60 protein-coding genes (2 of these 60 running past the window's edge) are annotated in these 54,384 nt (G+C 64.0%); 37 read left to right on the top strand and 23 right to left on the bottom strand.

Annotation, left to right across the window (positions count from 1 at the left end; translation table 11 throughout):
• Window positions 1-634: the 3' portion of a GntR family transcriptional regulator gene (locus F0A16_RS14785; protein WP_149436165.1), read on the top strand. 122 nt of this gene lie to the left of the window's left edge; 634 of the gene's 756 nt are visible here — the last part of the coding sequence; its start codon lies beyond the left edge, outside the window; the stop codon is at window positions 632-634.
• A gap of 18 nt (window positions 635-652) precedes the next feature.
• Here F0A16_RS14785 and F0A16_RS14780 read toward each other — a convergent pair whose 3' ends face one another.
• On the bottom strand, window positions 653-1,384 hold the full coding sequence (locus F0A16_RS14780; RefSeq protein ID WP_149436164.1) for an aspartate/glutamate racemase family protein: 732 nt from the start codon (window positions 1,382-1,384) through the stop codon (window positions 653-655).
• Entirely contained in the window at window positions 1,342-1,560 is a 219-nt protein-coding gene (locus F0A16_RS14775) for a hypothetical protein (protein WP_149436163.1), read from the bottom strand. Before F0A16_RS14775 ends, F0A16_RS14780 begins: the two co-directional genes overlap by 43 nt.
• Here F0A16_RS14775 and puuE point away from each other — a divergent pair.
• The 7 genes from puuE to F0A16_RS14740 all read left to right on the top strand — a co-directional run bounded on the left by puuE (window position 1,559) and on the right by F0A16_RS14740 (window position 7,599).
• Window positions 1,559-2,482 (top strand): allantoinase PuuE, encoded by a 924-nt coding sequence (gene puuE / locus F0A16_RS14770; RefSeq protein ID WP_149436162.1) that lies wholly within the window; start codon window positions 1,559-1,561, stop codon window positions 2,480-2,482. The two genes, F0A16_RS14775 and puuE, sit on opposite strands and share 2 nt — an antisense overlap.
• 310 nt (window positions 2,483-2,792) lie before the next feature.
• Window positions 2,793-3,602, top strand: coding sequence for a transporter substrate-binding domain-containing protein (locus F0A16_RS14765; protein WP_149436161.1), 810 nt, complete (start codon window positions 2,793-2,795; stop codon window positions 3,600-3,602).
• A 38-nt stretch (window positions 3,603-3,640) separates the two neighbouring features.
• On the top strand, window positions 3,641-4,324 hold the full coding sequence (locus F0A16_RS14760) for an amino acid ABC transporter permease (RefSeq protein ID WP_149436160.1): 684 nt from the start codon (window positions 3,641-3,643) through the stop codon (window positions 4,322-4,324).
• Entirely contained in the window at window positions 4,321-4,977 is a 657-nt protein-coding gene (locus F0A16_RS14755; RefSeq protein ID WP_149436159.1) for an amino acid ABC transporter permease, read from the top strand. The genes F0A16_RS14760 and F0A16_RS14755 overlap by 4 nt, the downstream gene beginning before the upstream one ends.
• Complete coding sequence (locus tag F0A16_RS14750; RefSeq protein WP_149436158.1) at window positions 4,958-5,686, top strand: amino acid ABC transporter ATP-binding protein; 729 nt, start codon at window positions 4,958-4,960, stop codon at window positions 5,684-5,686. The genes F0A16_RS14755 and F0A16_RS14750 overlap by 20 nt, the downstream gene beginning before the upstream one ends.
• A 107-nt stretch (window positions 5,687-5,793) precedes the next feature.
• Complete coding sequence (locus F0A16_RS14745) at window positions 5,794-6,651, top strand: MurR/RpiR family transcriptional regulator (protein WP_149436157.1); 858 nt, start codon at window positions 5,794-5,796, stop codon at window positions 6,649-6,651.
• Between the two features lie 93 nt (window positions 6,652-6,744).
• Window positions 6,745-7,599, top strand: a complete 855-nt coding sequence (locus tag F0A16_RS14740; protein ID WP_149436156.1) for a bifunctional allantoicase/(S)-ureidoglycine aminohydrolase — start codon at window positions 6,745-6,747, stop codon at window positions 7,597-7,599.
• A 143-nt stretch (window positions 7,600-7,742) separates the two neighbouring features.
• Here F0A16_RS14740 and F0A16_RS14735 read toward each other — a convergent pair whose 3' ends face one another.
• The 5 genes from F0A16_RS14735 to F0A16_RS14715 form a co-directional block, all read right to left on the bottom strand.
• Window positions 7,743-9,038 (bottom strand): NAD(P)/FAD-dependent oxidoreductase, encoded by a 1,296-nt coding sequence (locus F0A16_RS14735; protein ID WP_149436155.1) that lies wholly within the window; start codon window positions 9,036-9,038, stop codon window positions 7,743-7,745.
• Window positions 9,039-9,091: 53 nt separating this feature from the next.
• Complete coding sequence (locus tag F0A16_RS14730; protein ID WP_149436154.1) at window positions 9,092-9,754, bottom strand: GntR family transcriptional regulator; 663 nt, start codon at window positions 9,752-9,754, stop codon at window positions 9,092-9,094.
• 119 nt (window positions 9,755-9,873) lie between these two features.
• Window positions 9,874-10,821 (bottom strand): dihydrodipicolinate synthase family protein, encoded by a 948-nt coding sequence (locus tag F0A16_RS14725; protein ID WP_149436153.1) that lies wholly within the window; start codon window positions 10,819-10,821, stop codon window positions 9,874-9,876.
• A 52-nt stretch (window positions 10,822-10,873) separates the two neighbouring features.
• Window positions 10,874-11,830 carry a 4-hydroxyproline epimerase gene (locus F0A16_RS14720; RefSeq protein WP_149436152.1) on the bottom strand — a complete coding sequence of 319 codons (957 nt, stop codon included), beginning with the start codon at window positions 11,828-11,830 and terminating at the stop codon, window positions 10,874-10,876.
• Window positions 11,831-12,048: 218 nt separating this feature from the next.
• On the bottom strand, window positions 12,049-13,488 hold the full coding sequence (locus F0A16_RS14715; RefSeq protein ID WP_149436151.1) for an NCS1 family nucleobase:cation symporter-1: 1,440 nt from the start codon (window positions 13,486-13,488) through the stop codon (window positions 12,049-12,051).
• A gap of 374 nt (window positions 13,489-13,862) precedes the next feature.
• Here F0A16_RS14715 and F0A16_RS14710 point away from each other — a divergent pair, with 374 nt between their 5' ends.
• A complete protein-coding gene (locus F0A16_RS14710) occupies window positions 13,863-14,348 on the top strand; it encodes an ureidoglycolate lyase (RefSeq protein WP_149436150.1) in 486 nt (161 codons plus the stop codon).
• Here the strand turns inward: F0A16_RS14710 and F0A16_RS14705 are convergent.
• On the bottom strand, window positions 14,345-15,091 hold the full coding sequence (locus F0A16_RS14705; RefSeq protein WP_187776028.1) for an FCD domain-containing protein: 747 nt from the start codon (window positions 15,089-15,091) through the stop codon (window positions 14,345-14,347). The genes F0A16_RS14710 and F0A16_RS14705 overlap by 4 nt on opposite strands.
• Before the next feature lie 224 nt (window positions 15,092-15,315).
• On the opposite strand from F0A16_RS14705, the gene F0A16_RS14700 reads away from it, so the two are divergent.
• The 5 genes from F0A16_RS14700 (at window position 15,316) to F0A16_RS14680 (ending at window position 19,747) form a co-directional block, all read left to right on the top strand.
• Window positions 15,316-15,534 carry a hypothetical protein gene (locus tag F0A16_RS14700; RefSeq protein ID WP_149436148.1) on the top strand — a complete coding sequence of 73 codons (219 nt, stop codon included), beginning with the start codon at window positions 15,316-15,318 and terminating at the stop codon, window positions 15,532-15,534.
• The gene (locus F0A16_RS14695) at window positions 15,531-16,991 is read left to right on the top strand and encodes a sodium:solute symporter family protein (RefSeq protein WP_149436147.1); all 1,461 of its coding nucleotides are present in this window, start codon (window positions 15,531-15,533) and stop codon (window positions 16,989-16,991) included. The genes F0A16_RS14700 and F0A16_RS14695 overlap by 4 nt, the downstream gene beginning before the upstream one ends.
• Entirely contained in the window at window positions 16,988-18,178 is a 1,191-nt protein-coding gene (locus F0A16_RS14690) for a M20 family metallopeptidase (RefSeq protein WP_149436146.1), read from the top strand. The genes F0A16_RS14695 and F0A16_RS14690 overlap by 4 nt, the downstream gene beginning before the upstream one ends.
• A complete protein-coding gene (locus F0A16_RS14685; protein WP_149436145.1) occupies window positions 18,171-19,283 on the top strand; it encodes an alanine racemase in 1,113 nt (370 codons plus the stop codon). The genes F0A16_RS14690 and F0A16_RS14685 overlap by 8 nt, the downstream gene beginning before the upstream one ends.
• Before the next feature lie 71 nt (window positions 19,284-19,354).
• Window positions 19,355-19,747 carry a RidA family protein gene (locus tag F0A16_RS14680; protein WP_149436144.1) on the top strand — a complete coding sequence of 131 codons (393 nt, stop codon included), beginning with the start codon at window positions 19,355-19,357 and terminating at the stop codon, window positions 19,745-19,747.
• A gap of 68 nt (window positions 19,748-19,815) precedes the next feature.
• Here the strand turns inward: F0A16_RS14680 and F0A16_RS14675 are convergent, their stop codons facing one another.
• The 8 genes from F0A16_RS14675 to F0A16_RS14640 all read right to left on the bottom strand — a co-directional run bounded on the left by F0A16_RS14675 (window position 19,816) and on the right by F0A16_RS14640 (window position 27,510).
• Complete coding sequence (locus F0A16_RS14675; protein WP_149436143.1) at window positions 19,816-21,306, bottom strand: sodium:solute symporter family protein; 1,491 nt, start codon at window positions 21,304-21,306, stop codon at window positions 19,816-19,818.
• A 200-nt stretch (window positions 21,307-21,506) separates the two neighbouring features.
• A complete protein-coding gene (locus tag F0A16_RS14670; RefSeq protein WP_075560924.1) occupies window positions 21,507-21,899 on the bottom strand; it encodes a RidA family protein in 393 nt (130 codons plus the stop codon).
• 53 nt (window positions 21,900-21,952) lie between these two features.
• Entirely contained in the window at window positions 21,953-23,422 is a 1,470-nt protein-coding gene (locus F0A16_RS14665) for an N-acyl-D-amino-acid deacylase family protein (RefSeq protein ID WP_149436142.1), read from the bottom strand.
• A gap of 16 nt (window positions 23,423-23,438) precedes the next feature.
• Window positions 23,439-24,302, bottom strand: coding sequence for a MurR/RpiR family transcriptional regulator (locus F0A16_RS14660; RefSeq protein WP_149436141.1), 864 nt, complete (start codon window positions 24,300-24,302; stop codon window positions 23,439-23,441).
• Between the two features lie 181 nt (window positions 24,303-24,483).
• The gene (locus tag F0A16_RS14655; RefSeq protein ID WP_149436140.1) at window positions 24,484-25,248 is read right to left on the bottom strand and encodes an amino acid ABC transporter ATP-binding protein; all 765 of its coding nucleotides are present in this window, start codon (window positions 25,246-25,248) and stop codon (window positions 24,484-24,486) included.
• The gene (locus F0A16_RS14650; protein WP_149436139.1) at window positions 25,245-25,919 is read right to left on the bottom strand and encodes an amino acid ABC transporter permease; all 675 of its coding nucleotides are present in this window, start codon (window positions 25,917-25,919) and stop codon (window positions 25,245-25,247) included. The genes F0A16_RS14655 and F0A16_RS14650 overlap by 4 nt, the downstream gene beginning before the upstream one ends.
• A gap of 1 nt (window position 25,920) precedes the next feature.
• Window positions 25,921-26,586, bottom strand: coding sequence for an amino acid ABC transporter permease (locus tag F0A16_RS14645; protein WP_149436138.1), 666 nt, complete (start codon window positions 26,584-26,586; stop codon window positions 25,921-25,923).
• Window positions 26,587-26,670: 84 nt separating this feature from the next.
• The gene (locus tag F0A16_RS14640) at window positions 26,671-27,510 is read right to left on the bottom strand and encodes a transporter substrate-binding domain-containing protein (protein ID WP_149436137.1); all 840 of its coding nucleotides are present in this window, start codon (window positions 27,508-27,510) and stop codon (window positions 26,671-26,673) included.
• A 165-nt stretch (window positions 27,511-27,675) separates the two neighbouring features.
• Between F0A16_RS14640 and F0A16_RS14635 the strand changes: the two genes are divergently transcribed.
• From F0A16_RS14635 to F0A16_RS14625, 3 genes are all read left to right on the top strand, one after another.
• Window positions 27,676-28,446, top strand: a complete 771-nt coding sequence (locus tag F0A16_RS14635) for an IclR family transcriptional regulator (protein ID WP_149436136.1) — start codon at window positions 27,676-27,678, stop codon at window positions 28,444-28,446.
• 23 nt (window positions 28,447-28,469) lie between these two features.
• Complete coding sequence (locus F0A16_RS14630; protein ID WP_149436135.1) at window positions 28,470-29,690, top strand: amino acid deaminase; 1,221 nt, start codon at window positions 28,470-28,472, stop codon at window positions 29,688-29,690.
• A 533-nt stretch (window positions 29,691-30,223) separates the two neighbouring features.
• Window positions 30,224-30,964 carry a DUF481 domain-containing protein gene (locus tag F0A16_RS14625; protein ID WP_187776027.1) on the top strand — a complete coding sequence of 247 codons (741 nt, stop codon included), beginning with the start codon at window positions 30,224-30,226 and terminating at the stop codon, window positions 30,962-30,964.
• 82 nt (window positions 30,965-31,046) lie between these two features.
• On the opposite strand, the gene F0A16_RS14620 is transcribed toward F0A16_RS14625, so the two are convergent.
• Window positions 31,047-31,571 (bottom strand): SDR family NAD(P)-dependent oxidoreductase, encoded by a 525-nt coding sequence (locus tag F0A16_RS14620; RefSeq protein WP_149436133.1) that lies wholly within the window; start codon window positions 31,569-31,571, stop codon window positions 31,047-31,049.
• A gap of 211 nt (window positions 31,572-31,782) precedes the next feature.
• On the opposite strand from F0A16_RS14620, the gene F0A16_RS14615 reads away from it, so the two are divergent.
• On the top strand, window positions 31,783-33,855 hold the full coding sequence (locus F0A16_RS14615; protein ID WP_149436132.1) for a TonB-dependent receptor family protein: 2,073 nt from the start codon (window positions 31,783-31,785) through the stop codon (window positions 33,853-33,855).
• An 86-nt stretch (window positions 33,856-33,941) separates the two neighbouring features.
• Window positions 33,942-34,121 (top strand): hypothetical protein, encoded by a 180-nt coding sequence (locus tag F0A16_RS14610; protein WP_149436131.1) that lies wholly within the window; start codon window positions 33,942-33,944, stop codon window positions 34,119-34,121.
• 98 nt (window positions 34,122-34,219) lie between these two features.
• Here the strand turns inward: F0A16_RS14610 and serA are convergent, their stop codons facing one another.
• Window positions 34,220-35,470: a phosphoglycerate dehydrogenase gene (gene serA / locus F0A16_RS14605; protein ID WP_149436130.1), complete on the bottom strand. Its 1,251-nt coding sequence runs from the start codon at window positions 35,468-35,470 to the stop codon at window positions 34,220-34,222.
• A 393-nt stretch (window positions 35,471-35,863) separates the two neighbouring features.
• Here serA and F0A16_RS14600 point away from each other — a divergent pair, with 393 nt between their 5' ends.
• From F0A16_RS14600 to F0A16_RS14580, 5 genes are all read left to right on the top strand, one after another.
• On the top strand, window positions 35,864-36,142 hold the full coding sequence (locus F0A16_RS14600; RefSeq protein WP_239023845.1) for an exodeoxyribonuclease VII small subunit: 279 nt from the start codon (window positions 35,864-35,866) through the stop codon (window positions 36,140-36,142).
• Window positions 36,132-37,022, top strand: a complete 891-nt coding sequence (locus F0A16_RS14595; RefSeq protein WP_149436129.1) for a farnesyl diphosphate synthase — start codon at window positions 36,132-36,134, stop codon at window positions 37,020-37,022. Before F0A16_RS14600 ends, F0A16_RS14595 begins: the two co-directional genes overlap by 11 nt.
• Window positions 37,023-37,038: 16 nt before the next feature.
• Window positions 37,039-39,027 (top strand): 1-deoxy-D-xylulose-5-phosphate synthase, encoded by a 1,989-nt coding sequence (locus F0A16_RS14590; RefSeq protein ID WP_149436128.1) that lies wholly within the window; start codon window positions 37,039-37,041, stop codon window positions 39,025-39,027.
• Between the two features lie 10 nt (window positions 39,028-39,037).
• Window positions 39,038-39,814, top strand: coding sequence for a co-chaperone DjlA (djlA, locus tag F0A16_RS14585; protein WP_149436127.1), 777 nt, complete (start codon window positions 39,038-39,040; stop codon window positions 39,812-39,814).
• 100 nt (window positions 39,815-39,914) lie between these two features.
• Window positions 39,915-40,514, top strand: a complete 600-nt coding sequence (locus F0A16_RS14580; RefSeq protein ID WP_149436126.1) for a methyltransferase domain-containing protein — start codon at window positions 39,915-39,917, stop codon at window positions 40,512-40,514.
• Here the strand turns inward: F0A16_RS14580 and F0A16_RS14575 are convergent, their stop codons facing one another.
• Window positions 40,515-41,099 (bottom strand): TetR/AcrR family transcriptional regulator, encoded by a 585-nt coding sequence (locus F0A16_RS14575; protein WP_187776026.1) that lies wholly within the window; start codon window positions 41,097-41,099, stop codon window positions 40,515-40,517.
• 104 nt (window positions 41,100-41,203) lie between these two features.
• On the opposite strand from F0A16_RS14575, the gene F0A16_RS14570 reads away from it, so the two are divergent.
• The 3 genes from F0A16_RS14570 to F0A16_RS14560 all read left to right on the top strand — a co-directional run bounded on the left by F0A16_RS14570 (window position 41,204) and on the right by F0A16_RS14560 (window position 42,560).
• Window positions 41,204-41,521, top strand: coding sequence for a DMT family transporter (locus F0A16_RS14570; protein ID WP_223119799.1), 318 nt, complete (start codon window positions 41,204-41,206; stop codon window positions 41,519-41,521).
• Window positions 41,521-41,850, top strand: coding sequence for a DMT family transporter (locus F0A16_RS14565; protein ID WP_198655632.1), 330 nt, complete (start codon window positions 41,521-41,523; stop codon window positions 41,848-41,850). Before F0A16_RS14570 ends, F0A16_RS14565 begins: the two co-directional genes overlap by 1 nt.
• Before the next feature lie 110 nt (window positions 41,851-41,960).
• The gene (locus F0A16_RS14560) at window positions 41,961-42,560 is read left to right on the top strand and encodes a DUF421 domain-containing protein (RefSeq protein ID WP_149436124.1); all 600 of its coding nucleotides are present in this window, start codon (window positions 41,961-41,963) and stop codon (window positions 42,558-42,560) included.
• On the opposite strand, the gene F0A16_RS14555 is transcribed toward F0A16_RS14560, so the two are convergent.
• Entirely contained in the window at window positions 42,500-44,359 is a 1,860-nt protein-coding gene (locus F0A16_RS14555) for an ABC transporter ATP-binding protein (RefSeq protein ID WP_149436123.1), read from the bottom strand. The genes F0A16_RS14560 and F0A16_RS14555 overlap by 61 nt on opposite strands.
• 311 nt (window positions 44,360-44,670) lie before the next feature.
• On the opposite strand from F0A16_RS14555, the gene soxR reads away from it, so the two are divergent.
• The gene (gene soxR, locus F0A16_RS14550; protein ID WP_239023844.1) at window positions 44,671-45,144 is read left to right on the top strand and encodes a redox-sensitive transcriptional activator SoxR; all 474 of its coding nucleotides are present in this window, start codon (window positions 44,671-44,673) and stop codon (window positions 45,142-45,144) included.
• A 15-nt stretch (window positions 45,145-45,159) separates the two neighbouring features.
• Here the strand turns inward: soxR and trhA are convergent, their stop codons facing one another.
• Both trhA and ribA read right to left on the bottom strand, forming a co-directional pair.
• Window positions 45,160-45,846 carry a PAQR family membrane homeostasis protein TrhA gene (gene trhA, locus F0A16_RS14545; protein ID WP_149436122.1) on the bottom strand — a complete coding sequence of 229 codons (687 nt, stop codon included), beginning with the start codon at window positions 45,844-45,846 and terminating at the stop codon, window positions 45,160-45,162.
• Window positions 45,847-46,007: 161 nt separating this feature from the next.
• On the bottom strand, window positions 46,008-46,643 hold the full coding sequence (gene ribA / locus F0A16_RS14540) for a GTP cyclohydrolase II (RefSeq protein WP_149436218.1): 636 nt from the start codon (window positions 46,641-46,643) through the stop codon (window positions 46,008-46,010).
• 137 nt (window positions 46,644-46,780) lie between these two features.
• Here ribA and hemE point away from each other — a divergent pair, with 137 nt between their 5' ends.
• The 9 genes from hemE to F0A16_RS14495 all read left to right on the top strand — a co-directional run bounded on the left by hemE (window position 46,781) and on the right by F0A16_RS14495 (window position 54,275).
• A complete protein-coding gene (hemE, locus tag F0A16_RS14535; RefSeq protein WP_149436121.1) occupies window positions 46,781-47,896 on the top strand; it encodes a uroporphyrinogen decarboxylase in 1,116 nt (371 codons plus the stop codon).
• Window positions 47,868-48,362, top strand: a complete 495-nt coding sequence (locus F0A16_RS14530; protein WP_149436120.1) for a thiol-disulfide oxidoreductase DCC family protein — start codon at window positions 47,868-47,870, stop codon at window positions 48,360-48,362. Before hemE ends, F0A16_RS14530 begins: the two co-directional genes overlap by 29 nt.
• A complete protein-coding gene (locus tag F0A16_RS14525) occupies window positions 48,359-48,766 on the top strand; it encodes a VanZ family protein (protein WP_239023843.1) in 408 nt (135 codons plus the stop codon). The genes F0A16_RS14530 and F0A16_RS14525 overlap by 4 nt, the downstream gene beginning before the upstream one ends.
• Window positions 48,767-49,054: 288 nt before the next feature.
• On the top strand, window positions 49,055-50,083 hold the full coding sequence (locus tag F0A16_RS14520) for an amino acid ABC transporter substrate-binding protein (RefSeq protein WP_149436119.1): 1,029 nt from the start codon (window positions 49,055-49,057) through the stop codon (window positions 50,081-50,083).
• Between the two features lie 85 nt (window positions 50,084-50,168).
• The gene (locus F0A16_RS14515; RefSeq protein ID WP_149436118.1) at window positions 50,169-51,359 is read left to right on the top strand and encodes an amino acid ABC transporter permease; all 1,191 of its coding nucleotides are present in this window, start codon (window positions 50,169-50,171) and stop codon (window positions 51,357-51,359) included.
• 1 nt (window position 51,360) lies between these two features.
• On the top strand, window positions 51,361-52,473 hold the full coding sequence (locus tag F0A16_RS14510; protein WP_149436117.1) for an amino acid ABC transporter permease: 1,113 nt from the start codon (window positions 51,361-51,363) through the stop codon (window positions 52,471-52,473).
• A 115-nt stretch (window positions 52,474-52,588) separates the two neighbouring features.
• Complete coding sequence (locus tag F0A16_RS14505) at window positions 52,589-53,317, top strand: amino acid ABC transporter ATP-binding protein (RefSeq protein ID WP_149436216.1); 729 nt, start codon at window positions 52,589-52,591, stop codon at window positions 53,315-53,317.
• A gap of 12 nt (window positions 53,318-53,329) precedes the next feature.
• Window positions 53,330-53,722 (top strand): RidA family protein, encoded by a 393-nt coding sequence (locus F0A16_RS14500; RefSeq protein WP_239023842.1) that lies wholly within the window; start codon window positions 53,330-53,332, stop codon window positions 53,720-53,722.
• A 136-nt stretch (window positions 53,723-53,858) separates the two neighbouring features.
• Window positions 53,859-54,275 (top strand): baeRF12 domain-containing protein, encoded by a 417-nt coding sequence (locus F0A16_RS14495; RefSeq protein WP_149436116.1) that lies wholly within the window; start codon window positions 53,859-53,861, stop codon window positions 54,273-54,275.
• A 28-nt stretch (window positions 54,276-54,303) separates the two neighbouring features.
• On the opposite strand, the gene F0A16_RS14490 is transcribed toward F0A16_RS14495, so the two are convergent.
• Window positions 54,304-54,384: the 3' portion of a LysR family transcriptional regulator gene (locus tag F0A16_RS14490; RefSeq protein WP_149436115.1), read on the bottom strand. The gene runs 846 nt beyond the window's last position; only the last 81 of its 927 coding nucleotides appear in the window; the start codon falls outside the window, past its right edge; it ends in the stop codon at window positions 54,304-54,306.

The following is a 54,384-nucleotide window of genomic DNA, read 5'->3' as shown; positions in this document are numbered from 1 at the left end:
GATTCGCGAGGCGATCGTCGAGCACCGGCTCAAGCCGGGGGCGCGGCTACGCGAGGATGCGCTGGCGGAAGTGTTCGGTGTCAGCCGTACCGGCATCCGCAAGATTTTGCAGCGCCTGGCGCTGGAGTATCTGGTCACGCTGACCCCACGGCGTGGCGCCAGCGTCAGTCGGCCGACTATCGAGGAGGCGCGAGACGTGTTCGCCGCTCGCCAACTGATCGAGTGCCAGCTGATGCCCTGGGTGTCCCGCCGGCTGCAACCGGCGGATGCCAGGGCCCTGCGCGAGATGGCGACGAGCGAGCGCCAGGCCCTGCGCGCCGGCGAGCAGAGTCGGGCCATCCAGCTCTCCGCCCAGTTCCATCAGCGTCTGGCCGAGCTCTCCGGCAATACGCCACTGGCGGAATTCGTCGAACGGCTCTGCTCGCGCTCGTCGCTGATCCTCGCCGTCTACGGTGCCTCCGGGCATCTGGGCTGTGAATCCCACGACCATGACGAGCTGGTCACGCTGCTGGAAGCCGGCAGGGAGGAGCGCGCCGTCGCCTTCATGCAGCGCCACTTGAAGGCGATCGAGGCGTCGCTGTCGATCGAGGAAAGCACCGACGAAGCGCCGGATCTGCGGCAGATCTTTGGCTGATGCGCTGAGCGGATTCGACTACACGCCCCAGTCGGCGAAGCGCCCGCTGAACGGCTTGGGCCGCGGAAAGGCGAGATCGCCGTGCTTGCTGGTGCCCAGGCCCAGCGAGACCAGCGACTCCGCCAGTTTCACCGCGGCGCTGACGCCTTCGATCACCGGCATCTGCAGGTCATGGGTGAGGCGCTCGGTGAGGTCCGCCATGCCGCCGCAGCCGAGCACGATGGCGCCGATGCCGTCCTCTTCCCTGGCTCGCTGGCACTCTTCCAGCAGCGCCTGGTAGGCGTTGCCCGCCGGGTTCTCCAGCTCCAGCACCGGCAGGTCGGTGGCACGAACGCGCCGGCAGTTGTGGCGGAATCCATACTGGTCGAGCAGATGCTCGGCGATGATCGCGGTGCGGGCCAGCGTGGTCACCACCGAGAAGCGGGTGCTGATCAGCGCGGCCAGGTGGAAGCCCGCCTCGGCGATGCCGATGACCGGTGCGCGGGTCAGCTCCCGCGCCGCCAGCAGCCCCGGATCGCCGAAGCAGGCGATGACGTAGGCGTCCATGCCCAGCGCTTCGCCGCGCCGAATCTCCTCCAGCACGCCGACGGCGCTGACCGCCTCGTCGAAGTGGCTCTCGATCGATACCGGCCCGCTGTCCGGCTGACTGACGTGGATCTGCGTGTGCTCCGCCGCCACGCGGTTGGCGCAGGCACCGATCTTGTCGGTCATGCTGGCGGTCGTATTGGGGTTGATGACGTGGATCTGCATGGCATGGCACCTTGGCGACTCGGACGAATCGCGATACGGTTATTTTGTCCACAAAAATAACCGAGTTTGAATACAATATCGATGACGTCGGTATCGATGCCGTTGGCGTTGGCAGCGACGGATTCGACGAAGACCATTCCGACGACCGCCATCTCGACAAAAAGGGCACCGCGCATGATCTCTCCCGACTATCCTCGCGACCTGATCGGCTACGGCCGCAACCCGCCCCAGGCCGACTGGCCGGGCCGGGCCCGCGTGGCGGTGCAGTTCGTGCTCAACTACGAGGAGGGCGGCGAGAACAGCGTCCTTCACGGTGATAGCCATTCCGAACAGTTCCTCTCCGAGATCGCCGGGGCGGAGGCGTATCCGGCGCGCCATCTGAGCATGGAGTCGATCTACGAGTACGGATCCCGGGCCGGCGTGTGGCGGGTGCTGCGGGAGTTCGAACGACGCGGCCTGCCGCTGACGGTGTTCGGCGTGGCCATGGCGCTGGAGCGCAATCCGGAGGTGGCCCAGGCATTCAAGGCGCTGGGCCACGAGATCGCCTGTCACGGTTACCGCTGGATTCACTACCAGAACGTGCCGGAAGCGGTCGAGCGCGACCATCTCGAGCGCGCGCTGGCCATCTTCCAGTCGCTCTTTGGTGAGCTGCCGCAGGGCTGGTACACCGGCCGCGACAGCCCCAACACCCGGCGTCTGCTTCTTGACCGGGGCGGCTTTCTCTACGACAGCGACTACTACGGCGACGACCTGCCGTTCTGGATGCCGGCCGAAGACAGTCAGGGCCAGACGCATCAGCATCTTGTCGTGCCCTACACGCTGGATACCAACGACATGCGCTTCGCCTCGCCGACCGGCTTCGATCATGGCGAGCCGTTCTTCCAGTATCTGCGCGACGCGTTCGACGTGCTCTACGAGGAGGGCGCGGAGACGCCCAAGATGCTGTCGATCGGCCTGCACTGCCGCCTGGTCGGCCGCCCCGGGCGCTTTCGCGCGCTGCAACGCTTCCTCGATCATCTCGAGGCCCACGACCGGGTGTGGATAACCCGGCGTGTGGATATCGCCCGTCACTGGGCGGCGGTGCATCCGGCCTCGTAACGGATCGACCCCACGACACGGTGAATGCGGGGGCGGGTTTCGCGCCTCTGATTTCGCGCGCCTTGGCGGTGCGTGCGACGAGCCCGTTGCACCGGATGGGCCCGGATGATAGCCCTGATCGTCCTGTAGCTAGTGCTATTCCTGCCGGTGAAGGCTGACTAACTGACTGAATCGGCGCCATTCGGAGTGAGTTGGCGCCGGGTTTGCTACATCTGGCTGTGAAACAAATGTTTCTCGACCCATGGAGAAGTCGTCAATTGTTTCTCTGCCTCTCTAACAAAACATACAAGCACTCGTCAGGAGATAGGGCATGTTCGCTTTCGCCAAGAATCGATTCTCGCGCCAGCTCGTGCTGGCACTCTGCTGCACCGTTGCCGCTGGCCTCGCCGCCGTTGCGGTACAGGCCAGCGATCTGGATACCATCGAACAGCGCGGCACCCTGCGCGTTGCCGTTCCACAGGATTTCCCGCCGTTCGGTTCGGTGGGCACCGATCTGCAGCCGCAGGGCTATGACGTCGATATGGCGCAGTATCTGGCCGATCAGATGGAGCTCGATCTGCAACTGGTGACGGTCACCAGCGCCAATCGCATTCCCTTCCTGCAGACCGACAAGGTCGACCTGGTGATCTCGAGCCTGGGCAAGAATCCCGAGCGCGCGGCGGTGATCGACTTTACCGAGGCCTACGCCCCGTTCTTTCTCGGTGTTTTCGGCACGCCAGACGCCGCCCGGATCGACGATGCCGCCGGCCTTTCCGGCAAGACCGTCGGGGTGACTCGTGGTTCGGTCGAGGACATGGAGCTTTCCGATCTGGCGCCTGACGATGCCACGATCCAGCGCTTCGAAGACAATGCCACCACGATCTCCGCTTTTCTATCCGGCCAGGTCGACTACATCGCCACCGGCAACGTGGTGGCAGCGCAGATCGCCGAGCGCAATGCCGAGCGCGCGCCGACCATGGTCTTCCGGATCAAGAATTCGCCCTGTTACATCGGCCTGACCCAGGACAACACGGTGCTGAAGACGCGCGTCAATGAACTGATCGAACAAGGCAAAGAGGACGGCACGCTGGAGTCGATGTCGCAGAAGTGGTTCCACACCGCGCTGCCCGACGACCTCTGAACGAGTCGCTTGATCTCTGTCTGGACGGATAATTCGCCATGACTCTGGATTTCTCCACGCTGCTGCCCTACACGGACGCGATCCTCGAGGGGCTGGTGACGACGGTCTGGCTGACCGTCGTCACCACCGTCGCCGGGATCGCGCTGGCGATCGTCGTCGCCTATGCCCGCGATGGTTCGCGGGAAGGCCCTTCTGGCATCGTCAGTCGCCTTCTCGGTGCCTACGTCGAGGTGATTCGCAATACCCCGTTCATCGTGCAGCTGTTCTTTCTGTTCTTCGGCTTGCCGGCCCTGGGCGTGTCGATCAGCGCCACCGTCGCCGCGCTGCTGGCGATGATTCTGAATCTTGGCGCCTACACGGCCGAAATCCTGCGTGCCGGGATCGATTCGACGCTGAAAGGCCAGCATGAAGCCGCCCGTGCGCTGGGCCTCTCCCGGCTGCAAAGCTTTCGTCATGTGGTGCTGATGCCGGCCTTCTCGCGAGTTTATCCATCGCTGATCAGCCAGTGCATCATCGTCATGCTGGGTTCTGCAGTGGTCTCCCAGATTTCGGTGTTCGATCTGACCTACGCCGCCAACTTCATCCAGTCGCGCAACTTCCGCGGCTTCGAGGTCTACCTGGTAGTGACGCTGATCTATCTGCTGCTGGCGGTGGGCCTGCGGCTGGCGTTCGAATTCGTCGGCCGGCGGCTGTTCGCGTTTCGTCAGGGAGGGTCATCATGACCGATTTCACGCTGTGGGACATCGTGCGCAACCTGCTGCTGGCGGGGCGCTGGACCGTCGTGCTGTCGCTGATCGCCTTCACCGGTGGTGCCGTCGTCGGCCTGGTATTGACGCTCGCACGCATGGGCGGTCTGTGGCCGGTGCGCTGGCTGATCCGGCTCTACGTCGATCTGTTTCAGGGCACGCCGCTGTTGATGCAGCTGTTTCTGGCCTACTTCGGTGCCGCCGTGCTCGGCTTTGACGTCTCCGCCTGGACCGCGGCCAGCGTGGCGCTGACGCTCTTCACCAGTGCCTTTCTGTGCGACATCTGGCGTGGCTGTGTCGAGGCGGTCCCCAGCGGGCAGTGGCAGGCCGCGCGCGTGCTCGGGCTGAACTATCTGCAGTCGATGCGCCACGTCATCCTGCCGCAGGCGCTGCGACTCGCGGTGCCGCCGACCGTGGGCTTCTCCGTGCAGGTCATCAAGGGCACGGCGCTGGCTTCGGTGATCGGCTTCGTCGAACTGACCAAGGCCGGCACCATGCTCAACAATGCGGCCTTCGCTCCCTTCACCATCTTCGCGCTGGTGGCACTCGGATACTTCATCCTCTGCTATCCGCTGTCCCGCTATGCCCGTCACCTGGAGAAAAAGCTCTATGGCGCTGGTATCCGTTAAAGACCTGCATAAATCCTTCGGTGAGCTGGAGGTGCTCAAGGGCATCGATCTGGAGATCGAGGCCGGCGAGGTGGTGTCGATCATCGGCCGCAGCGGCTCGGGCAAGAGTACCTTGCTGCGCTGCCTCAACCAACTCGAGCAACACGACTGGGGCACCATCCATCTGGCCGATCAGCGTCTCGACGGCACCGCGATGTCGCCGGGGGAACTGAGCCAGAACGTCGGCATGGTGTTCCAGAGCTTCAACCTGTTCCCGCACAAGACGGTGATCGAGAACGTGATGCTGGCACCGCTGGTGGTCAAGCAGACGCCCCGGGAAGAGGCACGCCGGATTGCCGAGGCGGTGCTCGCCAAGGTGGGGATGTCCGAGAAGGTCGACGCCTATCCGGCCCAGCTCTCCGGCGGCCAGCAGCAGCGTGTGGCCATCGCCCGGGCGCTGGCGATGAATCCCAAGGTGCTGCTCTGCGACGAGGTAACCTCGGCACTTGACCCGGAACTGGTGGGTGAGGTGCTGCGGGTGCTCGAGGACCTGGCCCGGGAAGGGATGACGCTGATCCTGGTCACCCATGAGATGAAGTTTGCCCGCGACGTCAGTGATCGGGTCGTGTTCATGCATCAGGGGCGCATCCACGAATCGGGGGATCCGCAGACGTTGTTCACGCGCCCCCGGACCCCGGAACTGAATCAGTTCATCGCCTCGGTCCTGTAACGGCGGGCACTGTGTCAAGATTCACGCAACGTCAAGATTACGCAACGTTCACGGCTCAAGGTTCACGACTCGAGGTTCACGGCCCAGAGTTCACGATAAGGAACGTCATGCAGGCGCATATCGGTCGGCGGCTACAACAGCATTTCCCGGAACTGGGCCCTCAGGAACGCCGGGTGGCGGACTTCATCCTGGCGCACCTCGAGGATCTGGCGGTCTACAGCGCGACCGATCTGTCGCGGCTCAGTGGCGTCTCCAAGGCGACCGTGACCCGCCTGTTCAAGCGCCTGGGCTTTGATGACTTCAAGGCGGTCAAGGCGCATGCGCGCCAGCTGCGCCATTACGGCGTACCGCTGGCATCGGGTTCCGATACGCTGGGCGATGGCGTCGAGCGCTTCCGCCGACACGCCGAACGCGAGCAGGATAATCTGCGCCAGTGCCTCGAAGGGCTGACACCGATGCTGTTCGACGAGGTCGTTCGCGCGCTCGACGAGGCGCCGGCGGTGGCCGTGGTGGGCTATCGCAACAGCTATCCGGTGGCTCTGCATCTGCGCCAGCAGCTGCTTCAGGCCCGGGCTAACGTCCGTCTGCTGCCCGCGCCTAATCAGTCATTGGCCGAGGAGCTGGTTGAACTCGAGCCCGGCACGCTGATCGTGCTGATCGGCTTTCGCCGCCGGCCCAGACTGTTCGAGAAGCTGGTCGGCGCGCTCAACGACCGCGAACATCGCGTATTGCTGATCGGCGATCCGACCACCGCCAAATATGCGGATCGGGTCACCTGGCGGCTGGAGTGTGCGCTGGAGACGATCTCGGCATTCGATAGCTACGCCAGCGCGATGAGCCTGGTCAGTCTGCTGGCCAACGCCATGCTGCATCGTCGGTTGGCGCAAGGGCGGGCCAGGATCGGCGAAGTGACCGAGTTGTATCAGGAGCTCGATGAGCTCGCTGACTTTTCAGGCAGACTCTGAGAAGACGCATCGCAGGATAGGGACAAAAAGCAAACAGGACGTGTGGCGTTCGACGCCTGGCCGAATCGGACGCCGATTGATCGAGGAGAGAGCATGTCGCAGCGCAGCCACGATGCACCGAAACGAACCTACTATGCCCCCCACGGCGGTCTGCCGCCGCAGAGCCAGCTGATCCATGGCCGCGCCGTGTTCACCGAGGCCTATGCGGTCATTCCCAAGGGGGTGATGAGCGATATCGTTACCAGCTTTCTGCCGCATTGGGAAAAGACCCGATTGTGGGTGCTGTCACGACCGCTCTCCGGATTTGCCGAGACGTTTTCCCAGTACATCATGGAAGTCTCGCCCGGCGGGGGCAGCGAGCGGCCGGAACCGGACAGTGGCGCCGAGGGCGTGTTGTTCGTGGTCGAGGGCGAGATGACGCTCACCATCGGCGGCGAGACGCACGACATGGGGCCGGGCGGCTACGCCTACCTGCCGCCGGGCTGCGACTGGCAGCTGAGCAACGCGAGCGACGCGCCGGTGCGCTTCCACTGGATTCGCAAGGCGTACGAATTCGTCGATGGACTGGAGACGCCGCCGGCGTTCGTCACCAACGAGCAGACGATTGCGCCGACGCCGATGCCGGATACTGACGGCCGCTGGGCGACCACGCGCTTCGTCGATCCCGCGGATCTGCGACACGACATGCACGTGACCATCGTTACCTTCCAGCCGGGCGGCGTGATTCCGTTCGACGAGACCCACGTGATGGAGCACGGCCTTTACGTGCTCGAGGGCCGCGCGGTCTATCACCTCAACCAGGACTGGGTCGAGGTCGAGGCCGGCGACTACATGTGGCTGCGCGCGTTCTGCCCGCAATCCTGTTACGCCGCCGGATCGGAACCGTTCCGCTATCTGCTCTACAAGGACGTCAACCGGCACATGAAACTGTCGCTTTCCGGGCGCTAGGGAAACGCTGAATAAATCGTCGAACGAGACGAGGGGCCAGGCGCACGGAACGCAGAAGGCGAGACATAACATGGGGTTAGGCGAGCCTTCGAGTACCGCGCAACGCAGCCATTCGCTCGTGCAGGCATTTGTGCAGTGGTTCCTTAGCCGAAGCGGGAGAGCCGATAGGGCGCCAGCGGCGGCAAATCGCTCGTTGATGAGAGGCCTTCGCCGCTGTCGGCTGCTCCGGCCAGATCGGCGATCAACTCGGCGGTGATCGCCGACTGCGTCAGCCCCAGGTGGTGATGGCCGAACGCCAGCAGCACGCGGCCGTCGCACACACGATCGATGATCGGCAGCGAGTCCGGCAGCGACGGGCGGAAGCCCATCCACGGCGTGGCGTCCCCGGCGTCGAGATCGGTCTTGAACAGGCCGTGGCTCAGGCGGTGCAACTGCCACGCCCGGCCCATGTTGGGCGGTGCGTTCAGCCCCGCGAACTCCACGGTGCCAGCCAATCTCAGCCCGGTCTCCATCGGCGTCATGATGAAACGGCGCTCCAGTGAGGTCACCGCGAAGGGCAGGCGGTCGTGCTCACGGGGTAGCATCAGGTGATAGCCGCGCTCGGTATCCAGCGGTACGTGCTTGCCGGTGAGCTGGGCGGTCAACGCTGCCGAGTGGGCGCCACAGGCGAGCAGCACGCGACTCGCCGTCAGTTGTCGGCTATCGGTGACGAGCCGAACGCCGGACTCGACAACTTGCGCCGAGCGCACCGTCTCTTGGGCGAATTGCACGCCCTGGCGCCGGGCGGCTTCCACTAGCGTCGTGACCACCCGCCACGGATCCAGTACATGGCCCGTGGCCGGGAAGAACAGTCCGCCCAGCAGCTCGTCCGAGAGCTGTGGCGCCGCGCGTTGAATCGCGTTTCTGTCCCACAGCGCCACCGGCACCTGCTGTTCGCGCATGCGCGACTCGAGCGCTTCCAGCTTGGCGTGAGACTCCGGCTTCTCGTAGACCAGCAGCGAGCCGTCCGCCTTGAGCAGGTGGCTGCTGTCGACCGACGCCAGCAGGCGTTGCCACGCCGCCAGGCTGCGTTCGTTGAGCGCGCGGATGCCGGCCACGCTTCGGCCAAAGGGTTCCGGGCGTAGGTTCAGCACCAGTCGCGTCAACCACGGCAGCGCCCGGGGCAGATATTTCCAGTCCAGCCGCAGCGGACCCATGGGGTCCATGAGCATTCCGGGCAGCGACATTAGAATCGACGCATCGGCGATCGGAAAGACCTGTTCGGTGGCGAGGTGCCCGGCGTTGCCGTAGGAGGCGCCGCGTCCCGGTTCCTGGGTGTCGAGTACCATCACGCGGTGGCCCTGGCGCGCCAGGGCCAGGGCGCTGGTCACGCCGACGAGGCCGGCACCGACGACGATGATATCGGCATCGGGCGAAGCCGAAGGCGGTGAGTCCGACATGCGCTACCTCATGACCAGAAGGGCAAGTGAATGCGCGGGGAACGCGCCTCGCATCAGGCGCTGCGCAGATTCTTTTCCAGCACCGCCGCGATGCCTTCCGCGGCATCCTTGATATGGCTTTCCAGTAGTCGGCAGGCCTTGTCGACGTCGCCCTGGCGCGCCAGTTCCAGCAACTCGCGGTGTTCGAGTTCCGCCTTCTCGATCTCGCGGGTATAGACCAGTTGCATGCGGATATAACGCCCGGACTTGGTGTTCAACTGGCCGATCATGGCCAGCGTCTCGGGCAGCCCGGAGGGCGCATACAGCGCGTGGTGAAACGCGAAGTTGTAGTCGCTCCAGTTGTCGATCTGGCTGCCGGAGTCGAGCGCGGCGTCGTACTGGCGCAGGACACTGCCGGCGTGATCGAGATCCGCCGCTGTCAGGTTCGGAATCGCATGGCGCAGCACGTAGGTCTCGAGCAGCACGCGCAGATCGAACAGTTCGCGGATCGCCGCCACCGAGAGTTCGGTGGTGAAGGCGCCGCGATGGGCGTGAAACTCCACCAGCCCCTCGGACTCCAGGGTCAGCAGCGCCTCCCGAACGGGAATGCGGCTGACGTCGTAGTCCCTGGCCAGCGCATCCTGGCGTAGCTGGGAGCCGCCCTTGAACTCGCCACCGAGAATGCGCTCGCGCAGATCGTCCGCCACGTACTGGGCTCGGGTCTTGAAAGTCGCCATGAAGTCTCATCGTTTCGCAGAATCTGGATATTGTATGCAATCCATATGGCGCCCGCCGACTTTTCAGGCCCGCGCTCTGTTCCAGATCAGCGTTGCAAGATCGGTGCGGAAAGACCGACTCAGGCCACGTCGAGCCGCGCCGACCACTGCGCATACCACTCCCGGAACAACGCGTACTGGGTTTCGACGTAGCGTCGCTGGGCATCGCTCAGGACATCGCTCTCGTTGAAGTGGAGTTCGTAGGCGCTGTCGCCGTTGAGCACCATCAGCTGCTTGTAATAGAGCACCAGGTCCACGCCTTCATCGAAGGAGGAGAGCACCGCCAGTGCGGATTCCAGCTCCTGGGCCAGACGTCGGGCTGCGGGATCTCCCTTGGCGGCTTTCTCGCAGAGCGCGACCAGCTGCAGCACCTCTTTCGGCAGCGCGTTGCCGACCCCGGTGATGGCACCGGTGGCGTTGCAGTTGACGAAACCGTGGAACACCTGGGTATCGACACCCACCATCAGGCTGACCTCGTCATCCTGGGAGGTGATGTGCTCGGCCGCGTAGCGCAGGTCGTCTGCGCCGCCGAACTCCTTGAACCCGATCAGATTGGGATGTTCGCGACGCAGCTCGAAGAACAGGTCCGCGCGGGTGGCGAAGCCGTAGTAGGGGCTGTTGTAGATCACCGCCGGCAGTTCGGGGGCGGCTTGCAGGATCGCCGAAAAGTGCGCCTTCTGGGCCGCAGGGACGGTACCGCGGGAGAGCACGCGGGGAATGACCATCAGCCCCTGGGCGCCGACCTTGGCCGCATGGGCGGCGTGGGAGACCGCCTCCTTCGAGTTGACCGCGCCGGTGCCGACGATGACGGGTACGCCGGCGGCGACCAATCTCGCCACGCCCTCCTGGCGTTCGGCTTCGCTGAGCAAGGGCCAGTCGCCCATCGAGCCGCAGTAGACCACCGCGCGCATGCCGAGATCGACCAGTTCGCGCCCCTTGGCGACCAGCGCGTCGTAATCCGGCGTGCGGTCGGCGGTGCAGGGGGTCATCAGAGCGGGGATGCAGCCGGTGAAGATGGAGTCGTTCATGGTTGTCCTCTGGAATTCGTGAATGGCTTTTCGGGAACGGCTTGGCGAACGGCTACGACGCGGTGATACCCCAGGCAAACGGATCGTTTTCGTCGATCAGCAGCGTGGCATCGGCGGTCATGTAGGCGCTGCCGGTGATGAAAGGACGCACAAGCCTTTGCGCCTCGTCTTCCCATTCGTAGCGCCCCTCGAAGCGGCTGCCGGTGATGCTGGCCTGGACCCAGGTCTCGCCGGGGGCCAGCTTGCCGTCCGCCGCCAGGCAGGCCAGCTTGGCGCTGGTGCCGGTGCCGCAGGGGGAGCGGTCGTAGGCCTTGCCGGGACAGAACACGAAATTGCGGCTATTGGCTGGATTTTCAGTGCCAGTATCGTCGGCAAACAGCTCGATATGGTCGATGTGACCGCCGTTCTCGCCGCTGATCGCCTGTGCGTCCAGCGCCTGGCGGATCGCCCAGGTAAAGGCCGTCAGGGCTTCCTCGTTGGCCAGGGTTACCGTCTGGTCGTGCTCGCCTACCAGGAAGAACCAGTTGCCGCCCCAGGCGATATCGCCATGCACCACACCGTAGCCGGGCACCTCTACCGGGACGCGCTGGCGATAGCGGTAGGCGGGCACGTTGCGCACCGTCACCGCGCCGTCTTCGTGCAGCGTGGCGTTGACCGGGCCGACGGTGGTATCGATCCTGTGGTCGCCGGGCTGGATCATCCCGAGATGATGCAGCGATGCCACCAGGCCGATCGTGCCGTGACCGCACATGCCCAGATAGCCTGAGTTGTTGAAGAAGATCACCCCGCAGGTCGCGCCCAACGTGACGGGCTCGCAGTAGAGCGCGCCGACCAGCACATCGTTGCCCCGCGGTTCGAGCAGGCAGGCGCGCCGCCAGTGGTCGTGGGACTCCCGCAGCGCGTCGCGCTTCTCGACGAGGGTGCCACCCGGCAGCGCCGGGAAGCCGCTCATGACCAGGCGTGTCGGCTCTCCCCCGGTGTGGGAATCGATGACATGGATGCGCTGCATGCGTATTTCCTCCGATCCGGGTGGCCCCGCAGGACGTTGAGTGCTGCGGGTATTGTAGATTTTATACAATCATCATGGCGCGATGGGAAGCGCACCGCGCGAGAAATGGGGAGCGATTTTTTGACGTCGCGCAACGGCGGCCACAAAAAAGCCGGCGCTGGAGGGCGCCGGCAAGAGGGAGAGAACGCGCGAGGCGCTCGAGGAGACAGAACGGACGCCTATGAGGCAATGGCCGCTGTGACCGAGGCGCGTCGCATCGCCATGGCGTAGAAAGTCGCGCCCAGGGCACCGCCGATGAAGACCGAGAAGTGTCCCAGGTCACCCAGCGGCAGGAAGTTGATCACGATGCCGATCAGCGATGCGGCGACCACGGCCTTCACCGCCGCCGGGTTGAAACCGTTGCGATACCAGTAGGGGCCGTCGGGGTCGACGCTGAACAGGGCGTCCACATCGATCTCGCCCCGGCGGATACGGTAGTAGTCCATGATCAGGATGCCGTAGAGCGGGCCGATGGCGGCCGCCAGCAGATCGACGGTGTAGTGGATGATCTCCGGGTTGCTGAATAGGTTCCACGGGGTCAGGAAGATCGAGCCGACGGCGGCGATGAAGCCGCCGGTGCGAAAGCTGATCTTGCTGGGGGCCATGTTGGAGAAGTCGAATGCCGGCGCGACGAAGTTGGCGACGATGTTGATGCCGATCGTCGTCGTCACGAAGGTTGCGGCCCCCAGTACGGCAACGAAGGTGTTGTCGAGACGCGAGACGGTCTCGATCGGGTCGTCGATCATCTCGCCGAATACCGGGATCGTCGCTGACACCATCATCACCGTGGTCGCCGAGAACACCAGGAAGTTGACCGGCAGGCCCCAGAAATTGCCTCGTTTGACGTCATCGAAGGTGCGCGCATAACGGGTGAAGTCGCCGAAGTTGAGCGTCGGACCGGCAAAATAGCCGGCGACGATGGCGGCCGCGATCACCATCTGCCAGAGTTGCTCGCCGGGAGAGAGCTGAATGTCGCTCAGGGTAAAGCTGATATTGGACCAGCCCGCCTGCCACACCAGCCAGGCGGCGAGCGCGAACATCACCACATAGACCGCAGGGCCGCTCCAGTCGATGAAGCGTCGGATCGAATCCATGCCGCGCCAGAACACGATCGCCTGCAGGCCCCACAGCAGCATGAAGCTGATCCAGCCCAGATAGGAGAGGCCAAGAAAGCTGGGGCCGGCCAGCGATTCCATGCCGGGAAAAAGGCGCAGGATCACGATGGTCAGGGCGTTGGAGGCCAAATAGGTCTGGATGCCGTACCACACCACAGCGATCAGGCCACGAATCATCGCCGGAATGTTGGCACCCAGCACGCCGAACGAGAGCCGGCAGATGACCGGGAACGGCACTGCGGCTTTCTGGCTCGGTCTGGCCATCAGGTTGGCGAAGATCTGTACGATACAGATACCGATCAACAGCGAGATCAACACCTGCCAGCCGGCCAGGCCGAGCGCAAACAGGCTGGCGGCGACGACATAGCCACCGACGCTATGCACGTCGGAAAGCCAGAAGGCGAGAATGTTGTACCAGTTCCAGTTCTGCGTATTTGGTGCGAGGTCGGCGTTGTAGAGCCGGTCGCTATACTGACGTGGTGAATGGTGCGGTTGCTGTGGCATGGCGAACGCCCTCCGCGGGGCCGTCTTGTGATTGTGATTCGCATTTTTTGTATACAAGATGCGTGCCATGTCCGCCATCCACGAACAGTAGAAGAGCGTCGTAATGGGGCGGTGATCAGCCGGCTCGGGGGAATTACGCCCGCGTTCAGGCCTTTAGGTCAGCCAGGATCGGTCGGTGTTCAGCGATTCCGAGGCAACGTTGGGTCGAAAGCTGGGCTGACGACAGAGCGCTACGGAGATTCGGGCCACTCGGAAACGCACGGTTGATGCGCGGCTGCCACCGTTTTGCACCAAGCAAGTGCAAGAAAGAATGATATTTTTGTATACGATATATCTGAGTTGGTGATCGAACAGAGGATAGAGGAGAAAAGACGATGCTGGAACTGAAGGCTCGGAAGCTGACCCCGGCAGCCTTCGCCGCGTTCGGTGAAGTGATCGACTCGCGTGGCAGCGAGTCGTTCCCGATCAACAACGGCCGCACACGGCGTCATCATGCGCTGGCCAAGGTCGATATCCGTGACACCACGACACCACCGCTGATCAGCGTGTTCGTCAGTCAACCGGTTTCGCTACCGCTGGAGGTCGAGCTGCTCGAGCGCCACCCGCTGGGCAGCCAGGCGTTCGTGCCGCTGCACGAAGAGCGCTTCATCGTGGTCGTGGCGCCGCCGGGCGACGCTATCGACCCGAGAGAGGTTCGTGCCTTCGTCACCGACTGCCGCCAGGGTGTCAACTACCGCGCCGGTACCTGGCATGCGATCCATTCGGTGCTGGAAAGAGAGGGAGAGTTTCTGGTCGTCGACCGCGGCGGTGCCGACAACCTCGACGAGCGCGAGATGAGGATTCGGGTGGTGGTGCCTTAGCGAGCCGTTGGCGCGAAGAACTGGCGATCCATGTCGGGTCGGTCGATGTCTGAGAGTTCGAAAAGCATCTCCCGCACATGCTCGAGATGCTCGCTCATGCTGCTTTCGGCCAGTGTCGGATCGCGCCGGGAGAGCGCATCGAGAATGCGCCGATGGTCCGGCACCCAGTAGTTGAGCTGTTGCTTGTTCTCGATATGGGACTGCAGCTTCTGCCACATCGGCGATTTTTCCCGATATTTCCACAGCTGATGGACCGTGGCGATAAGCAGACTGTTCTGCGTTGCCTCGGCGACCCCCAGGTGAAACTCGAAATCCCCCCGCCCCTGGTAGATGCCTTGCTCGAACTCCTGGGTCTCCAGCGCCAGGGCGGTCTCCAGGCGAGCGATATCGCGTGGACCCGCCGTGCGTGCGGCGAGCCGAGCGATGCTGCTCTCGAGAATCTGGCGCGCCTGCAGCAGTTCGAATGGACCTATGTCGTGGTCGAGCTCTTCATTGGCATCGCCCCCCTCTACCACGTGAACGCCTGAACCCTTTCGGATCTCGACCTTGCCCTTGACCTCGAGCATGATCAGCGCCTCGCGGATCACGGTACGGCTGACGTCGTAGGCCTCGCACAGGTTCTTTTCCGAAGGCAGCCGGCCGCTGGTGGCAAACTCGCCGGCATTCAGACGGGCGAGCAGATGTTCGCCCACCTGTCTGTAGAGGCGCGATCCGCCACCCGCGAAGAAATCGATTCCTTCCATAACCCTTCTTTCATCCACTCGTGCATTACGCGCAGTGTAGCGTTTTCTGGAGATGTCATACAGATCTTGGCCGTCTGTCGAGCCAAATGGTCGGTTCTCGATGATGTGCCTTTTCGGCCACCGCTCCAGCGGCCATTGTGTTGACTCCATTTGTGTATTATAAATAATTACAACATGTATTATATGTTGAGTGATTAGAAGACAACATCAATAAAGGCCCTGTCATGTCACGCTCCCGAACCCAACGTGTCCTGTGGTTGCTGATGGCGGTCGTCATCGCCATGACCGCCACGCCGATCGTCATTCTTGCCAACCGTGTCACCCCATCGCCGCTGGGTATTCCATTCTTCCTGCTGTGGTGCGGGGCGGTACCGCTGCTGCTATGGATTCTCATGGTATTGCATAGCCGTGTGTCCTCCCTGGAAGGGGAAAGCGAATCATGACGGCGTTGATTGGCATCTCCATCGTCCTCGTCCTGACCCTGGGGGTCGGGCTTGCGCCCGCGTTTAGCCGCAAGGCGAAACAGGCGCTAAGCGTCAACGAGTACTTTCTCGGCTCGCGGGGCATGGGGCCGGTGGTGCTTTTCTTCACATCAATGGCGACCTGGTACAGCTCGTCGCTGTTTCTCGGTGCGGTGGCGGAGGTCTATGCCAAGGGCATCGGCTGGATCTTCGCGTTCACGTCGACCGCGATTTCCGGTCTCGTCTTCTATTTCATCGCGCCCCGCATGCAGGCGCTGGGGCAGCGCCACCGGTTCGTGACGCAAGCCGATTTCTTCGCGCATCGATTCGACAGCCGGTTGCTGGGACTTCTCGTCGGGCTCGTGGGAACGGTCTGCATGATCCCCTACATCACCATTCAGGTGGTCGGGGTCGGATTGATCTTCGAGATCTTTACCGACGGCCTGGTACCGTTCTGGCTGGGCGCGCTGATCGCCGTGGCAGTTTGCGCACTGTTCATCTATTTCGGTGGCATGACTTCCGTCGCCTGGACCGATGTCCTGCTCGGCATCGTTTTCGTGACCAGCATCTGGTTCGTCGTCGGCATGATCCTCTTCGATGCCTTCGGCGGGTTCGGCAGCTTCTTCGAAGCGGCGCGTACGCGTGTTCCCGAATTGTTGACCCTGCCTGGACCGAAGAATCTCGAGTGGGGGTACTTCCTGTCCCAGACCTGGGTCATCGGACTCGGCGGATACATGTGGCCGCATCTCTACATGCGCATGGTCGCCGCACGCTCCGCGCGTGACGCCCGTCGCGTCGGTTCGCTGATCACATTGGCCTCGGTGCCCAGCCAGTTACCCGTCGTGCTGGGGGCGCTCGCCGCCGCTATTCTGATTCCCTCCCTGGCGAGCCCCGATACGGCACTGATCTCGCTGATCGGCGACTATGCACCCCTCTGGACCATCGCCATCCTGGGCGCCGGCGGTATCGCCGCATCGCTGTCGACGATCAACAGTCTCGCCCACTCCCAGGGGGTGACAGTGGCGCAGGATCTCTATCTGCGATTGGTCAAGAAGCGTCCATCGGAATCCCGGATCATTGCCGTTTCCCGCGCGTTCGTGCTGATCACCTGCGTGATCGCCTATGCGGCGGCGCTGACCAAGCCGACCTTCCTCTGGACGATTCTGGCGAATACCTACAGCGGTGTGATCCAGTTCTTCCCGCTGATGATCGCCGCCTTGTTCTGGTCGAAGGCGACCAAGCAGGGAGCGATCGCCGCGCTGATCGTCGGACTGGTCACCGCGCTGCTGTTCTCCTATGTCATCGGTACGCCGTGGGGCATTGTCGCTCCCGCCTGGGGCTTCGTCGCCAATGTGTTGACGCTGATCGGCGTCAGCCTGATCACTCAGCCCGCCCGTGAGGGAGTCGGGGTAACCACCGTAAGCCGGGAGGCGACATGAGTTCGAACCTGAGAAAACGAATCGATGGCCAGCGGGTGGTTGAACTGACGCGCCGTTTGATCGAGAGGGAAAGCGAAAATCCTCCCGGTAACGAGGCGAGCGTAGGCAATGTCGTTGCCAGTTTCTGCGAACGGCTGGGTCTGGAAGTGACGCGCCAGCCGGTGGCGGGTGACCGGTTCAACGTGATCGCTCGGTTGCCAGGGCACAACCGGAACCACAGCTTCGCCTACAACGGCCATCTCGACGTGGTGCCGGCTGGCCCTGCCGAACTCTGGACCACGCCAGCGTTTACGCCCGAAATCCGCGGTGGCCGTCTGTACGGGCGCGGCGCCTGCGACATGAAGGGCTCGGTCGCGGCGTTCATGCACGTGCTCGAGTGCCTGATCGACCAGGACGAGCCACCGGCGGTGGATATCGTCTTCACGGCGGTAATCGACGAAGAGAAGAGCAACAAGGGCATCAAGGCGTTGCTGGACAGCGGGTTCCATGCCGACTGGTGCGTGGTTGGCGAACCGACCGGTATGGATATCGCGATAGGGCATCGCGGCGTGATCGCGTTCGAGCTGGTCATGGACGGCGTTGCCTGTCATGCGGCGCAGTCGCAGCATGGCGCCAATGCGCTCTACCATGCCGTCGAAGCGGTTCAGGCGATTCGCGACCTGGACAGGCGATGGCAGCAGCAGCGATCCAACGACGTGCTCGGCCAGAGCCGGCTTCAGGTCACCGGATGCCAGAGTGGCGTCAAGGTCAACGTCATCCCGGCCCGGGCGAGCCTGCAGATCGATGGCCGCCTGGCCTGCGGCGAAACCGAAGCCCAGGTGCGCGACGCTCTGGAAGCCGAACTCTCGCGTCTGCAAGCCGCCGGCAGCATCGAGGGCTGGCAACTGAAACAGACGACTTTCTGCCCCTCCGGCCTGACACCGGCCGATGCGACCATCAGCCGGCAATGCGCGAGCGCCGTGGAGCGGGTTCGCGGTGTGACGCCTCGGCGCTACGCCTTCGAAGCGACCTGCGAGGCCGCTTTTCTCATGGAGGCCGGCATCAAGACGCTGATCATCGGCCCGGGCTCGATCGCCCAGGCCCATCAGGCCGACGAATTCGTCGCTCTGGATCAGCTCGAAATGGCGGCACTCAGCTACGCCCAGATCATCGACTCCCTCGACGAGGTCATTTTTTCGCATGCCTGATCACCCTACGACTCTCGACGAACTGCTGACCCCGGAAGTCATCGTGCGTCGCGATATCCTGAACGCGACCATCGACCGAATGGAGCGCCGGCTCGCCGATGCCGGCGTTGCGCATCGTCCTCATATCAAGACGCACAAAAGCGCGGATATCGCGCTGCGCCAACAGCAGGCCGGTGCCCGAGGCATCACCACTTCCAGCATCGGCGAAGCCGAAGTCATGGCGGATCACGGCCTCAAGGACATCCTGATCGCCTACCCGATCATCGGTGAGCGCAACCGTCGGCGCCTGGTTGCCCTGGCCCCACGACTGCACCGACTGATCGTGTCGATCAACTCGCTGGAGGCGTTGGAGAACGTTGCCGCGGCAGCCGCCGAGGCCGGCCGGGTCATCGAACTCTATCTCGAGATCGACGTGGGCATTCACCGCGGCGAGCTGCCACCGGACGAGCGCGTGCTGGCTGTCGCCCGGCGCGCCAGCGACCTGGCATCGGTTCGGATATCCGGGCTGCAGGGCTACGCCGGACAGTGCTACGCGCCCGCGAGTCGCGAGGCGCGCATCGCCGTCGCCCAGGAGGCGCTGAAGACGCTAAAGTCGATAAGAACGTTGCTGGCGGAGGCGGGAATCGTCGTCGACACGTTGTCCATCGGTTCCTCCATGGAGGCGTTGATGATCGAAGCACTGCCCGGCGCCACCGAAGTCCGGGCCGGCAACTATGTGCTGGGCGATCGAGGCATCCTCGATGTCGGCGAGGTCACCCCGGCGCAGTGCGCCCAGCGTGTGTTGACGACGGTCATTGCGCAGCAGGAGCCGGGCTACGCCATTCTCGATGCTGGCTCCAAGACGCTGACCAGCGATGGCGCCAAGCACGGCGAGGGACATGGCCATGTCGTATCCATGCCGGATGCGACGATCACCCATCTCAACGAGGAGCATGGTTTCCTGCGCTACGATCCCTCCCTTCACCGCCTCGCGATCGGCGATCGGCTCGAGATCATCCCCAACCACTGCTGCGTCGTTCCCAATCTCAAGGATCGCCTGGTGCTGTGCGAGGGCAGCGACATCGTCGGCGAGATAACCGTCCACGCTCGCGGCGTCTGCTACTGAGCCCGATCTTGCATGTCGGGCTTGGCCTTTTGCGTGACGCAGGCCCGCTATATCCATCAGGAGAGCAACTTATGAATATCAAACGTTATGGCGTCGAGGGCGGCGTCGGCACCGGCGGCCAGAAACTGCCGTTCGCCCGCGCCACCGAAGCCGCCGGCTGGCTGTTCGTCTCCGGCCAGACCCCGATGACCGACGGCGAAGTCGTCGAAGGCAGCATCGTCGAGCAGTCGCGGCTGGCCTTCGCCAACTGCCTGAAGATCGCCGAGGAGGCCGGCTATGGTGTCGAGGACGTCGTCCACGTCACCGCGGTGCTGACCGACGCGCGCTACTTCAGCTCGTTCAACAAGGTGTTCAAGGAAGTGTTCGGCGACCATCCCCCGGCGCGGATCTGCAGCGTTCAGGACCTGGTGGTGGACTGCAAGGTGGAAGTGGACATCAAGTGCTATCGCGCGGACCGGGCGTGAATGCGGTGACCGCTACAAGAATGCCACCCCGATGGGGTGGCGTTTTCGTTGGTGCCGACGGTTCCGTATCAGACCGACTTGCCGCTGAGCACGCTGGCGGGGTCCTCCTCCAGTTCCATGCGTTCGCGCTCGTCGTCGATGATCTTGAGCGCCTGCTCCGGTGTCACCTTCGAGGCGGGCGTGACCAGGCTGACCACGACGCCCGCGATTAGCGCCACCAGGACGGCGGGGATGCTGGGATTGCCCCAGAAGGCCGTCAAGCTGTCCACGTTGATCACTGCCAGCGAGGTCGCCGACGCGGCGATCAGGGTGGCGATGGCGCCCTGCCAGTTGTAGCGTGGCCAGAAGCGCCCCAGCACGCCACAGACGAACATCCCCGCCATCACCGTGGCGATCATGCTGGTGATGTAGCTGATGACGTTGTTGGAGGTCAGTGCGAACAGCAGCGCCAGGCCGATGGTGGCGACCAGCGCCAGTCGCGACAGACCCACGACCTTGCGGGCCGACGGCGTATGGCCGGTGAACAGCACGTAGACATCACGCAGCAGGATCGAGACGCCGGCGATGGCATCGGAGCTCGCGCTGGACATGGTCGCCGACAGCCCCGCGACCAGCAGCAGCAGGCCCAGCCACAGCGGCAAGATCTCGGTGGCCAGGAACGGGAAGGCGAAGTTGCTGTTGTCGAGCCCGGGATTCAGGGCGTGGGTCGCCATGCCGATGATCGCCGGGATGATCGAGAAGAACAGATAGAGGATGCCGGTGATCACGAACGACTTGCGCACCGAACTGACCGAGTTGCCCGAGTAGATCCGCTGGCGGTAGGAGGGGGTCGCCAGCACGCCGACGGCGATGACGGCGGCGAGCGAGATCGCCGGTACCAGCCCGACCTTGTCGATGCCCAGGAAGCTGATGGCGGCGACATCCATGTTGGCGCCGAGACCGGAGAAGCCGCCGACCTCGAACAGCGCGATGATCGCCATCACGATGAAACCGATGAACAGGACCACCGCCTGCACGGTATCGGTCCAGATCACCGCCATGTAGCCACCGATCACGCAGTAGACACCGAAGCCCAGTGCCACCAGGATACGTGCCGTGGTCAGATCGATCCCCGCCATCCACGACAGATAGAGCCCGCCGCCGAGGATATGCGCGCCCAGCCAGCCGATACAGGCGATGTAGATCAAAACCGCGACGATGTTGCGCACCCAGCGATTGGCGCCGACGTAGTAGGAAAGCTCCTCGCTCATGGTCATGAAGCGGAAGCGGCGCACCGGGGCGAACCAGAACGCCAGCAACAGCACGCCAATGGAGCCGCCGATGCCATAGAGCGCGCCGGCCCAGCCGTTGGCGTAGCCGAAACCCACGGCGCCCATGCTGGAACCGGTGCCGACCATGGTGGCCACCGTGGTGCCGATAGTGAGGAAGATCGGGACACTACGCCCGCCGAGCAGGAAATCGTCGCCGGTGCCGCGGCTCTTGCGAGAGACCCAGGCACCGAATGCGATCATCACGATCACATAAACGATGAAGGCCCCGAGGAAAACGTGACTGTTCATAACGACCTCTTATAATTGTCGTTCCGGTCGTTGCCGCGACCGGAGCAGTGTGGAATGTCATGGCCTATGAGGTTTTTCACTGCGGTCGCGCCCTTGCCGGGGCGCGGCCACCTTTCTTTCTCACGCCTTTTCCGGCGTCTGTTTCTTTTCTGCGAGTGTCAGTGGATCGGCGCTGCACCGAAGCGCCACGAGCTTCGAAACTAGGCGCGATCGGCGCGATAGCACTTGATGTCCACCTCAACCTTGCAGTCGACGACCAGGTCCTGAACGCTGCAGATCCGCGCCGGGGGATGATCGCCGAACACTTCCTTGAACACCTTGTTGAACGAGCTGAAGTAGCGCGCGTCGGTGAGTACCGCGGTGACGTGGACCACGTCCTCGACGCCATAGCCGGCCTCCTCGGCGATCTTCAGGCAGTTGGCGAAGGCCAGCCGCGACTGCTCGACGATGCTGCCCTCGACGACTTCGCCGTCGGTCATCGGCGTCTGGCCGGAGACGAACAGCCAGCCGGCCGCTTCGGTGGCGCGGGCGAAGGGCAGTTTCTGGCCGCCGGTGCCGACGCCGCCCTCGACGCCATAACGTTTGATGCTCATACGGTTTTCTCCTGGGTTGTCTCAATGATCGGGTGGGTAATGCGAATGAAAAATCATGATGCGGTGCGGGAAGGCCGGGCCGACAGCCGGACCTGGCGCCGCAGCAGTCGTCCGGCCCGATGTTCGCTGGCCTCGCCCTGGCGGTAGCTGACCACGCCGTTGACGACGACCAGCTCGATGCCGCTCGCCTTGGCGATCGGCGCGGTGTAGGTCGCGGTGTCCTCGAGAGCGTCGAGATCGAACAGCACCAGATCGGCGAAGGCGCCGACGCGGATCTCGCCGCGATCGGTGAGGCCGAAGTTGGCGGCGGAAAGCCCGGTCATCTTGCGCACCGCTTCGGTCAGCGGCAGCAGTTTCAGGTCGCGGCTGTAGTGGGCGAGTACCCGCGGGAAGGCACCCCACAGCCGCGGATGCGGGTGCGGATCGTTGGGCAGGCCGTCGGAGCCGACCATCGACAACGGATGCGACAGCACCTGACGCATGTCCGCCTCGCTCATGTTGTGATAGACGGCACCGGCCGGCTGCAGACGCCGGGCCGCGTCCATCAGCGACAGCTCCCACTGCTCGGCGATCGCCTTCAGCGGCTGGCGCGCCATCTCCGGGTGCGGGTCGGACCAGGTGATGAAGATGTCGATCTCGTCGGTGACCTGGCCCAGATCCAGTGTCGAGGAGCCGGCGGTGTACGGGTAGCAGTCGCAGTGCACGCCGTGGGAGAGCGCGGCGTCGTCGAGCTTCGCCAGCGCCCTGGGCGCATTGCCCCAGTTGCCGGCACCGGCGCATTTGAGGTGCGAGATCACCAGCGGCGCCTGACCGTGCCTGGCGGTGGCGAAAGCTTCATCCATTGCTTCTGGGAGCCCGGCGAACTCGTCACGGAGATGCGTGGTGTAGACGCCGCCGGCGCGGCCGACTGCCTCGACGAGCGCGTTCATCTCGGCGATGGGGGCGTGATAGGCGTTGCGGTAGGCGAGCCCGGAGCTCATGCCCACGGCGCCTTCGGCCAGCGCCGTCTCCAGCTGCTTGCGCATGGCGGCGATCTCGTCGTCGCTGGCGGCCCGATCGAAGCGGTCCATGACCTGGCTGCGCAGGCTGGTATGGCCGATCAGCGCCGCGACGTTGACGCTGGGTTGCGCCTGCTCGATTGCCTCGGCGTAGGCGGCGAAGGTCGGGTAGCGGAAATCCTCCGCCCGGCCGAGAAGGTTCATCGGGTCCGGCACTTCGCCGGAAAGTCGCACCGGGCTGGCGCTGATGCCGCAGTTGCCGACCACCACCGTGGTGACGCCCTGGGACAGCTTGGGGAGCATCTGGGGGGTGCGGATGACGTTGGTGTCGTCGTGGGTATGCACATCGATGAAACCGGGGGCGAGAATCAGCCCTTCGGCATCGATGATCGTTCCCGCCTCCTCATCGTCCAGGTCGCCGATGGCGACGATCCGGTCGTCGTCGATCGCGATATCGGCGATGAAGGGCTCGCGTCCGCTGCCGTCGATGACGCTGGCGCGGCGAATCAACAAGTCGTGAGGCATGGTGGCTCCCGGGTTCTCAATCCCCCAGCGGCTGGCGATTGTCGCCGCCGCGATGGGCATCGAGGGTGATCTTGAGTCGCCGCAGCTTGTCGCGGGTGCGCGAGCGATGGCGCAGTGCCAGGCCGAGGGCCAGCATGTCGATGGCGGCCATCATGGCGTAGCGCGACGACGACGGAAAATAGATGTAGTCGGTCTCGCGGGCGGCCAGCGGCAGCGTGATATCGGCGACCTTGGCCAGTGGCGAACCGGTGGCGGTAATCGCCAGGACGCGCGCGCCGTATTCACGCGCCAGCTCCGCGGCATCATTGATTTCCGGCGTGTAGCCGGTCACCGAGAGCGCGACGACCACATCGTCGGGTTCCAGGGTCGAGGCGACCATGCGCGGCAAGAGCGCTTGCGGATAGGCGCTGATCGCATAGCCGAGGCGGACCAGCCGGAACTGCATCTCCTGCGCCATCACCGTCGAACCGCCGCCGGCGCCGAACACCAGAATCTGGCGGGCGTCGTCGAGCATCGCCACCGCGCCCTCGACATCCGCCTGCTCCATCAGCGTGCGGTTGAGCGCCAGGGTCTGGGCGGCGGTGTCGTAGATCACCCCCAGGCCATCGTCCTCGCTGGCTTCCTGGATGAAACGGCGGCCGGCCGCCAGCGCCCGGGTCAGGCGGGTCTTGAGATCGCGCACGTTGCGGCAGTCCACCGCACGGGCGAAGCGGGTCACCGTGGCATCGCTCACCGCAGCGCGCCTGGCGATCTCGCCGATGCTTGCCTCGGCGACGAAGTCGATATCGTCGAAGATCAGATTGGCGACCTTCTTCTCCGCCTCGCGCAGGCTCGGCAGACAGGCGGTGATATGCGACAGGATGTCGATCTGCTGGCTCACGTGGCTTTCCTTCGACGTCACTTCGGGGATGCTCTTCCTGGTCTGGTACTTTCTAACTCAAAAATATTGTAGTTGAAAGTTATTACCTTTCAGTAGCGCAAAATCCCGCCCAAAGTCTTAGGTAATACCACTGCCGGGCGGCCCGCCCGAGAGGCTCGAACGGGCCGGCAGTCAGGAAGCGCTAGAACGACGAGGTCTTGAGAAACGCCTGCAGGCGCGGCGACTCGGGATTCAGGAACAGCCGCTGGGGCGGGCCCTGTTCGGCGATCCGACCATCCTCCATGAACACGACCTTGTCGGAGACGTCCCGCGCGAAGCGCATTTCATGCGTGACCAGCACCATGGTCATGCCCTCTTGGGCGAGGGATCGAATCGTCTCCAGCACTTCGCCGACGCGCTCCGGGTCGAGTGCGGACGTGGCTTCATCGAACAGCATCACCTTGGGACTCATGGCGATGGCCCTGGCGATGGCCACGCGCTGCTGTTGACCGCCGGAGAGCTGGGAAGGGCGATGATCCCGCCGCTTGAGCATGCCCACCCGGTCTAGCCAGTGATCCGCCAGCTCGACCGCCTGGGGCCTGGGCATGCCACGCACCTTGGTCAGGCCGAGCGTGACGTTATCCAGCGCGCTCATGTGCGGAAACAGATTGAAGGCCTGGAACACCATGCCGGTCATCGCTCGCTGACGTGCGACTTCCCGTTCGCCGATGCGGACCCGCTGGCCACGCCGGAGGTGGTAGCCAATCGCCTCGCCGCCGATCAGCACGTCGCCCCGATGAAACTCCTCGAGCAGGTTGAGGCAGCGCAGCAGGGTAGTCTTGCCGGAACCGCTGGCGCCGATGATCGAGACGACCTCGCCCTCGGCGACCGTGAAATCGATGCCCTTCAGTACCTCGAGTTCGCCGAAACGCTTGTGTAGATCGCGCACTTCCACGATAGGGGTCATACCGTTCTCCTCGTCGGTTGGTCGAGACGCCGACCGATGAAACGCCCGACCTGCTCGATGGCGAAGTCGATCAGGAAATAGATCACCCCGGCCAGCAGGTAGAACTGCATGTTGAGAAAGTTGTTGCTGATGATCTGCTGGGTGGTGAGCAGAAGCTCGGCGACACCGATCACCGACAGCAGCGTCGAGGCCTTGACCATCTCCACCGCGGCGGTGATCCAGGTCGGCAGGGCGTAGCGCAACGCCTGGGGGAACAGGATGTAGCGAAAGATGCCGTCAAAGGTAAGGCCGATGGCGCGGCCGGCCTCGATCTGGCCGCGCGACAACGACTGCAGGGCGCCACGCAGTATCTCGCCGACATGGGAGGCGCAGAACAGCGTGAGCGCCAGCGCGCCGGCCTGGAAAGCGTTGAAATTCAGGCCCACGGCGGCGGAGACGTAGAACGTCGCCAGCACCAGTACCAGCACCGGCGTACCGCGAATGATGTCGATATAGAGCCGGGCCGGCCACCGCAATGGCTTGTTGCCGTAGGTGACGGCAATGCCGATCACGATCCCGAGCACGGTGCCGGTCAGAATGGCGATCAGCGATACCGCGAAGGTGATCGCCGTGCCGTGCAGCAGTGCATCACGGTTGTTCACGACCTCGTTGAAGAAGTAGGTCCAGTCCATATCAGGCTTTCTCCAGCACGAGCCGTTTTTCCATCGCTCTCAGCACCAGCGTGATGGCGTAGCAGCAGACGATGTAGAGCAGCGACGCCACGAGCCAGACTTCGATGACCCGGAAGGTCTCGGAGTTGATCTTGCGGGCATAGAACGTCAGCTCGGGAACCGCGATGGTGGCCGCCAGCGAGGTGTCCTTGAACAGCGAGATGAAGTTGTTGCCGAACGCCGGCAGTGCGTTGCGGAACATGATCGGCAGCACGATGTAGCGCTTGATCCGCAGCGAGGTCAGGCCGATCGCCTGGCCTGCCTCGACCAGGCCCTGGGGAACGCTCAACAGGCCGCCGCGGAAGACCTCCGCCATGTAGGCACTGGCGTAGAGCGACAGGGCCACGACGAAGCTGGTGATCTTGTCCAGCGACAGACCGAGTTGCGGCATGCCGAAGAAGAGAAACAGCACGATCACCAGGATCGGCAGGTTTCGGAGGATCGAAATCCAGGTGAAGGCCAGGCTGCGTAGCCAGCGGCTGGGAGCGCGACTGGCGAAGGCCACGACCAGCCCCAGCACGGAGCCGATGGCGATCGATACCAGCGCCAGCAGCAGGCCGAGACCGATGCCGCTCAGCAGCAACGGCCACTGCTCCAGGATGGGGGCGAAGTTGAAGTGATAGTTCATGTCAGTCCATCCGCTCGGGGAAGCGGTTCGGGAGAGCGTTGCCGGGCGAGAGGTTGCCCGGCAACGTCGGCGGGGTCAGGAGGGTTAGCGCATTTCGGCGGGGAAGCCGGTCTGCGGTGCGGGAGGACGTTCGCCGAACCACTGTTCGAACGCATCGGCATAGCGCTGGAACTCGACCCCGTACATGGCTTCCTCGAGGGTGGTGTTGACGAAGTTCAACCAGCGCTGGTCATCCGGCGAGACGGCGCAGGCGTAGGACTGCGGATTCCAGCTGTAGCCGGCGTCGATGTAGCGCCCGGCGTTGTTCTTCATGTACCACTTCAACGTCGACAGATCGGTGGCCACGGCATTGGCGCGACGTGAGTTGAGCGCCTGGTAGATCAGGTTCTGGCTCTCGTACTGGTCGACCTCGGCTTCCGGCAGGGCCTGATGGACCATCTCCTCGGCATAGACGTTCTGAAGCACGGCGACCGTGATGTCGCTGCCGGCAGCCTTGAGCGCATCATAGTCGGCGTAGTCGCTACCCTTGAGCATCAGCAGGCCGACGCCTTCCCGATAGTAGGGCACGGTGAAGGCGACCTGTTGGGCGCGGGCCGCCGTGACCGTCATCCCCTGGCAGGAGATATCGACCTTGTTGGTCAGCAGGTTGGGGATGCGGGCATCCGAGGACTGATTGACGAAACGGACCTTGCTCGGATCGTTGAACAGGCCCTGGGCCAGGATGTGGCCGATATCGGCATCGAAACCGACGGTCTGGCCATTGTCGGTGAAGTGCCAGGGCGGATTCGAGCTGCCGGTGCCGACGATCAGTTCGCCGCGATCGAGAACCGTCTGCAGGGTATCGGCCTGGGCAGTCGTGGCGGCAACAGAGGGGATGAGGGCGACCGCCGCAACGGCGCTCAGCGCTTTGAGGATCGTTTTCATGGAGTGGGCTCGTCTTGTTGCTGTTGTTTGTCCGATATATCGGATCGTTGTCCGATTTACCGGATGAATTTATACTGCACCCATCCATCGCCCCTGCGCAAGTGGGTCGTCCAGCTGCCGGCAAGGCCGTTGGACTTGAGTCCAGAGACACGTCAACGAGGTGATATGAGCCGTTCAAGTACCACATCGACTCCCCGAGCCCGGGGCATCGATCGCGTCATCTCCCTGTGCGAACAGCTTCATCTGCATCGTCAACCGATGACGCCGAAGGAGTTGATGGCGGCCACCGGCGCGCCGCGGTCGAGCGTCTACGAGCTGGTCAATCTGCTCAGTGAAGCGGGCTGGCTGGAGACGGAGAGCGACGGCCGGATTTTCTTCGGCCGGGCGATGCACTACTTCGGTCTCGACTATGCCGACCACAATGACCTGCTGCGCCGGGCCCGACCCGTGATGCGCCAGTTGTCGGCACGTTTCGACGAGACCACTCAGCTGTGCATGCTGGATGGTGACAAGTACACCGTGATGCTCAACGAGAATGGCGCCCGGCCTTTTCGTATCAGCTCCGAAGTCGGGGTAAAGGTGCCGATCCCCTGGACCGCATCCGGTCGGGTGCTGCTCGGCGGCATGAGTCGGGAAGCGATGCTGGGACTGATACCGGAGGAAGATTTCGTGCTGCCCAGCGGCGAGCGTATCGATATCGATGGCTTCATCGCCGAGATCGAGTCGACGCGTCGTCGGGGCTACGCCCTGACCGAGGGGCTGGTCGACAGCTTTGCCTGCTGCATGGCCGCGCCCATCCACGAGGGCGCCGGCCCGGCCCAGGCGACGCTCTGTTTCACCATTGGCCGCGACGCCGACGAGGCGCGCCGTGACACCCTGCTCACGGCATTGCGCGAGGCGTCCCGCTCGCTCTCCCGCGAGACCGATACCCGCTGACACCCCCATCCGGAGAACAGATCATGAACAAGACGACTCCCCCTGCGACGCCACAGAAAGGGACCCCACGGTCGACGCCTGCCCAGCTGCTGGCGGACGTGCCGCTGCCGGCGGCGGCGATACTCGAGACGCCGCTGGCCCACAACCTGGCGTGGATGCAGCGCTTCGCCGATGACCATGGCGCCAAGCTCGCCCCTCACGGCAAGACCACCATGGCACCCAAGCTGTTCCAGCGTCAGATCGAGGCGGGTGCCTGGGGCATCACCCTGGCCACGGCGGTGCAGACGGCAGCGGCGCACGCCCATGGCATAGCGCGGGTACTGATGGTCAATCAGCTGGTCGGTCGGCCCAACATGGTGCTGGTGGCGGATGCCATCGAGGCGGGGCTGGAGTACTACTGCGTGGTGGACGGTGCCGACAACGTCCGTGACCTGGGGGCGTTCTTCGCCGACAGGAACCTGACACTGAACGTGCTGATCGAGCTGGGTATCGACGGTGGCCGCTGTGGCTGCCGTACTGCCTCGCAGGTCGACGCGCTGGTGGCGGCGATCGCGGCCGAGCCGGCGCTGGCGCTGGTGGGCATCGAGGGTTACGAGGGCATGATCGGTGGCGACGACGAGATCGCCGCGGTGCGCGCCTATGGCGAGCGACTGGTGGATACCGTCAAGACGCTCCGCGCCAGCGGCGCACTCCAGCGCGAGGCGCCGATCGTCACTGCCTCCGGCTCCAAGTGGTTCGATCTGATCGCCGAGGCGTTCGACAGGGCGGAGCTGCGCGAGCACTACACGCCGGTACTGCGACCGGGCTGTTACGTGGTCCACGATCACAAGCTCTATGCCGGTGCGATGGATGCGATCAAGGCCCGGGATCCGGAGCTCGAGGGTGAACTGAAGCCGGCGCTGGAAGTTTTTGCCCACGTGCAGTCGCTACCCGAGCCGGGCCTGGCGATCATCGCCGTGGGCAAGCGCGATATCGGCCATGAGCCGGACCTGCCGTTGCCGCTCCGTCTCTATCCCCGGCTCGACGCTGGCGCCCCGGCGCCCATCGACATCCGCTCCTGGCGAACGACGAAGATCATGGATCAGCACGTCTTTCTCGAGGTTCCCGGCGAAGCCGAGATCGCGGTTGGCGATGTCATCGCCTTCGGCACTTCGCATCCCTGCCTGACCTTCGACAAGTGGCGACAGCTGCTGCTGGTCGACGACCGGTTGGCGGTGAAGGAGGTGATCGAGACCTGCTTCTGATGCCGGTGTCGCATTCGCCATTAAAAAAGTGGAAATGGTTTCCATAAATATTGACGCCCGGTCGTCGCTCGCTTAACTTGGCATCCATGAGCGGCGACGACGGGTGGGTCTCGTTGTCGGCGGCAACTCCCTGACAGGGTGAAACGCGCGCCGTGCCGATGCGTCGGTTCGGTACTCTCGCGGTTCATCTCCCGAGCGCTCTTCCGTCGGGATGAGACCTAAGAATCATTGACGGAAGTTTGTGGCGAGCCAATGGCTCGCCTTTTTTATATCCCGCCCATCGATGTCCTGCTCGCGCCGGGGCGGGCGCCATGAATTCGCGGGGAAGCATGAGTTCGCGGGGAAGCATGAATTCGCAGGGAAATAAGGAGTAAAACACCGTTCGGTTGTTTCCTCGTCGTGGGTTAAGTCTAATGAAAAGCGCTGACGTCAATTCGACGTATGGCGCGTTTCGACTGCCACAAGAGGCCGACAGTGTGAATCATCAAGGACGAAAGCCCGCTCAGGGACATTCGCGGCGCCTGAGAGTGCTCATGGCAGCCAGCCTGGGCATCGCGGGCCTGACCTGCGCCAGCATGGCGCAGGCCCAACTCGAGGATTTCGAGGTCATGGACAACCCGGCGCAGGCGGAGAAGCCCTTCGAGGGAACCGCCGAGCTGGGCTACAACAAGATCAGCGGCAACAGCAGCAGCGAGAGCCTGCGTGCCGGTGTCGACATGACCTGGTTCCGGCAGGCGTGGTCCTACAGCTTCAAGGCGGCTACCAAGAGCGCCAGCGACAACGACGAGACCTCGGCAGAGGAGTATCTGGTCGCCGGGCGGACGCGCTACAACCTCTCTACCTACAACTACCTGTTCGGTCTGGCCCGCTGGGACAAGGATCGCTTCTCCGGCTACGACTCCCAGTCGACCCTGGCCGGCGGTTACGGGCGCCAGTTGCTGATCGGTCCGCCGCAGTCGCTGGCCGTGGAGATCGGCCCGGGGGTGCGTCACGACGAGTACGAAGATGGCGGCCACGACGACGTCGGCCTGCTCTATGCGGGGCTCGACTACGACTGGCAGTTCTCGGAGACCTCGAAGCTTTCGCAATCGCTGGCGGCCGAGGCCTCCGACGAGAACCTCATCGGGCGCTCGGAAACCGCCTTGACGGTGGCGATGAACGACGCGCTGGCGCTCAAGGTCTCCTACGAGGTCGAGTTCAACGACAGCCCGCCGCCGGGGGCGTCCAGCCAGACCGATACCGCCACGGGGGTGTCGCTGGTCTACAACATGTGATCCGTCGGGCGAGAGACGCGGAACCAGAACGGGGCTTCGGCCCCGTTCTTCATGCCAGTGGGTGGGAGGGGCGCGATTCGCCTCAACTCTGGACCGAGATGACCGAGCCGCCGTCCACCCTCACGTTGCTGCCGTTGACGAACGAGGCGTGCTGCGACGCCAGCATGGCGATGACGAAGGCCACTTCGTCGGCTTCGCCCCGGCGCTTGGCGACGATCCCGGGGCGCTCCTCCTCCAGAAAGCTCTCGATCGCTTCCTCGAAGGTGCAGTCGATCTGCCAGGCGTGTTCGTAGTCGTCGTCGCTGAGTTCCAGCGGGTCGCCCTTGGCACCGGTGACGCCTGCGGCGTGGACGACGATATCGATCGCGCCGAAGCGTTCGACGCCCTGGCGGACCAGCGCGTCGATCTCGGCCTGGTCGGTGACGTCGGCGACGACGCAGAGCGGATCACCGTCGATCTCGTCGGCTGCACGGGAGAGCAGCTCGGCGTCCATGTCGCTGAGAACCAGACTGACGCCCTCGGCGGCGAGACATTTGGCCGTGGCCAGGCCGATGCCGCCCTGAGCGCCCGTGATCAGTGCCGTTTTACCGCGAATCGCCAGATCCATGATCAAGCCTCCTTGCTTAATGCGGGATGGATGCGAAGGGTTACCGGGTTGGCGCCTCCAGCATGGTCGAGGTAACAGGTTCTCGCCAATCCGGCCCAAGGCGGGGCCGCCTTGCGGGGGTGGGCTCGAGGCGCAAGAATGATGCCTCTGACGCCACATCGTGATTCGAAGCCGCGGGAAAAGCGGTGACATTCTGATTGCAGGGAACGCCATGAAATTCCGTTATCTCTCGACGGCGCTGTACCTCGGCGCTGCCATGCCCGGCGTCGTGCTGGCGCAGCCCACGTCGGCACCGTCTTCGCCCCGCGCGCAGGCACAGGCGCAGCCGGTGATCGAGGTCACCGCGCCGCGACTCTCCCGCGAGCTCTACGCGACGCCGGCCGCCGTTTCGGTGGTCGAACGCGACGAGATCCAGCAGGGCCAGCAGCGGGTTCGCCTGGACGAGTCGCTGGCCACGGTGCCCGGTCTCTTCCTGCAGAATCGCGACAACTTCGCCCAGGGTCAGCGGGTCTCCATCCGTGGCTTCGGCGCGCGGGCACCGTTCGGTGTGCGCGGGATCACCGTCGTCGTCGATGGTATTCCCTATACCCTGCCCGATGGCCAGGCCCAGCTCGACGCCATCGATCTCGACAGCGCCGAACGCATCGAGGTGATTCGCGGACCGGCCGCCGTCCAGTACGGTAACGCCGCCGGCGGTGTGATCAGCGTCACCACCGCCGATGGCAGCGACGACCCCGGCAGCCATATCCGTATCGAGGGCGGCAGCGACGGTTATCGCAAAGCCTCGGTCAGCAACGGCGGCGTCAACGGCCCGTGGTCGCATCACGTCAGCGTTTCCGCGCTCGCCGTCGATGGCTATCGCGATCACAGTTCGACCGAGAAGTACCTGCTCAACGCCAAGCTGCGCCGCGAGCTGGGTAGCGATCGCGCGCTGACGGCCATCGTCAACCTGCTCGACAACCCGCGCTCGGAAGATCCAGGCGGCTTGACCCGCGAGCAGGTCCATGAGGATCGCGACCGGGCAGGGGCGTTCACCGAGGAGTACGACACCGGCCAGTCGGTCGATCAGCAGGTGCTGGGTCTGCAGTACGAGGATCTGTCGGCCGGCCCCGGTGAGTTCTACCTCAAGGGGTTCTATCTCAAGCGGGATTTCGAACAGCAGTTGCCTTATCCCGGCGATAGCCTGATCGACTACAACCGCGATTATTATGGTGCCAGCGCCGAGTATCACCAGACGTTGAGCGTGGGCGACATGCCGCTGCGCTATGTGGCGGGACTCGACCTGGCGCGGCAGAAAGACGATCGCGGACGCAAGAACGTCGCTTTCAATGGCGACGTGACCGACAAGGTCGCCGACGAGACCCAGACGGCAACCTCGGTCGGCACCTTCCTGCAGGGCGATCTCGATCTGACCGAGCGCTGGACGCTGTCGCTGGGGGGGCGCTACGACCGGGTCGATCTCGATATCGATGACGACTATCTCAGTGATGGCGACAACAGCGGCGATCGCACTTTCCATCAATGGAGCGGCTCGGCCGGGTTGAGCTACCGCTACCGTCGCCACCATCAGGTCTACGTCAATACCGGTACCACCTACGAGACGCCGACCTTCTCCGAGTTCGCCAATCCCGCTGGCATCGGTGGTTTCAATCCGGATATCGAGCCGCAGAAGTCCTGGAATCGCGAGATCGGTCTGCGCGGCAATTTCGACAACGGCCTCGACTACGACGTGGCGCTGTTCTCGGTGCGTGTCCGCGACGAACTGGTGCCCTACGAGGGCGATGACGGACGTACCTTCTACGAGAATGCCGGCGACAGCGATCGTGACGGCATCGAACTCGCCCTGGGCTGGCAGTTCGATCCGAGCTGGCGAATCGACAGCGCGCTGACGCTGGCCAGCTACGAGTTCGATAGTTACGAAGACCAGACTGGAAATGATTTCGATGGCAATCGCATCCCCGGACTGCCGGAGCAGACCTGGGTCAATCGGCTGACCTGGCAGGGACTGGATCGGCGCTTCGCGGCGCTCGAGACGCAGTACGTCGGCGATATGGTGGCCGACAACGCCAACGACGTTCACGTCGGCGACTACTGGCTGGTCAACCTGCGCGGAGGTGATGGCTGGCGTCTGGGCGGCGATACCGTGCTCAAGCTCTACGGTGGCGTTCGCAACCTGTTCGATGTCGAGCATTACGCCAACGTGCGTATCAATGCCAGTAACGACCGCTATTTCGAGCCAGCGCCGGGACGAACGGTCTATGCTGGTATCGGAGTCGACTTCTGACGCATCGCAGCCCGATGCCTCAAGGTGGAAAACACCAGAGCGGCGACGGCGTATCGCCGCCATCATCGATGATTCAAGGAACCGTTATGCGTACTTTCATCCCGTTTGTCGGAGCCCTGGTCTTGCTCTCCCTCGTCAGCGGCTGCACGTTCAACCGCTACAACGATGGCCAGCGCGAGGTGAAGCCCGGGGTGCCCCAGGAAGGGCCAACCAGTAATCCGGCGGACGCTTCCCGCGGTCAGAATGGCACTGGCGAGTTGCCGTAGGCGCTTGGCATTCCCTGGGACCTGACGCAGCAAGCAGCCCGTGGGTGGCTTGCTGCATCGGCTCATCGAGACATCTTTTCAGGTCTGGTTGTCGTTCTTCAGACCTGATAGTCGCTCTCGGAGTAGAGCACGCGCAGGCGCAGGGTGTGGTCGACCTGCTTGAGCGCTTCCAGCGCCTGCTTGCCGTAGGCCTTGTCGACGTCGATGACGACGTAGCCGACCTTGTCGTTGGTCTGCAGGAACTGGCCGGCAATGTTGATGCCGTTTTCGGAGAGTACGCGGTTGATCTCGGAGAGCACTCCGGGCACGTTCTCGTGGATGTGCAGCAGGCGGTGCTTGTCCGGATGCGACGGCAGCGCCACTTCCGGGAAGTTGACCGAGGTGATGGTGGTGCCATTGTCGGAGTAGGTCACCAGCTTCTCGGCGACTTCGATGCCGATGTTCTGCTGCGCTTCCAGGGTCGAACCGCCGATATGCGGGGTCAGGATCACGTTCTCGAGACCGCGCAGCGGCGAGGTGAACTCCTCGTTGGCGCCCTTGGGCTCGACCGGGAAAACGTCGATCGCGGCACCCAGCAACTTGCCGCTCCTGAGTGATTCCGCCAGCGCATCGATATCCACTACAGAACCGCGGGAGGCGTTGATCAGGATGCCGCCCTGCTTCATCAGCGCGATCTGCTCGGCGCCGATCATCCAGCGCGTGGAAGGCAGGTCCGGCACGTGGAGACTGATCACGTCGGCCCGGGCCAGCAACTCCTCGAGGCTGCCCACCTGGCGAGCATTGCCCATCGCCAGCTTGGTCACCACATCGTAGTAGAGCACGTCCAAGCCGAGGGACTCGGCGAGCACCGAGAGCTGGGCGCCGATGCTGCCGTAGCCGACGATGCCCAGCGTCTTGCCGCGAGTCTCATGCGAGTTCTTGGCCGATTTCAGCCAGCCGCCCTGATGGGCGCGGGCGTTTTTCTCGGGAATGCCGCGCAGCAGCATGACGGTTTCCGCGAGTACCAGCTCCGCCACCGAGCGGGTGTTGGAGTAGGGCGCATTGAACACCGGGATGGCGCGCTTGAGCGCTGCATCGAGATCGACCTGATTGGTGCCGATGCAGAAACAGCCGACGGCGGTCAGCTTTTCCGCTGCGGCGAAGACCCGCTCGGTGAGCTGCGTCCGGGAGCGAATGCCGATGAAGTGCACGTCGCGGATCTTGTCGATCAGATCCTCTTCGGTCAGTGACGTGGAGAGCGTCTCGATACTGGTGTAACCCGCGTTCAGCAGCGTGTCCACGGCGGACTGATGAATGCCCTCGAGCAGGAGGATCTTGATCTTGCTCTTGTCCAGAGACGTCTTGGCCATTGGTGGATCAACCCTTCTTCATCGGCTTGTGGCGACGGTGGCATGACGAGCGTCGTCGCGTTCATGGGGAAGATCTGGCGAACCGGGGCGGGAAGCCTCCGCCTCGGCGGCGCCAGCGGGCGCACAGCTTAACACAGGCTCCGCAGGGCAGGATGAAAATGACGCGGCTTCAACGTGAAGCGGATGCATCCACCGCGTGCATCGCCCAGCCCTGAACGGGCGGCCACGAGGCCGCCCGTTCAGGATTTGCCGTCGGGGGCAGACGTCCCCCCCGGGCGGCGGTGTATACTGGGAAGCCGTTTCCGAACTGGCGTGGCGTTATCCGGACGTTCGCGCCTCGAAGAGAGCTCCCGGCATCATTTGGATGGCCGCGAGCGATGACACGAGAGCCCCATGCCCGACAAGATGGCTGACAAGGACGTTTCCCAGGACGCCCCCAAGGACTTCGCCGCGACGCTGGATCGGCTCGAGACGCTCGTGGCTCAACTCGAATCCGGCGAACTGACGCTGGAGGCCTCGCTGAGCGCCTTCGAGCGCGGCATCCGGCTGACACGGGATGCCCAGCACCGCCTCGACAGCGCCGAACTCAAGGTCCAGGCACTGCTCGAACAGGGCGACGGTAGCCTGCAGTCCGTGCCGTTCGAGACTCGGGAGCCGGACGATGAGCGCTGATCACCCCGGCGTCGCGGCGGGAATCGACGCGGCGCGATCACGCAGCGAGCACGTCTTGACCGGCTGGCTCAATCGCCAGAACGGTAGCTGTGCCGCCCTCGACGACGCACTCCGTTACAGCGTGCTGGGAACGGGCAAGCGGCTGCGTCCGGTGCTGGTCTATCTCGCCGGCCGTGCGCTCGGGGCCGGGGACGACGCGCTGGATGCGCCGGCGGCGGCGATCGAGATGATCCATGCCTACTCACTGGTCCATGACGATCTGCCGGCGATGGACGACGACGACCTTCGCCGCGGCCGACCGACGGTTCATCGTGCCTTCGACGAGCCGCTGGCCATTCTGGCCGGCGATGCGCTGCAGACGCTGGCGTTCGAGGCGCTCGCCTCCAGGCCGCATCCGCGTCTGGCGGCCTTGGTCACCACGCTCGCCCAGGCCGCCGGCCGGGATGGCATGGCGGCGGGGCAGGCGATCGATCTCGGTGCCGTCGGCGCGCCGATGGATCTTGCGGCACTGCAAATGATGCACCAGCACAAGACCGGGGCGTTGATCCGTGCCGCCGTGCGCCTGGGGGCGCTGGTTGCGGTCGAGGAGTCCGATCCCAGAATCGCGGCGCTGGACCGCTACGCCGCGGCGATGGGGCTGGCATTTCAGATTCACGACGACGTTCTCGACGTCACCGGCGACACCCGGACGCTGGGCAAGACCTCCGGCGCCGACGCGCGCCGCGACAAACCCACCTATCCTGCTCTTCTCGGTGTCGCGCAGGCCCGTGACCGCGCTCTCGACCTGCTCGAAGAGGCGCTCGAGGCCCTGCAGCCGCTGGGCGAGGCAGGCCTGTCACTGGCGGCTCTGGCCCGTTTCATGATCGATCGCGATCACTGACCCGGTAACGACTTTTATGAAGCTGTTCGATGAAATCCCTACTCAGCGCCCATTCACCCCGCTGCTCGACACGCTCGAGTCGCCGGCGAGTCTGCGCACGCTGTCTCTGTCTCAACAGCGACAGGTCGCCGACGAGCTGCGCGCCTACCTGCTATACAGCGTAGGCTGTAGTGGCGGTCATTTCGGCGCTGGCCTCGGCGTTGTCGAGCTGACCGTGGCGCTGCACCGTGCGTTGGAGACGCCTCATGACCGGCTGGTGTGGGACGTTGGCCACCAGGCCTACCCGCACAAGATCTTGACCGGGCGGCGCGAGGCGTTGTCCAGCATCCGCCAGTATGGTGGGCTGGCAGCGTTTCCACGGCGCGAAGAGTCTCCGTTCGACACCTTCGGGGTCGGCCACTCGAGCACGTCGATCTCGGCGGCGTTGGGCATGGCGCTGAGCGCCCGGACCAAGAGCGAGACACGTCGTGTCTGCGCGATTATTGGCGACGGCGCGTTGACGGCGGGCATGGCGTTCGAGGCGCTGGCCCACGCCGGCCACGTCAACGCCAACCTGCTCGTCGTGCTCAACGACAACGAGATGTCGATCTCGGAAAACGTCGGTGGCATGGCCAGTTATCTAACGCGAATACTGACCAGCAAGCCGTACACCGTCATGCGTGAGAACGGCAAGCGGATGCTCTCGCACCTGCCCGGGGCGCTCGAGTTCGCGCGGCGCACCGAAGAACACGTCAAAGGCATGATCAGTCCGGCGACGCTGTTCGAGGAGATGGGCTTCAACTATCTCGGGCCGATCGACGGCCACGATCTGGCGGCGCTGAATCAGGCACTGGAAGCCGTGCGCGACCTCGATGGTCCGCAGTTTCTCCACGTTCGCACCCGTAAGGGGCGCGGTTTCCGGCCGGCGGAAGCCGATCCCATTGGCTTCCACGCGATCACCAAGCTGGAGAAGACGCCGCCGAAGCCACCGGCGGTGGATGCGACCACGCCACCGGCGAGCGAGGTTGGGGCGTCCGAATCGATGGCGGACCCGAAGCCGCGCACGGATGAATTAGTGCGCCCGAAGCCGCGCAAGTATTGCAACGTCTTCGGCGACTGGCTGTGCGACATGGCGGCCGAGGATCAAAGGTTGATCGGGATTACGCCGGCGATGCGCGAAGGCTCGGACCTGATCCGCTTCTCGCAGACCTATCCCGAGCGCTACTACGACGTGGCGATCGCCGAGCAGCATGCAGTGACGCTGGCGGCCGGCATGGCCTGCGAGGCGATGAAGCCGGTCGTCGCGATCTACTCGACCTTCCTGCAGCGCGGCTACGATCAGCTGATTCACGACGTCGCCGTCCAGCATCTCGATGTGACCTTTGCCATCGATCGGGCCGGTCTCGTCGGCGAGGATGGCCCGACGCATCACGGTGCGCTGGACCTCTCCTATCTGCGCTGCGTGCCGGGCATGATCATTCTGGCGCCGGCGGACGAGGCCGAGTGCCGGGCGATGTTGTCGACCGCCTACCATCACGAGGGCCCTGCCGCGGTGCGCTATCCGCGCGGAACCGGGCCCGGCAGCGAAATCCCGACGGACCTGAAAGCTCGCGTGCCGATCGGCAAGTCCGAGCTGCGGCGGGAATCGGCCGCGCCGGAGAAGCGTGTTGCGCTGTTGGTTTTCGGTAGTCTCAATACGCCGGCTGCCGAGGTCGCCGAGCAGCTCGATGCGACGCACCTCAACATGCGCTCGGTGAAGCCGCTGGACCGGGAGGCGATCGTGGCGGTCGCACGGAATCACGATCTGCTGGTGACGCTGGAGGAAAACGTGGTGGCCGGCGGCGCGGGTAGCGGCGTCAACGAACTACTGGCAGCGGAAGGCGTCGAGGCCCAGGTGCTCAACCTGGGGATTCCCGATGCCTTCGTCGAACATGGCAAGCCCGCCGAGCTACTGCGCGATTGCGGCCTGGACGCCCCGGGGATCGAGGCCGCCATCCGTCAACGCTTGAACACCAACAACGACTGATAGGACTTTCATGTCAATTGCCATTCTGATCGGCGCCGCCATCGGCTATCTCTTCGGCAAATTGCCGGGCCTTCTGATCGGTGCCGCCATCGGCTGGTGGATCAGCCGGAAACTGCGCAACTCGCTGGTGGGGCGCGTGGTCAATATCCAGCACCAGTTCCTGGAGTCGACCTTCGCGGTGATGGGCTGCGTGTGCAAGGTCGACGGCCATATCACTCAAGACGAGATCCGCACGGCGGAGATGCTGTTCGATCGCCTCAATCTGAGCGGGGAGATGCGCGAGCGGGCCAAGTCAGCATTCAATCGCGGCAAGTCGCCGGAGTTCGACCTCGACGCCGAGGTGGAAACGGTCCGACGCGTTACCGGCGGCCAGCGCGCGCTGCTGCAGGTGTTCCTGCAGGTGCAACTGGCGGCGATCGCCGCCGACGGCCAGATGCATCCCGCCGAGCATGACATGTTGCTTCGCGTGGCTAGAGGTCTTGGCTTCTCCGAAGCCGAGATCCAGCAGATCGAAGCGATGTTGCGCGGCGGCGCCCATCAGGGAGCCGGCGGAGCGAGCAGCGGTCAGTCGCTGGAAGACGCCTATCGCGTGCTGGGCGTCTCCGAGGACGCCTCCGACGCCGAGCTCAAGCGCGCCTATCGCAAGCTGATGAGCGAGAATCATCCCGACAAGCTGGCCGGCAAAGGGCTGCCCGAGAGCATGCGCGAGATGGCCAAGGAGCGCACCAGCGAGATCAGCAACGCCTACGATCTGATCAAGAAGACACGGGAGCAGCGCGCAGGCTGACGCTGTCTCGAGACGATATCGGTCGCTATTGTCTCGTGGCAGTTAACACGCTTAGATGGAGATTCGAACGCCGAGACTGCCACGACAAGGACGTGACTGGATGCCAGCGAAGGCCGATCTCTACCGCACCGCCGCCCGAATGCTGGGTACGATCGACAAGAGTGGATGGATACTGCGTTACCGCTACGGCGACCGACGACTGCTCGAGGACGTGGTGTTGCCTGCGCTCAACCGCGATCCGGCGGTGGAGTCGCTGCTGCTCGTCGGGTGTGCCTGGTATACCCGCCACTATCCTGGGCTGCTGCCGCGCAAGCGTGTCATGACGATGGAGATCGATCCTGCCAAGGCGGCTTTCGGCGGTGACCCGCATATCGTGGCCAACATGACCAACATCACCGAGCATGTCGCGGCAAACAGCCTCGATGCGGTTATCTGCAACGGTGTGCTGGGGTGGGGGCTGGACGAGCCCGACGCGGTGGAAGCCGCTTTTGCCGGCGCGACGACCTGCCTCAAGCCCGGCGGCCTGTTCCTGCTGGGGTGGAACGATATATCGCCGCGAAACAACTGCCCGCCCGACACCATCGCCGCGCTGGATGGAATGGAAATTGCCGATATTCCCGGCCTCGACACCCACTCGTTGATCGCCCTCGAGCGCAACCAGCACTGCTATCAGGCTTATCGCAAGCCCGACGAAGGCTGATCAGCCTGCCTTCACGCCCGTCCAGAATACCGACCAGACGCCTTCGAACCGGCGTTCCAGTTCCGGCCTTTCGTACATGAAGGTTTCCGACAGCAGCCCGTCGATGATGCAGTAGAAGGCGGCGATGAAGTGATCGTCGGCCAGCGTCTCGCGCAGGGCGCCGGCTCGGTGCCCGGCCTGGACGAAGGCGAGCAGGCGCCGATCGATTCGTGACTCGCCCTGTTCGGTAATCGCCTCGGCCTCGGCGACGAGATCGTGGGGAGGAAACAGCAGAAAGCGCTTGTAGAAAACACCCTGATGCTCGCGATAGGCGAACGTGGCGCACTGCTGCAGCAGGTGTCGCAGCCGCTGCTCGAACGGGGCGTCCGCCATCTCGGCCAGGCTGGCGTCGATCAGCGCGATCATGTCGTCGTCGGCATCGCGGGACAGCTCCAGGAACAGCGCTGCCTTGCTGTCGAAGTGATTGTAGATCGAGGGCTTCTTGATGCCCGCTGCGGAGGCGATCTGCGCCAGCGTCGTGGCTTCGTAGCCGTGGCGGGCGAATAGCGAGAGGCCGATCTGCTTGAGGCGGTCGCGGGTGTTCAAGAGGTCGTCTTCCAGTGTGATTGAGGGCGTAGCTTGCCAAGTTTGGTAGGGCGAAATAAACTAACGACCGTTAGTTAGTCATTCTTTGCCGAGTGGTGCAAGTCATGATGCGACCGCAATGGATCATCCTGCCGCTGGCCGGCCTGGCCGAGGTCGGCTGGGCAGCCGGCCTGAAGCATGCCGAAAGCGTGCCTGACTGGGTGCTTACCGTCATGCTGGCGGTCACCAGCCTGTGGCTCGCTTCGCGGGCGGTGCGCTACATGCCCACCAGCACCGTCTATACGGTCTTCGTCGGCCTGGGCGCGGCGGGCACGGCCGTCGCCGACTGGCTGTTGTTCGGGGTGGCGTTTCACTGGCCGGTATTGGCCTTCATCGCGCTGTTGCTGGCTGGCGTGATCGGATTGCAACGGGTGAGCGACTGATGGAACCGACCACACTGCACTGGATCGCGCTGCTGGTCTCGGGCGCTTTCGAAATCGTCGGCGTCGCCGGCTTCGACCGCCTCAATCGCGGCCAGCGCCTGCACGGCCTGCTGCTGCTCGTCGTCGGTTTCGGCAGCTCGCTGGGCCTGCTGTCGATCGCGATGCGCTCCATCGACATGGGCGTGGCCTACGCCATCTTCACCGGGATCGGCACCCTCGGCAGCACGCTGATGGGCATGCTGCTGTGGGGCGAATCGCGGCGTCCGCTGCGACTCGCCTTCGTGGGGATGATCGTCTCGGCGGTGGTGGGTCTGAAACTGGTGAGTTGAAGAACTCTTGACCGAAGCCCCGCGTCGCAAGCGGAAGGTCGCGGTTGGCGGCATCGGCGCATGCCGCCTAGGCTGACAGGTCGCTGCTCACGCGTTCACGGGGTTCGTTCATGCCGCCTGTCCTATACACCATCGTCGTCGGCGTCATCAGCTATCTGGTCCTTATCGCCATCATTCGGCTCTCCGGCAAGCGTACGTTGTCGAAATGGAATGCCTTCGATTTCGTGGTGACCATCGCGCTGGGGTCGACGCTGTCGACGGCACTGGTGTCCACGCAGGTGTCGCTGGCGCAAAGCCTCACCGCCTTCCTGCTGATCGTCGTGCTGCAGTTCGCGATCACGTTCACCTCGGTGCGCTTCCGCGCGATCAAGAACCTGGTCAAGTCGCAACCGACGCTGCTGCTTTTCCAGGGGCGTTTTCAGCAGGCGACCATGAGCCGGGAGCGTGTCGTCGAAGCCGAGGTGCGCGCGGCCATCCGCGAGAGCGGTATCGCCGACGTCGAGGGCGTCCATGCCGTGGTGCTGGAGACCGACGGCACTTTCAGCGTGATCCCGGACGCCGGCCGCAGCGACTCGGCGCTACAGGGGGTGGCGGGTCTGCCGTCTTCCCGGGGCTGGCCGCAACCCGGGTATCCGCCGCGGCGCTCGGCTCAGCGAATCTCCTGGGTCGATGGCGGTGAGGCCTCCGCTTCCAGGAAGCCGCCCGACTGACGCCGCCACAGCCGCGCGTAGAGACCGTTCTGGCGAATCAATTCGGCATGGCTGCCCTGTTCGACGATACGCCCGCGCTCCATGACGACGAGCCGGTCCATCGCCGCAATGGTGGAGAGGCGATGCGCGATGGCGATCACCGTCTTGCCCTGCATCAACTGGTCGAGGTTCTCCTGGATCGCCGCCTCGACATCGGAGTCCAGCGCCGAGGTGGCTTCGTCGAGGATCAGGATCGGCGCATCCTTGAGCATCACCCGGGCGATGGCGAGACGCTGTCGCTGGCCGCCGGAGAGCTTGACCCCGCGCTCGCCGACATGGGCCTCGAAGCCCTCGCGACCATGGACGTCGCGCAGCGACTCGATGAAGTCCGAGACATGGGCCTGCTTCGCCGCCTGCCATGCCATCTCGTCGGTGGCGTCGGGGCGGCCGTAGAGCAGGTTGTCGCGCACCGAACGGTGCAGCAGCGAGGTGTCCTGGGTAACCATGCCGATCTTGGCGCGCAGGCTCTCCTGGGTCACGTCAGCGATGTTCTGGCCGTCGATGCGGATCGCTCCGCCTTCCAGCTCGTAGAAGCGCAACAGCAGGTTGACCAGGGTCGACTTGCCGGCGCCGCTCGGACCGATCAGGCCGATCTTCTCGCCGGGCCGGATGGTCAGCGACAGGTCGTCGATCACGCCGCCGCCCTTGCCGTAGTGGAAGCGGATATGGTCGAACGCGATCTCGCCGCGATCGATGGCGAGCGGCCTGGCATCAGGCGCGTCCTCGATCTGGCGCGGCAGCGACAGTGTCGCCATGCCGTCCTGTACCGTGCCGATGTTCTCGAACAGGCCTGAAACTTCCCACATGATCCACTGCGACATGCCCCACAGGCGCATCACCAGTCCCAGCGCCACGGCGACGGCGCCCACGCTGATCGCTTCCCCCAGCCACAGCGCGATGGATAGCCAGCCGACGCTGAACAGCAGTAGCGCGTTGAGCAGGTAGAGCATCCCGTAGAGCCCTGTCACCAGTCGCATCTGGCGATAGACGGTGACCAGGAAGCCGTGCATCCCTTCCTTGGCGAACGAGGCCTCCCGCTGGGCGTGGGAGAACAGCTTGACGGTCTGGATGTTGCTGTAGCTGTCGACGATGCGCCCCGTCATGCGCGAACGGGCGTCGGCCTGTGATTTCGACACCCGGCCCATGATCGGCACGAACACTCGCAGCAGCACCAGGTAGCCGGCCAGCCACACCACCAGCGGCATTGCCAGACGCCAGTCGGCATTGCCCACCAGCAGCAGCGTGCCCAGGAAATAGACGCTGACGTAGTTGAGCACGTCGAACAGCTTGATCACGCATTCGCGCACGGCCAGCGAGGTCTGCATCACCTTGGTGGCGATGCGTCCGGCGAACTCGTCCTGATAGAAATGCATCGACTGGCGCAGCAGGTAGCGATGCGCCTGCCAGCGGATGCGCATGGGGAAGTTGCCCATCATCGTCTGCTGCTGGAACAGCGAGTGCAGCCACACCAGGCCGGGCAGCAGGATCAGTACGACGAAGGCCATGCCGGCCAGTTTCCAGCCCTGGTTGGCGAGGAACGTTTCGCGATCCTGGGCGGCGAGCCAGTCGACGATGTTGCCGAGAAAGCCGAACATCCACACTTCGATGCCGGCGATCAGTGCCATCAGCGCCGTCGCCGTCAGCAGGTACGGCCAGGCACCGCGGGTGTAGTGGAGGCAGAAGGCGACCAGAGTCTCGGGTGGGCGCTGGGGCTCCTGCGGCGGAAAGGGATCGAGGCGGTTTTCGAACCAGCGAAACATGGCAATCCTGGGGTCTTGTTGCATGATCGGGGCGACGACACGCGGGCGCTGGCGATCAGTCGCTCGGGTGCGGCGGTAAAGCCGTGATTGTACGCCGGTTCGGTTATCCCGGAGTCATCGATTGGCGCCAGCCGCGGACGGGACGGCCGCCGGACGCGGGAGGACCTCGGCGGCTGTCGGCGCTCGTCGGCGGTCGAGTGCTGCTCGGGCTTGGATCAAAGGTGTCGGATGGCATGGCGTCGATCTCTTGCGGGGATATGGGAATTTCTGCACTCTAATTCCTAAAGCAAACTTGAGGTCAAGCGTGGAGCATGACGACGAAGATGCCGCGGAGTGGATCGCTCTCCGCCACCAAACAGGCTTTGAGCGTCGGCGATGTCGCCCGGCGCAGCGGCGTGGCGGTATCGACGCTGCACTTCTACGAAACCAAGGGGCTGATCCAAAGCTGGCGCAATGCCGGTAATCAGCGGCGTTACACCCGGGACGTATTGCGCCGTGTGGCCGTGATCAAGATCGCCCAGCGCACCGGGGTACCGCTGACGGAGATCCGCGAAGCACTGGCGGCGCTGCCCGACTCGCGCACGCCGACGGCGGCGGACTGGCGGCGGTTGTCGCAACGCTGGCGGGTGGCGCTGGATACGCGCATCGCCCATCTCACCCAACTGCGTGACCAGCTCGACGGCTGCATCGGCTGCGGCTGCCTGTCGCTGTCGCAGTGTCCGTTGCGCAACCCGGGCGACGTGCTGGGCGGCGACGGCGAGGGGGCGCAGCGGTTGGAGCGATAACGCCGGCAACCGGGCTCAGGTCTCGAACGGCAGCACCGCGGTGTAGACGGCCAGGAAGTGACAGACGCTGCCGCCGATCACGAACAGGTGCCAGATTGCGTGATGGAACGGAATCGCTCGGATGGCGTAGAAGATCACGCCCAAGGTGTAGGTGATGCCGCCAGCCACCAGCAGGGCGAGGCCGGTGGGGGATAGCTGTGCGGTGAGGCTGTCGGAGGCGATCAGGATCAGCCAGCCCATGATCAGGTAGATGAACACGCGCAGTATGCCGAACCGATGGGGCCAGATCAGACGCAGCGCGATACCGCCGAGCGCCAGGCTCCAGATGACGGCGAACAGCGCCCAGCCCATCGGCCCGCGCAGGTTGACCAGCAGGAATGGCGTGTAGGTGCCGGCGATCAGCAGGTAGATGGCGCAGTGATCGAAGGCCTGGAAGACGCGCTTCAGGCGCTGGCCGCGAAAGCCGTGATAGAGGGTCGAGGCGGTGTAGAGCAGCAGCAGGCAACTGCCGTAGAGCGAGACGCTGACGATCTTCCAGGGGTCGACGTGGGCGGCGATGCTGGCGAGCACGATCAACACGATCATGCCGACGAGACTCAGTGCCGCGCCGATGCCGTGGCTGATGCTGTGCAGCCACTCCTCGAGGCGGGTGAACTCGCCGGATTCAGGGTGACTGGAGGGTTCTGGCGGCAGGTCTGACATGATTTTCGAAACCTCACTGCAATCGAGGCGGCCGCCGCCACGGCGGCAGAATTCGGAAAGCTGTCTTCTGTGACTGAATCGAGACATCGGGGTTCAGTCTGTGCGGCCATGATGACGCCGATGTGACGCCGATAGAAGTCCGGCAGCGAGGGGTCGGTCGCTCAGGCGTCGCGTTCGATATCCACGTCGCTGGCGGGCGTGAAATCGTCGAGATCCATCATGTGATCGAGCTTGCCGACCTTGGTGGTCAGGTAGTGCTCGTTGAACGGATTGCGACCGGTGGTGATCGGCAGGCGTTCGTGGATCTCGACGCCATCCTGGCTCAGCGCCTCGACCTTGCGCGGGTTGTTGGTCATCAGCCGCAGCGACCGGATGCCAAGGTGTTCCAGCATCGGCACGCAGATATCGTAGCGGCGCTGGTCGGCACCGAAACCCAGGCGCTCGTTGGCTTCGACGGTGTCGGCACCATCGTCCTGCAGCGCATAGGCACGGATCTTGTTGAGCAGGCCGATACCGCGGCCTTCCTGGCGCAGATAGAGCAGGGCGCCACGCCCCTCGTCGGCGATCCGCTTGAGCGCTTCCTGGAGCTGATAGCCGCAGTCGCAGCGCATCGAGAACAGGGCGTCGCCGGTCAGGCATTCGGAGTGCACCCGCGCAAGGACCGGTGTCGGCGTGGTGACGTCGCCAAGGGTGAGCACGACGTGCTCCTTGCCGGTGGCCTCTTCCTGGAAGCCGTGCAGCATGAACGTCGCCCAGGGGGTGGGTAGTTGCGATGCGGCGATGAAGCGGATCGTCACGATGACCTCGCGATTGGGAGGGGCTCCGGCGTCGAATGCCGGCCGGGAGCGCCGGGCAATTAAAAAGGGCGGCATTATAACAGGCCTGGCGGCCGATCCGTTACAATGCCGGCAAATCTCGAACGCAAAAGGCCGTCATGACTCTGTCCCGTGATCTCCCGTCGCAGGCGCTTTCCGACGATGTCCAGCCGCCTGCGCTGCATAACGACCGCCTGCTGCGGGCGCTGGCCCGCCAACCGGTGGACCGCACGCCGGTCTGGATGATGCGACAGGCGGGCCGCTACCTGCCGGAGTATCGCCAGACCCGGGCCCACGCCGGCAGTTTCATGGATCTGTGTCGCAACACCGAGCTGGCCTGCGAAGTGACGCTCCAGCCTCTCGAACGTTATCCGCTGGACGCGGCGATTCTGTTCTCGGATATCCTGACCATCCCGGACGCCATGGGGCTCGGGCTCTATTTCGAGACCGGCGAAGGGCCCAAGTTCCGCAAGACGGTGCGCTCCGCTGCCGACGTGGCTGCCCTGAGCGCGCCGTCGGCCGAGCGCGATCTCGACTACGTGATGAACGCCGTCGCCACGATCCGTCGCGAGCTCAACGGCCGCGTACCGCTGATCGGCTTCTCCGGCAGTCCCTGGACGCTGGCGACCTACATGGTCGAAGGCGGCTCCAGCAAGGATTTCCGCCATCTCAAGGCGATGCTCTACGGCGATCCCGACACGCTCCATGCTTTGCTGGGCGTACTGGCCACGGCAGTGACCGACTATCTCAATGCCCAGATCCGCGCCGGTGCCCAGGTGGTGCAGATCTTCGATACCTGGGGGGGCGCCCTGTCGACGCCCGCGTATCGCGAATTCTCCCTGGCCTACATGCAGCGCATCGTCGATGGCCTGATCCGGGAGCACGACGGCCGCCGCGTGCCGGTGATCCTGTTCACCAAGAACGGCGGGCAGTGGCTTGAGTCGATCGCCGACAGCGGCTGTGACGCGGTGGGCCTGGACTGGACCACCGAACTTAGCGACGCCCGCCGGCGCGTCGGCAACCGTGTGGCGTTGCAGGGCAATCTCGACCCCAACGTGCTGTTCGCGCCGCCGTTGCGGATCCGCGAGGAGGTCGCCCGCATCCTCGAGAGCTTCGGTCCGGGCGAAGGCCACGTCTTCAACCTGGGACACGGCATCAGCCAGTTCACCGATCCGGATCACGTCACCGCGTTCATGGACGCCCTGCATGAGCTCAGCCCCGCCTACCATCGTTGAGTCCGTCGGCGGCGAGGCCGGGGACGGCCTGTTGCTGTTCGATGCCGACTGCCCGTTCTGCCGGCGCTCGGTACGCTGGCTGCTGGCCCACGAGCGTCCGGATAGCCGGCTGCGCATCGCTGGACTGAAGGGGATGGTCTCGCGTCGGCTCGGCGAGCATTTCCGGATCGACTTCGATCGATCCGACAGCATCTGGTATTTCGTCGACGGTGAGCCCAGTCGCAACAGCGACGCGGCCTGGCGTCTGGCTACCCGGTTGCGGGGTGGTTGGCGGCAGCTCGAGTGGCTGCGCTGGATCCCACGTCCCCTGCGCGATGGGGGCTACCGTTTCATTGGCGATCACCGGCATCGGCTCTCCCCGTTGGGTGCTCCGCGCCTCGAGGATCACCCTCGCTGGGTGGATCGTCTGCCCGCTGGACTCTGTCATCGCTGTGGATTGCCTGCCGAACTGGCGGACGAGCCGTGAGCGAAATCCGACGCCGCCGCGGGTGGGGCAAGAGCATGCCGCCGCGTCTCCGGCGCTCCGCCGCGGCGCTGCTGACGCTGGTCTGGGCCGCCGGGATCGCCTGGGGGAGCTTGAGTCCCGCGGCGGATTTGCCGCAGCACCTGCCCTGGGACAAGTTCAATCACTTCATCGCCTACGCCGGCCTGGCGACCGGGCTGCGTGTCGCGGGATGCCGCTGGCTCCTGGCCTGGCTGGTGGCGGTCGCGTTCAGCGTCGTCGTCGAATACCTGCAGTTGTGGGTGCCGGGACGTCAAGGCGGCGACTGGGGCGATATCCTCGCCAACTCGCTCGGGGCCAGCGTCGCCCTGTTGGCACTGTCCATGATCGGGATGTGGCGCCGACGCGATCGCGGAATTCAACGATAGTCGAAGATAGCCTCGCGATGCCTTGACGGCCATCCGCTTCGGAAGCTCCCGGGAGCGAGCACCATCATGGTGCGGCTGTGTTATTTAAGCACTGTTTTGAAACAATTTGTTGTCGTTTCGTCGGCTCCCGATGCCGGGCGGACTCGATGCACTCGTGGGCGGCTGTGCTAGGATAGCGTTGAAACAGGGTTTTACGGCCCTTGGCGCGAAAGTGGAACGAACTTTGCTAATTTCATCTGGCATGTTCCGGCATGCACTCAAATGATAACGCGAGGGAGTTGATTCCATATGCGCCACAACAACAAAAGCCTGATCGTACTGCCAGCCGCCCTGCTTGCCGCGGCTGCCGTGACCCCTGCTCAGGCTGCCACTTTGGATGATGTCAAAAGCAGCGGCGAATTCACCTGTGGCGTCAGCACGGGTCTGACCGGCTTCTCCTCACCCGATGAAAATGGCAAGTGGACCGGCATCGATGTCGAGGTCTGCCGCGCCGTTGCCGCTGCCGTTCTCGGCGATCCGGAAAAGGTGGTGTTCTCTCCGCTCACCGCCAAGGAGCGCTTCACCGCCCTGCAGTCCGGCGAAGTCGACGTGCTGTCCCGCAACACCACCTGGACCGCCACGCGCGACAACTCCCTGGGGCTGAACTTCACTGGCGTCAATTTCTATGACGGTCAGGGCTTCCTGGTCCGCAAGGACCTGGGCGTCAAGAGTGCCACCGAGCTCGATGGAGCGTCCGTCTGCGTCCAGTCTGGCACGACCACCGAGTTGAACCTGGCCGACTACTTCAAGTCCCATGACATGCAGTTCCAGCAGGTCGCGTTCGACACTTCCGATCAGTCCGCTCAGGGTTTCGACAGTGGCCGCTGCGACGTGCTGACCTCCGACTCCTCGCAGCTGGCGGCGTTGCGTCTGCAGCTCGCTGACCCGGAAGGCGTGGTGATCCTGCCCGAGCGTATCTCCAAGGAGCCGCTGGGTCCGGTCGTGCGCCAGGGCGACGATCAGTGGTTCAACATCGTCAAGTGGAGCCTATTCGCCATGCTGGATGCCGAAGAGCTCGGCGTGACCAGCGAAAACGTCGACGAGATGCGCGACAACCCGCCGAACCCGGACGTGGCACGTCTGCTGGGCAAGGACGGCAACTTTGGTGAGCAGATGGGCATCAGCAACGACTGGGCCTACAACATCGTCAAGATGGTGGGTAACTACGGCGAAGTCTTCGAGCGTACCGTCGGCATGGATTCCCCGATGGAGCTCGAGCGCGGCATCAACGCGCTTTGGACCGAGGGCGGTATCCAGTACGCCCCGCCGGTTCGCTGAGCGTCAAACCGTCCTCTCGACACCGCGCCCCTTTGGTCTGAGCACCGGGGCGCGGTGCCTCTCAACGCTCGAGTAGAGACAACTCATGCTGCGTCCATCCACTACCCTGCCGCGACGGGGGCGGGGCCCCCTGTGGCGAAATCCCGCCATCCGCGCTCTGATCGTTCAGGCTGTGCTGTTTCTGGCCCTGGCGTTTTTCGTCGGTTATCTGGTCCACAACACGCTGGTCAACCTCGAAGCCCGCGGCATTCATACGGGTTTCGGCTTTCTCGAAGGTCGAGCCGGCTTCGCGATTCCGCAGACACTGATCGAGTACACCAGCGATAGCACCTACGGCAAAACGTTCGTCATTGGCCTGCTCAACACGCTGCTGGTATCGGCACTGGGGATCGTGGCGGCGACGATCATCGGCTTCCTGGTCGGTATCGCTCGCCTGTCGCCCAACTGGCTATTGGCGCGTCTGGCGACGATCTACGTCGAGGCTTTCCGCAATATCCCACTGCTGGTCCAGATCCTGTTCTGGTACTACGCCGTGCTGCGGGCGCTGCCATCGCCGCGACAGAGCCTGTCGCTGTTCGATGCCTTCTTCTTCAACGTGCGCGGCATGGTGATGCCGGATCCGCAACCGCTCGAGGGCTTCTCCGCGACGCCGTGGGCGCTGTTGATCGCCATCGCCGCCGCGATCCTGTTCGGGCTGTTTGCCAAGCGGCGTCAGGCGAATACCGGCCAGGCGCTGCCGGTCTACTGGATCGGCACAGCCATCATCATCGGTCTGCCGTTGATCGTGTTCCTTGCCACGGGGTTGCCGCTGGAGTGGGTAATACCGGAAATGACCGGCTTCAACTTCCGCGGCGGCATCAACATCCTGCCGGAGCTGCTGGCGCTGTGGCTGGCGCTGTCGATCTACACGGCTGCCTTCATCGCCGAGATCGTGCGCTCGGGCATTCTGTCGGTCTCCCACGGCCAGACCGAAGCCGCGCGCTCGCTGAGCCTGCCGGAGGCTATCACCCTGCGCAAGATCGTCATTCCGCAGGCGATGCGGGTCATCGTTCCGCAGATGACCAGCCAGTATCTCAATCTGATCAAGAACTCCTCGCTGGCCACGGCCATCGGTTATCCGGATCTGGTGGCCGTCTTTGCCGGTACCACGCTCAACCAGACGGGGCAGGCGATCGAGATCATCGCCATGACCATGGCGGTCTATCTGGTCATCAGCCTGACGGTGTCGTTCCTGATGAACCTCTACAATGCGCGCACGCTGCTGAAGGAGCGTTGAGATGACGACTGACTCTACCTTCCGCACCCAAATGATCGAGGCGCGCGAGGCACCCGACCAGAGCCGGGGCGTGCTCGGCTGGTTCCGGGCCAATCTGTTCAACGGCCCGATCAACAGCATCGTCTCGATCGTGGTCATCCTGCTGCTGGCGCGACTGGTCTGGCCGTTCCTGGAATGGGCGGTGATCGACGCCGACTGGATCGGCACCGCCCGCGAGGCCTGTACCGGCGAGGGTGCCTGCTGGGTATTCATCTCGGCTCGCTTCGAGTCCATCGTCTATGGCTTCTACCCCGAAGCGGCGCGCTGGCGAGTCGATATCGTCTTCGCGCTGCTGGCGATTCTGGTGGCCTGGCTGGCGGTCCCCCGAATGCCACGCAAGAAGTGGGTCGCGCTGTTCACGCTGGTCGTGTTCCCGATCATCGCCTTCTTCCTGCTGGTGGGGGGCTCGTTCGGACTCGAATATGTGCCAACTCGTGCCTGGGGCGGGCTGATGCTGACGCTGACGATCGCCGTGGTGGGCATCGTTGGCTCGCTGCCGCTGGGTATCATCCTGGCACTGGGGCGGCGCTCGAAGATGCCCTTCGTCAAGGGTGTCTGCGTGATCTTCATCGAGTTCTGGCGGGGGGTACCGCTAATCACGGTCCTGTTCATGGCCTCGGTCATGCTGCCGCTGTTCGTGCCGGGCGAACTGGATTTCGACAAGTTGTTGCGGGCGCTGATCGGGATCATGTTCTTCTGGAGCGCCTACATGGCGGAGGTGATCCGCAGCGGACTGCAGGCGATCGGCAAGGGGCAGAACGAGGCGGGTCAGGCCCTGGGGTTGAGCTATTGGCAACGCATGGGGCTGATCATTCTGCCGCAGGCGCTCAAGCTGGTCATCCCGGGGATCGTCAACACCTTCATCGCGCTGTTCAAGGACACCTCGCTGGTGCTGATCATCGGCCTGTTCGATCTGCTGGCGATCATTCGCGCCGGCCTGACCGACTCCAACTGGCTCGGTTTCTCCACCGAGGGCTACGTGTTCGCGGCAGCGGTTTTCTGGATCTTCTGTTTCAGCATGTCCCGCTATAGCCAGTACATCGAGCGTCGTCTCAATACCGGACATAAACGGTGAGCGCGACAGGACTTCCGACACTCGTGCCCACATACAACAAGAGCGTCATCAGGAAATCATTGCCATGAGCGAAGCGACAGCGACTGAAACAACCGCACCCGGCAGCGACGGACCGATGATCGAAATCGATCATCTCAACAAGTGGTACGGCAACTTCCACGTACTGCGCGACATCAACCTGACCGTGACCCGGGGCGAGCGCATCGTCATCTGTGGCCCCTCGGGCTCGGGCAAGTCGACGATGATCCGTTGCATCAATCATCTGGAAGAGCATCAGCAGGGCTCGATCGTGGTCAACGGCGTGCCGATGACCAACGACGTCAAGCGGATCGAGCAGATTCGCCGCAATGTCGGCATGGTCTTCCAGCACTTCAACCTGTTTCCGCACCTGACGGTGCTCGAAAACTGCTGCCTGTCCCAGATCTGGGTGCAGAAGAAGCCCCGTGCCGAGGCGGAAAAGAGCGCCATGGAGTATCTCGAGCGCGTCCAGATCGCCGATCAGGCGCTGAAGTATCCCGGCCAGCTTTCGGGTGGCCAGCAGCAGCGCGTGGCGATCGCCCGGGCTCTCTGCATGCGTCCCGAGGTGATGCTGTTCGACGAACCGACGTCGGCACTCGATCCGGAGATGATCAAGGAGGTGCTCGACGTCATGATCGAGCTGGCCCACGAGGGGATGACCATGCTCTGCGTGACCCACGAAATGGGCTTTGCCAAGACCGTTGCCGACCGGGTGATCTTCATGGACCAGGGCCAGATCATCGAGGAGGCGCCGCCGACCGAGTTTTTCAACAATCCGCGCTCGGACCGTACGCAGCTGTTTCTCAGCCAGATCCTGGGCCACTGAGGGCACTTGGAAATGGGTATCGAAAAGCTCTTCGTCAATGGCGCGCCGCAGCCAATCGCGCCGTTCTCCCACGCCTGCAGGGTCGGCGATCTGGTCTTCATCACCGGCCAGATGCCGACCGTGCCGGAGACCAACGAGATGCTGCTGGGGACGTTCACCGAGCAGACGCACCGGGTGATGCAGAACCTGGCGATCGTGTTGGAGGCCGTGGGCAGCGGCTTCGAGCATGTGGTCCAGAGCCGCGTCTTTATCACCAACATGGGGCACTTCGAGGAGGTGAACGGCGTCTACGCCAGCTACTTCGAGGACCCGTTGCCGACGCGCACCTGTGTTGGCGTCACCGGCCTGGCCGGCGGTGCCGATGTCGAGGTGGACATGATCGCCTGGGTCCCACCTGCGGAATGATCGACCGAAGTTCGGTCCATGCGACTTCGCCCCGCACCTGCGGGGCGAAGTCGTCTCTGTATAGGCATGAAGGTTGAGCGATGAAGGAATCTCTACCAAGCTGGGATCGCGATCCACGGAACAGGGGAGAGTGATCATGGACAAGATATTCGTCGTCGCCGCCGATGCATCGCGCGCCCGTGTCTTCGCCCGAGAGGCGCGAGTACTGCGTGAAATCGAAACGCTGACGCATCCGGAATCCCGGATGCATACGGGAGACCTGCGTACGGGAGGCGAGGGTTCGGCCACCTCCGGGGCCAGTCAGCGCCAGACCGGCAACGACGACGCCACGTCGGAGAAACAGGCGATGTTTTTCGCCAAGGAGGTCGCTGGCTATCTGCGCAACGCAAGGACGCAGGGAAAGGCCGACAAGTTCGTGTTGATCGCCGCACCACAGTTCCTGGGCCAGTTGCGCGACAAGCTCGACAAGCCGACGCTCGACTGCGTGATCCAGACGCTCGACAAGGACCTCTCGAAAGCCAGCGAGGAGGAGATCGCCGGCAAGCTCGACTGACCCTCGACGGATGCCGACGATGACCCTTTCAGGGGATCGTCGGCAGATCGATCTCGTCGCTACGCTGGATGCCGGCGGTCATCTCGCGGCACAGGCGCAGGAACTCGCG

The organism is Salinicola corii, from assembly GCF_008298015.1.
GTDB lineage: Bacteria > Pseudomonadota > Gammaproteobacteria > Pseudomonadales > Halomonadaceae > Salinicola > Salinicola corii.
The sequence above is the reverse complement of the archived record's forward strand: the minus strand, read 5'-3'. Positions and strand labels throughout refer to the sequence as shown.

Excerpts from the sequence above, each read along its gene's own strand:
- F0A16_RS14760 (WP_149436160.1), top strand. The coding sequence starts at position 3,641 with ATGACTCTGGATTTCTCCACGCTGCTGCCCTACACGGACGCGATCCTC.
- F0A16_RS14600 (WP_239023845.1), top strand. The coding sequence starts at position 35,864 with ATGCCCGACAAGATGGCTGACAAGGACGTTTCCCAGGACGCCCCCAAG.
- F0A16_RS14615 (WP_149436132.1), top strand. The coding sequence starts at position 31,783 with ATGAAATTCCGTTATCTCTCGACGGCGCTGTACCTCGGCGCTGCCATG.
- F0A16_RS14700 (WP_149436148.1), top strand. The coding sequence starts at position 15,316 with ATGTCACGCTCCCGAACCCAACGTGTCCTGTGGTTGCTGATGGCGGTC.
- F0A16_RS14750 (WP_149436158.1), top strand. The coding sequence starts at position 4,958 with ATGGCGCTGGTATCCGTTAAAGACCTGCATAAATCCTTCGGTGAGCTG.
- F0A16_RS14725 (WP_149436153.1), bottom strand. The coding sequence starts at position 10,821 with ATGAACGACTCCATCTTCACCGGCTGCATCCCCGCTCTGATGACCCCC.
- F0A16_RS14705 (WP_187776028.1), bottom strand. The coding sequence starts at position 15,091 with ATGGAAGGAATCGATTTCTTCGCGGGTGGCGGATCGCGCCTCTACAGA.
- F0A16_RS14590 (WP_149436128.1), top strand. The coding sequence starts at position 37,039 with ATGAAGCTGTTCGATGAAATCCCTACTCAGCGCCCATTCACCCCGCTG.
- F0A16_RS14515 (WP_149436118.1), top strand. The coding sequence starts at position 50,169 with ATGCTGCGTCCATCCACTACCCTGCCGCGACGGGGGCGGGGCCCCCTG.
- F0A16_RS14635 (WP_149436136.1), top strand. The coding sequence starts at position 27,676 with ATGAGCCGTTCAAGTACCACATCGACTCCCCGAGCCCGGGGCATCGAT.
- F0A16_RS14690 (WP_149436146.1), top strand. The coding sequence starts at position 16,988 with ATGAGTTCGAACCTGAGAAAACGAATCGATGGCCAGCGGGTGGTTGAA.
- F0A16_RS14630 (WP_149436135.1), top strand. The coding sequence starts at position 28,470 with ATGAACAAGACGACTCCCCCTGCGACGCCACAGAAAGGGACCCCACGG.
- F0A16_RS14610 (WP_149436131.1), top strand. The coding sequence starts at position 33,942 with ATGCGTACTTTCATCCCGTTTGTCGGAGCCCTGGTCTTGCTCTCCCTC.
- F0A16_RS14500 (WP_239023842.1), top strand. The coding sequence starts at position 53,330 with ATGGGTATCGAAAAGCTCTTCGTCAATGGCGCGCCGCAGCCAATCGCG.
- F0A16_RS14625 (WP_187776027.1), top strand. The coding sequence starts at position 30,224 with ATGGCAGCCAGCCTGGGCATCGCGGGCCTGACCTGCGCCAGCATGGCG.
- F0A16_RS14740 (WP_149436156.1), top strand. The coding sequence starts at position 6,745 with ATGTCGCAGCGCAGCCACGATGCACCGAAACGAACCTACTATGCCCCC.
- F0A16_RS14780 (WP_149436164.1), bottom strand. The coding sequence starts at position 1,384 with ATGCAGATCCACGTCATCAACCCCAATACGACCGCCAGCATGACCGAC.
- F0A16_RS14580 (WP_149436126.1), top strand. The coding sequence starts at position 39,915 with ATGCCAGCGAAGGCCGATCTCTACCGCACCGCCGCCCGAATGCTGGGT.
- F0A16_RS14510 (WP_149436117.1), top strand. The coding sequence starts at position 51,361 with ATGACGACTGACTCTACCTTCCGCACCCAAATGATCGAGGCGCGCGAG.
- F0A16_RS14745 (WP_149436157.1), top strand. The coding sequence starts at position 5,794 with ATGCAGGCGCATATCGGTCGGCGGCTACAACAGCATTTCCCGGAACTG.
- F0A16_RS14670 (WP_075560924.1), bottom strand. The coding sequence starts at position 21,899 with ATGAGCATCAAACGTTATGGCGTCGAGGGCGGCGTCGGCACCGGCGGC.
- F0A16_RS14675 (WP_149436143.1), bottom strand. The coding sequence starts at position 21,306 with ATGAACAGTCACGTTTTCCTCGGGGCCTTCATCGTTTATGTGATCGTG.
- F0A16_RS14560 (WP_149436124.1), top strand. The coding sequence starts at position 41,961 with ATGCCGCCTGTCCTATACACCATCGTCGTCGGCGTCATCAGCTATCTG.
- soxR (WP_239023844.1), top strand. The coding sequence starts at position 44,671 with ATGACGACGAAGATGCCGCGGAGTGGATCGCTCTCCGCCACCAAACAG.
- F0A16_RS14720 (WP_149436152.1), bottom strand. The coding sequence starts at position 11,830 with ATGCAGCGCATCCATGTCATCGATTCCCACACCGGGGGAGAGCCGACA.
- F0A16_RS14645 (WP_149436138.1), bottom strand. The coding sequence starts at position 26,586 with ATGAACTATCACTTCAACTTCGCCCCCATCCTGGAGCAGTGGCCGTTG.
- F0A16_RS14755 (WP_149436159.1), top strand. The coding sequence starts at position 4,321 with ATGACCGATTTCACGCTGTGGGACATCGTGCGCAACCTGCTGCTGGCG.
- F0A16_RS14665 (WP_149436142.1), bottom strand. The coding sequence starts at position 23,422 with ATGCCTCACGACTTGTTGATTCGCCGCGCCAGCGTCATCGACGGCAGC.
- hemE (WP_149436121.1), top strand. The coding sequence starts at position 46,781 with ATGACTCTGTCCCGTGATCTCCCGTCGCAGGCGCTTTCCGACGATGTC.
- puuE (WP_149436162.1), top strand. The coding sequence starts at position 1,559 with ATGATCTCTCCCGACTATCCTCGCGACCTGATCGGCTACGGCCGCAAC.
- F0A16_RS14505 (WP_149436216.1), top strand. The coding sequence starts at position 52,589 with ATGATCGAAATCGATCATCTCAACAAGTGGTACGGCAACTTCCACGTA.
- F0A16_RS14695 (WP_149436147.1), top strand. The coding sequence starts at position 15,531 with ATGACGGCGTTGATTGGCATCTCCATCGTCCTCGTCCTGACCCTGGGG.
- F0A16_RS14650 (WP_149436139.1), bottom strand. The coding sequence starts at position 25,919 with ATGGACTGGACCTACTTCTTCAACGAGGTCGTGAACAACCGTGATGCA.
- trhA (WP_149436122.1), bottom strand. The coding sequence starts at position 45,846 with ATGTCAGACCTGCCGCCAGAACCCTCCAGTCACCCTGAATCCGGCGAG.
- F0A16_RS14530 (WP_149436120.1), top strand. The coding sequence starts at position 47,868 with ATGAGCTCAGCCCCGCCTACCATCGTTGAGTCCGTCGGCGGCGAGGCC.
- F0A16_RS14765 (WP_149436161.1), top strand. The coding sequence starts at position 2,793 with ATGTTCGCTTTCGCCAAGAATCGATTCTCGCGCCAGCTCGTGCTGGCA.
- F0A16_RS14655 (WP_149436140.1), bottom strand. The coding sequence starts at position 25,248 with ATGACCCCTATCGTGGAAGTGCGCGATCTACACAAGCGTTTCGGCGAA.
- F0A16_RS14555 (WP_149436123.1), bottom strand. The coding sequence starts at position 44,359 with ATGTTTCGCTGGTTCGAAAACCGCCTCGATCCCTTTCCGCCGCAGGAG.
- F0A16_RS14620 (WP_149436133.1), bottom strand. The coding sequence starts at position 31,571 with ATGGATCTGGCGATTCGCGGTAAAACGGCACTGATCACGGGCGCTCAG.
- F0A16_RS14565 (WP_198655632.1), top strand. The coding sequence starts at position 41,521 with ATGGAACCGACCACACTGCACTGGATCGCGCTGCTGGTCTCGGGCGCT.
- F0A16_RS14775 (WP_149436163.1), bottom strand. The coding sequence starts at position 1,560 with ATGCGCGGTGCCCTTTTTGTCGAGATGGCGGTCGTCGGAATGGTCTTC.
- djlA (WP_149436127.1), top strand. The coding sequence starts at position 39,038 with ATGTCAATTGCCATTCTGATCGGCGCCGCCATCGGCTATCTCTTCGGC.
- F0A16_RS14595 (WP_149436129.1), top strand. The coding sequence starts at position 36,132 with ATGAGCGCTGATCACCCCGGCGTCGCGGCGGGAATCGACGCGGCGCGA.
- F0A16_RS14640 (WP_149436137.1), bottom strand. The coding sequence starts at position 27,510 with ATGAAAACGATCCTCAAAGCGCTGAGCGCCGTTGCGGCGGTCGCCCTC.
- F0A16_RS14730 (WP_149436154.1), bottom strand. The coding sequence starts at position 9,754 with ATGGCGACTTTCAAGACCCGAGCCCAGTACGTGGCGGACGATCTGCGC.
- F0A16_RS14715 (WP_149436151.1), bottom strand. The coding sequence starts at position 13,488 with ATGCCACAGCAACCGCACCATTCACCACGTCAGTATAGCGACCGGCTC.
- F0A16_RS14685 (WP_149436145.1), top strand. The coding sequence starts at position 18,171 with ATGCCTGATCACCCTACGACTCTCGACGAACTGCTGACCCCGGAAGTC.
- F0A16_RS14520 (WP_149436119.1), top strand. The coding sequence starts at position 49,055 with ATGCGCCACAACAACAAAAGCCTGATCGTACTGCCAGCCGCCCTGCTT.
- F0A16_RS14710 (WP_149436150.1), top strand. The coding sequence starts at position 13,863 with ATGCTGGAACTGAAGGCTCGGAAGCTGACCCCGGCAGCCTTCGCCGCG.
- F0A16_RS14735 (WP_149436155.1), bottom strand. The coding sequence starts at position 9,038 with ATGTCGGACTCACCGCCTTCGGCTTCGCCCGATGCCGATATCATCGTC.
- F0A16_RS14680 (WP_149436144.1), top strand. The coding sequence starts at position 19,355 with ATGAATATCAAACGTTATGGCGTCGAGGGCGGCGTCGGCACCGGCGGC.
- F0A16_RS14570 (WP_223119799.1), top strand. The coding sequence starts at position 41,204 with ATGATGCGACCGCAATGGATCATCCTGCCGCTGGCCGGCCTGGCCGAG.
- serA (WP_149436130.1), bottom strand. The coding sequence starts at position 35,470 with ATGGCCAAGACGTCTCTGGACAAGAGCAAGATCAAGATCCTCCTGCTC.
- F0A16_RS14495 (WP_149436116.1), top strand. The coding sequence starts at position 53,859 with ATGGACAAGATATTCGTCGTCGCCGCCGATGCATCGCGCGCCCGTGTC.